The sequence below is a fragment of the Sphingomonas sp. genome (assembly GCF_019746015.1).
Lineage (GTDB): Bacteria > Pseudomonadota > Alphaproteobacteria > Sphingomonadales > Sphingomonadaceae > Sphingomonas.
Genome location: NZ_JAIESM010000032.1, coordinates 55,601 through 108,881, shown reverse-complemented (window position 1 = coordinate 108,881; position 53,281 = coordinate 55,601). Strand labels below are relative to the sequence as shown.

The window sequence follows — 53,281 nt, the reverse complement described above, 5'->3', positions numbered from 1 at the left end:
CGCGCTGGCCCAGCAGGCGCAGCTGACGGCACAATCGCGCGCGCCCATCGCCAATGCGGAGAAAGCGGCGCAGGATCTGGCCCGGTACGAGAACCTGCAGAAGATCGACGCGGCGGCGGTGGCGCCGCAACAGCTTGACGCCGCCCGCGCGCTCGCCCGCCAGACCGCGGCGGAGGCGGCCGCCGCCCGCGCCCAGATCGCCAATGCGGCGGCCAATGTCGCGGTCGCGCGGCGTCAGGTCAGTGCGGCCGAAGCGGCGACGGGTGCTCGCCGTGCGCAGGTGGAACAGGCCAATGTGACGCTGGGCAATCTGGAGCTGCGCGCGCCTGTTTCGGGCCAGGTCGTGAACCGCAGCGTCAATCTGGGCAGCTATGTCGCGCCGGGCACGCAACTGATGTCGATCGTGCCCGACCACATCTGGATCACCGCCAATTTCAAGGAAACCCAGCTGGCGCAGATCCGCCCGGGCCAGCCGGTGTCGATCCGCATCGATGCTTTTCCCAAGCTGAAGTTCAGGGGGCGCGTCGACTCGATCCAGCGCGGCGCGGGCCAGGCCTTTGCCCTGCTGCCGCCGCAGAACGCGACCGGCAATTTCGTGAAAGTGGTACAGCGCGTGCCGGTGCGCATCGAGTTCGACGTGAAGAACGGGCCCGATCCGCGCCGCTATCCCATCGGCCCCGGCATGTCGGCAGTGCCGACGGTCGAGGTGCGCTGAGGTGGCAGGCGCCGCCATTCCTGCGTGGAACCCGGCGCGATCGGCGGCGGGCCGGGTAAATCCCTGGGCAGTGGTGGCGATCATTTCGCTGCCCACCTTCATGGAAGTGCTCGACACCTCGATCGCCAATGTCTCGCTCGACCATATTGCCGGTGGCCTGTCGGTCACGCTCGATCAGGCGACCTGGGTGCTGACCAGCTATCTGGTCGCCAATGCGGTGATCATTCCCTTGAGCGGCTGGCTGTCTGACGTGATCGGCCGGAAACGCTATTTCATGATCTCGATAGTCCTGTTCACGCTGTCCTCGCTGATGTGCGGGCTGGCGGGCGATCTGACGACGCTGATCATCGCGCGCGTGTTGCAGGGGATTGGCGGCGGCGGGCTGGCGCCGGTGGAACAGTCGATCCTGGCGGATACCTTTCCGCCCAATCGGCGCGCCATGGCCTTTGCCGCCTTTGCCATCGTGGTGGTGGTCGGCCCGGTGATGGGGCCGACGCTGGGCGGCTTCATCACCGATACGTTCAGCTGGCACTGGATTTTCCTGATCAACGTGCCCGTCGGCATCGCCGCGCTGGCGCTGACCCATTTGTTCGTGGATGAGCCGCAGGCGGTGCGTGACGACCGGGCCGCCCTGCTCGCGCGCGGCATCCGCGTCGATTATGTCGGCATCCTGCTGGTCGCGCTGGGGCTGGGCCTGCTCGAATACACGCTCGACCGCGGCGACCGCGACGAATGGTTCGCCAGCGGCACGCTGGTGGTGACGGCGATCGTCTCCGCCACGTCGCTGATCGCTCTCGTCATCTGGGAGGTGAACCACCCGTCGCCGGTGGTCGATTTCCGGCTGATGAAGAGCCGCAACTTCTCGCTCACGCTGCTGGTGATGATGACGACCGGGATGATCCTGTTCGGCACCACCCAGCTGGTGCCGCAGATGCTGCAGCAGGTGCTTGGCTACACCGCCTTCCAGTCCGGCATGGCGATGACGATTGCGGGGTTCGCAACGCTGGCCATGGTACCCTTTGCCGGGCGGCTGAGCACGATTGTCGATGTGCGCTGGCTGCTGTTCGGGGCGCTGCTCGTCCAGTCCTATGCGCTGTGGAACATGAGCCACCTGACCGCGACGATCGGCTTTTACGACGCGGCGATCGCGCGCATGTATCAGGCAGCGGCATTGCCCTTCCTGTTCGTGCCGATCAACGCGGTGGCCTATATCGGCCTGCCTCAGACCAAGACCGCGCAAGCTTCCAGCCTGCTCAACGTCGCGCGCAATCTGGGCGGCTCGATTGGCATTTCGATGTCGCAGACCCTGCTCTCGGGCTATCGCCAGGTGGAGCAGTCGGTCACGGTTGAGCGGCTGAACCCCGCCAACCCCAATTACACCGACTGGCTGGACCGCGCCGCCGCCGCGCTGGGCCTGGCACCGGGCAGCGAGACGCTGAACGGCATCCTGTATCAGCAGGTGCAAAACCAGGCAGCAATGCTGGCCTTTATCGACGTGTTCCGCACGCTGATGATCGTCATCCTGATCATCGCCCCCACCGTTTTCCTGATGCGCGCCGCCCGGGCCGATGGCGCGCCAAGCATGGGACATTGACCGATGCCACGCACCCTGATGATCGCCGCAACTGCGCTTGCGCTGGCCGGCTGCACCGTGGGGCCGAACTATGCCCGGCCGGAAATGGCCGTGCCCGCGCGCTATGCCGGCATTGCGCCGGCACCGGCGCCGGGGCAGGGGATTGACCCCGCACGCTGGTGGACGGGTTTTGGCGACCAGCGGCTGAACGCGCTGATCGACAAAGCGCTGACCGACAATCCCGACATGGCCATGGCCGCCTCGCGCGTGCGGCAGGCGCGGCTGCAGGAAATCGTCGCGCGCGCACAAGGCAAGCCGCAGGTCAACGCCGACGCCAATGTCAGCCATGTCGAGTTTTCGCGCAACGCCGGGCTCGCCTCGCTCGGGCGGCTGTTCGCAGGCGGCACCGGCACCGGGCAGACCGGCGCCGGCATCGCGCCGCCCGGCGGCGGGGTGACGACCTATGCGCTGGGGTTTGACGCCAGCTGGGAGCTTGACCTGTTCGGCGGCGCCCGGCGCGGGGTGGAGGCGGCGCGCGCGCGGATCGAGGCGGCCGAATGGACGCGCCGCGATGCCGCCGTCACCATCGCCGCCGAAGTCGCCGACGCCTATTTCGCGCTGCGGCTGGACCAGGCGCAGATCGCCCTGATCGAGAGCGAGATCGCCAAGGCGCAGCGATCGATCGAGATTGCGCATCACCAGGCAAGCGCCGGCCTGACCCCTTCGATCGACGCCATCCGCGCGCGCGGTGCGCTGACCCAGGCGCAGGCGCGGATCGAGCCGCTGCGTGCCGACGCCGATATCCGCATCCATGCGTTGGGCATCCTGACCGGCCAGCCGCCCGAGGCGCTGCTCGACGATCTGCGCACGCCCGGCGCCGAGCTGGGCGAGGCACCGGCGGTGCCGGTGGGCCTGCCGGCTGACCTGCTGCGCCGGCGCCCCGATGTGCGCGCGGCCGAGCGCCGGCTGGCGGCGGCGACGGCAGATATTGGCGTGCAGGTCGCCAATCTCTATCCGCGCGTCAATCTCACGGCGCTGGGCCAGTTGCTGTCGGCGGGGCTCACCAACTTCGTGTCGCAGGACAGCGGGCAGCTGGTCGGCAGCAGCGCGATCAGCTTTCCCTTGCTCGACTGGGGCCGCCGCCGCGCCGGCGTGAAGATTGCGCGGGAGGCGCGCGAGCAGGCCTATATCGACTATCAGGCGACCGTCTTGCGCGCGTTGCGCGATGTCGAGGACCCATTGACGAGCCTTGCCACCGAACGCCGCCGCAACGCGGTGCTGCGCCAGTCACTGGCAGACGCGACCCGCAGCGCGCAGGCGGTGGCGGCTCGGCACCAGGCCGGGATGGTGGCGCAGGACGCAGTGCTGCTGGCCGACATTCAGCAGCTTGCCGCGCGCGAACAGGTGGCGGCGAGTGATGCCCTGCTCCGTCAACAGACGGCGGCGCTGTTCAAGGCAATCGGTGGCGGCTGGGGCGAAGAGATTCAATCGGCGGCGCGATGATCATTATCTGCACCGGCCGTTAATAAAGGTTAATTGTGCGGGACTGCGACTCGGATAGTTAATAATTATTAAGACGTGCCGCCGATTCGGGGTGGATCATGGCGCCATCCGGTCTGGAATCGACGCTGGAGAACGGGGTGACGGTTGACCCGAGGGGCGCGATTATCACCTTGATTATAAAGCAATTTTCACTCCCCCCGGGCCTTGTATCCGTTTACCAGGGACGAATCTCGTCGCCGTAAACGAGCGAGAGCAGAAGCTCCAGCATTTGCCTTCTCCCAGTTACGCGCAGCAATTGCGCACCCTTGGGCTATGTAAATCATGCTTGTTAGTCAATGACGTTAATCGTTTCGGCCGAATGTGGCAGGCGTGCCCGCGGCGCTTAACGCTTCCTTCAGGGCTTGGTGGCATGGCCCGATTTGATGCTGCGTCTGGAGTCAATCGCGCAAAACCTGCCGCACGGCGGCGACCGGCGACACGTGCTGTTCGCCAGTGCGTCGCCGCTTGCCATTCCGCGAATGGGCGGGGCTGGCGCGGTCTCCAGTCTTTGGGCCGAGGTGCCGTTCGCGCCGCGCGGCTATTGGTCTGATTGGCTCGGCGACGACGGCGCAGGCCCTGATGACAGCGCGGCGCCCAAGCCGGTCGTCGCAAAGACGACGCGGTTCGTTATCTTGGCCGAAATTGCCAACTTTGTTCCGCTGCGCCGGCATCTGGGCGCGCCCCGTGCCGATTGCCTGGTGCTCGACGTGGCAGACCGCGTCGGCGCGATGCTGGCCGATGCACGCATGGCAGTGGTCGGCCGCAACATGGTCGAAGTGGCCTTTGAAGGCGATGCGCGACATGAACTCGATGCGGTTCTTGCCGGCATCGCCGCGTTGTTTGAACAACCGGTCAGCCTCGATGGGGAGCCGCACCGGATCGACCTGCTGCTGGGTGCGGCGCACGCACCGGTCGGCGTTGGTGATGACGTGCGCCTCGCCGAAGAAGCGGAGGAAGCATTGCGGCTCGCCCGGGCGGAGGGACGGCCGGTCGTTCGTGACATTGTGGCCGATGCCCCCGCCTTCGACCGGGTCACGCTGGTCAGCGACCTCAGCAAGGCCATCGAGCGCGGTGAACTTTTCCTGCAATATCAGCCCAAGCTGCACCTGCGGCAGCAGAAGATCTGCTCCGTCGAGGCACTGGTGCGCTGGCAGCATCCCAAGCGCGGCCTGATCCTACCCGGCGACTTCATCGAGACGGCCGAACAGGCGCAGCTGATCGGTCCCATCTCACTGTGGACGCTGGAGCAGGCGATCGCCGACCAGAAATTGCTCGCGGCGCAGGGGCATGACGTGCTGGTGTTCGTCAACATCTCCGGCCAGCTGCTGGGGGACGCGCCCTTTGTCGCGCGTGCGTGCCAGTTGTTGAGCGACGCCGGGTGCCGGATTGGTATCGAAATCACCGAGACTTCGGTGATCCGCGATCCCAAAACCGCGATCAAGCACCTTAAGCTGTTTGCTGATCTGGGGATTTCGATCGCGATCGATGATTATGGCGCCGGGCTGTCTTCGCTTGCCTATCTGAAGCGGTTGCCGGCGCGTGAGCTGAAGATCGACAAGATGTTCGTTCTGCAGCTGACCAGTAGCAATCGCGACCCGCTGATCGTGCGCTCAACGATCGACCTTGCCCATGCGCTGGACATGGAAGTGACGGCGGAGGGCGTGGAAACGCCGGCGGCACTTGCCCTGCTCAGCGTGATGGGTTGCGACATGGCCCAGGGTTTTCTGATCAGCCGCCCGATCGCGCTGGGCGCCCTGTGCAGTTTCCTGGATGAGGAACGGCATGAAGCGGTTGCCGCCGCCTCGCGTAGCGGCGCACTAAATCGGCCGGCAAGCTTCTGGAAAAGCGTCTGATTCTTTCGGTCGCGTTCATCATTAGGCGCAATTTAATGCTTGTCGGGCAAGGATGGCGCGACCCGGAGCCGCGTTGCGCATGAACTATCGGTCTGCATTGCTGGTGATGATGGCGACGGCGCTGGGGTGCGGCGCGCCGGCCGTTCTGGCGCAGGTTGCACCGGCCGCTGTTCAGTCCGCCGACCCTGTGCGCCGCCAGCTTGCCGACGCGAAGGACGCGATGCGCGCAGACCCGGCGCGCGCGCGGGCACTGGCGGCGGCCGCAGAGGCGCGGGCGCGTCGGGCGCCGCTGACCCGGGCAAATGGCCTGCTTATCGCCGAATCGGAATGGTTGCAGGGAGAGGCGCTGCTGCGACTCAACGCGCCGGGCGACGCGGCCCCGAAGATCGACGATGCGATCCGGCTGCTGGATAGAACTGGGTTTCGTGGCAAGCTCTATGGCGACCTGTTGCTGTCGCGTGGCGGCGTTGCCACGTCGAACGCCAATGTCGCGCAGGCCCTGTCCGACTATCAGACGGCGCACAATCTGTTCCGCGCGCTGCGCGAAACGCGCAGTCAGGCGATTGCGCTGCAGCAGATTGCGTCGCTGTACCGCGAAGCCGGCGATTGGGCGAGCGCCCTGAAATACGACACCGAATCGTCGGAAATCTATGCCGATGATCCGGGGCTTGGCATCTCGAGCTTCAACAACCGTGGCAACAGCCTGCGCCAGATGGGCAAACCGCTGGAGGCCGAAGCGCAGTATCGCCGGGCGCTTGCCATCGCGCGGCGGATGAACAGCACGCTGCTGGTGGTCCGGGTGCTGGGCAACATGGCACGCGGGCAGCTGGAGGCACAACAGCTTGCCCGCGCTGATCGCACCATTGCCGAAGGGCTGAGGCTGGCCGAACGCGGCGAAGCGCGTCCGTGGCGGCCGCAATTTCTGGCGATTGCGGCCCAGTCGGCGCTGCAGAAGGGCGATCTGCGGCATGCAGCCGACCTGATCAGCCGCAGCTTTGCCGGCGTTGATCTGGACACCACAACACTTGCCTATGTGGAAGCACATGGCACGGCTTATCATGTGTTTGCGCAGCTGGGCCGCACTGCCGAGGCGCTGGCGCACCTCGAGGCGCTGAAGCGGCTGGACGACAAGAAGGCCAGCCTTGCCGCCTCTACCAACACCGCGCTGATGGCGGCACGGTTCGACTATGCCAACCAGAACCTGAAGATCGCCAATCTGAAGGCGGAGGAAGCGCGGCGGCAGTTCCAGTTCGAGCGCTCGCGCGCCGAGATGCAGCGCTGGGTGATCGTCGGCATCCTGATCGCGGCTGCAGCGGCGGGCGCGGCGATGCTCATCGCGCTGCTCACCATCCGGCGCAGCCGCAACGAGGTTCGCGCGGCCAACGTCGTGCTGGGCGATACCAACGCTGCGCTGAAAAAGGCGCTGGCGGCGAAGACCGAATTCCTGGCGACCACCAGCCACGAAATCCGCACCCCGTTGAACGGTATTCTCGGTATGACGCAGGTTATGCTGGCCGACCACAGCCTTGCGCCGGGCGTTGCCGACCGGTTGCGCGTCGTCCACAGCGCCGGCGTGACGATGAAGGCGCTGGTCGACGACATTCTGGACGTGGCCAAGATGGAAAGCGGCAAGCTGACCCTTGAGGCAGTGCCGATGGACCTGGTCGCCATGCTGCGCGAGGTGGCGGCGCTTTGGCAGGGGCAGGCAGATGGCAAGGGCCTGCGCGTGCAGGTTGACCTGTCGCAGGCACCCGATCTGGTGATGGGCGATCCGGCGCGCCTTCGCCAGATCGTGTTCAACCTGTTGTCCAACGCGCTGAAGTTTACCGCCGCCGGTGGCATCTCGCTGGTTGCGCGGCGCGATGAGGATCGCATCGAGATCACCGTGGCCGATACCGGCATCGGCATCCCGGCTGACAAGCTGGAGCAGATCTTCGAAACCTTCAGCCAGGTCGAAGCGGGCACCACGCGCAAATTCGGCGGTACGGGCCTCGGCCTTGCTATCTGCCGCCGCTTGGCGCGCGCGATGGGCGGCGATATTCGGGTGGAGAGCACCCCCGGCTCCGGATCGCGCTTCATCGTCACGGTGCCCTATGTCGCTGCTCAGGCGCATGGCAGCGGGGCAGTGCCGCCCATGGCACTGCAGTCGCTGCTGATCGCGGCGCCCAATCCGATCAACCGCGCAAAACTGAAGGCAATGCTGTCGGACCGGCTGGATGCTGTCGATGCGGTCGCGGGCCTCGTCGATGTGTTTGGCGCACTGGATCAGGCGCCGCCCGCCTGCCTGCTGGTCGAGGAGGCTGCCGTCCGCGCCGCCGGCGATGCTGACGCCATGATCGCGGAACTTGCCGTGAAGGCGCGCCTGGCCGGCACGGCGGTGGTTCTGCTCTGGTCGTCGCCAGACCCGGCCAAGGCGGAAGCCTGGCACGCCGTGGGTATCGACCGCGTGGTGGAAACACCCATTTCTGGTGCCGCGCTGGTGCAAATACTGTATCCTCTTTGCCGACCGGATGCGCTGAAGGCGGAAGTTCCGCTTGCATCTCAGGCCGCGTGACGCGATAGGGCATAGTGATGCATATCAATAATACACATATCGCGTCAGCTGGGGACAAAGGCTCGTGAAGATCCTGTTCGTCGAAGATGACGCGATGAACCGGCGCGTCGTGAAGGACATGCTCGACGTGGCCGGCGCCGAGATGGTGGAGGCCGGCGGCGGCGAGGAAGGGCTGCGCCTGATCGACGACCATGAATTCGACATCATCCTGATGGACCTGCGCATGCCCGGCATGGACGGGATCACGGCGATCCGCCACATCCGCGCGCGCGCCGACCGCAAGGCGCGCCTGCCGGTCATCGTCATCACCGCCGACACCGGGGCCAATCTGCGCGAGGAATGCCTGGGTGAGGGCGCCGACGAAGTGCTGTTCAAGCCCGTTGCCATGGATTCGCTGTTCGACGCGATCGGCCGCCTGATGGCGCGCGACATGGGCGAGTCCGGCCTGATCGGCTAATCCGCGCAAAGCGGATCGTCCACGGCCTCATAGCGCCGGGATCGGGCATTCCACACAGGCGCGATTGTCGCACAGCCGGCAGATCCGGAAACGGTCGAACTGGTCGCGCGGCATCGCCGCCAGCAGTTTGCGCAGCAGCACGGCCAGCTGCGACTGCTCCGACGGTGAGAGCAGCTCCGCGGCGCCTTCGAGCAGCGATAGCCGCTCAGCCAGCAACGTTGCGCGCAGCGCTTCGCCCTGCTCGGTCAGGTGCAGCGCCACCGCGCGCCGGTCGCGCCCGGCGCGGCGCTCGACAAGGCCATCGGCCACCAGCCGGTCAACCAGCCGCACCGTGCCCGGATGCGACAGGCGCAGGATGCGGCGCAGCCGGTCATTGGTCATCCCGGGACCATAGCCAATCACGACGATAGCGGCCGGCGTCTGCCCGGCATGGCCGACAAGCTGCTGGGCCAGATCCTCGATCCGGTCGACCACCGCCAGCGACAGCGCACCCAGAATGTTGGCGGTCTCCGATGCCATGCGCGGCAAATTATGTGCGCCCCATACCAATGGCAAGGAGGCGCCGTTGACATTATGTGCGGAACGCACATAAATGAGCCGCGTTGGTGCTGCACCCGGCATCGTCCGGGGTAGCCGAGCAGGAGAGAGAAGATGTCGACCGCCCTCGGACTGCCACTGCCCGTGTCGTCAGCCGACAGCGCGCCGGACTTGGAATTCCTGTTCGAAGCGCGGGTGAAGCTTCATCTGCCGCCAATCGACATCGGCGCGGCGCCGGAGGGGCACCGCGCCATCTACATCGTCAAGGGCGGCCATTTTGACGGGCCAAGGCTCAAAGGGCGTGTCGTGCCGGACAGTGGTGCCGATTGGGTGCGGGTGCGAGCCGACGGTTCATCGCATCTCGACGTCCGCTTTACGCTCGAGACGCACGATGGCGCGATGCTCTATCTGCACTGGCACGGCCGGTTCTGGGCAGCGCCGGAACATGCCGATTATGCGCTGGATTTGGAAAAACCAGACGATGTGGCCGGCGCCAACCGCTATTATTTCCGTACCGCGCCCGAGTTCGAAACCGGCGATCCGCGCTATGCCTGGCTCAACAACGTCGTGGCCGTCACGCGCTCCCGCACGGGCGATGGCGGGGTGATCCACCGCGTCTATGCGGTGCGCTAGGCGTCGAAAGTTCCAAGTCTGGCGCGCCCGGCAGGAGTCGAACCTGCGGCCTCAAGATTAGAAGTCTCGTGCTCTATCCAACTGAGCTACGGGCGCGTTGCGCCATGCGATAGCGGCATTTGCCTGCCCGCGAAACGGGGTTAAGGCTGGGCGGGGCGCGAAGAGGGCGCGAAGGGGGAGACAGATGACGGTAAAGGCGGTTTCGGCGCAGACGCTGGGGCATGAACCCTTTCGCTATTTCGATTTCGTGATGGCGGCGTTCGTGGTGGTGCTGGTGCTGTCCAACACCATCGGTGCGGCAAAGCTGTCAGCGGTCACCCTGTTTGGCCAGTCGTTCGTGTTTGGCGCGGGGATTTTGTTCTTTCCGATCAGCTATGTGATCGGCGACTTTCTGACCGAGGTTTATGGCTATGCCCGCGCGCGCCGGTGCATCTGGGCGGGCTTTTTCGGGCTGATGTTCCTCGCGCTGATGACGACTGTGGTCGTCGCGCTGCCGCCGGCGCCGGGCTGGAACGGGCAGGTGGCCTATGAGGGCGTGTTCGGCACGCTGGGCACGCAGACGCTGCGCATTGTCGGTGCGTCGATTGCGGCCTTCTGGGCGGGCGAGTTCGTCAACTCCTTCGTGCTGGCGCGGATGAAGCTGCTCACCCGGGGCCGCTTCCTGTGGACGCGCACGATCGGCTCCACCGTGTTCGGGCAGGGGGTGGACAGCCTGATCTTCTATCCGCTCGCCTTTTGGGGCGTGTGGACCAACGATCAGGTGCTGGCTGTGCTCGTCACCAACTGGGCGCTGAAAGTGGGCTGGGAAATCCTGCTGACCCCTGTCACCTATGCCGTGGTCGGCTTCCTGAAGCGGCGCGAAGGGCTGGACGTGTTCGACGACAAGACCGACTTCACCCCGTTCCGCGCGGATGTTTAGGCCGGCTAGGTAATTCGCCAGATTAGGGATGTGACGGTCCCCGTTTTTGACCAGGATCAAGGCGTGGCGACGCGCTTGATGGCATTTCCCCAACATCATTTTTGGGGAGTGCCACCATGAACAAGCCCATTACCCATCGCGACCTGGAAGGTGCCGCGCCATTTGTGTCGCCCGTGCCAGCGGGTGCGGCGACCAACGCGCCGGCCGAGCCGGTTTTCGGCCTTCCGCCGCTGCTCCATGCAGGGGTTTTCGGCGGGTTCCTGCTCTATCTCGCCATCATGTGGGCGGCCTTTGGTGAAGCGCAGCTGGCCATTCCCTTTGTCGTCTTCGTGGTGTTTATCGCCGCCAGCTTCGTGGTGCCGGCGCTGTGGGCGCGGATTGCCCCGGGGCCGCAGCCCAAGCAGGACTGGGCGTGGTTTTCCGCCCATGGCATTGACTGCGCGACCGGCCATCTGAGCGCGGGCGGCGCCATCGCCCATGTCATGCTGCTGCCCGCGATGGTGGTGCTGTGGGGTGTGGCGGTGGCGATCATTACCGCGCTTGGCCGGTAGTGCTCAGGCCGCGACGGCGGCGATCATCCCTTCGAACAGGCGGCGCCCGTCGGTGCCGCCATGGGCCGCCTCGATCCGGCGCTCCGGATGCGGCATCAGCCCCAGTACATTGCCGGCGTCGTTCAGCACCCCGGCAATGCGGCGCGCGGCGCCATTGACGTCTTCGGCGTAGCGCAGCGCGACACGGCCCTCGCCCTCCAGCCGGTCAAGCGTTTCGTCGTCGGCAGCATAATTGCCGTCGTGGTGCGCAACCGGGATGATCAGCTGCTCGCCGGGGGCGTAGAGCCGGGTGAAGCAGCTGTCGGTCGTCTCCACCGTCACCGCCACGTCGCGGCCGATGAAATCCAGCCCGGCATTGCGCATCAGCGCGCCGGGCAGCAGGCCGATCTCGGTCAGGATCTGGAAGCCGTTGCACACCCCCAGCACCGGCACGCCGCGCTCGGCCGCCGCAATCACCGCCGGGATGATCGCCGCACGCGCCGCAATCGCACCGCAGCGCAGATAATCGCCATAGGAAAAGCCGCCGGGCAGCGCGATCAGGTCGACGCCGGCGGGCAGGCTGGTTTCTCCATGCCACACCATCGCCGGCGCGCGGCCGGTGACGGCGGCAATCGCCACCGCCATGTCGCGATCGCAGTTGGAGCCGGGAAAGACGATGACGGCGGCGGTCATGCCCGCTCCACCCGGTAGTTTTCGATGACGGTGTTGGCGAGCAGCTTGCGGCACATCTCGTCGATCGCGGCGTCGCTGGTGTCGTCGGCCACGTCGAGCTCGATCAGCTTGCCCGCGCGCACATCGTTCACGCCGGCAAAACCCAGCCCGCCCAGCGCCTTGTGAATGGCGCGGCCCTGCGGATCGAGCACGCCGGGCTTGAGGGTGACGATGATGCGCAGTTTCATCTGGCTAATCCCCTGGTAACTTTTTGCCGCTATGCCGATACGTTCGGCTCATCGCAACCTTCACGCTTTGTTTACCCGCCGGCGCGATTCTGGTCGTCAGCCGCCAATCATTTGGCGGCAGGGCGCTGGCAAAAGGATCGCCGCGATGGCCGCCTTAGCAATGATGTTGTTCGTTTCGCTGTTCGCCTTCGGGGCCGAATATCTGGGCTGGAGCGACCCTGCCGGCCGGGTGCAGCTGGCGCTGGTCAGCAGCTTCATCTTCGGCATCGTGTGCGGCTTCAAGGTGAAGGGCTGACCTATTTGCCCCGCCGCTTGCGGTGGCTTTCCAGGTCGAGCACGGCATTGTCCGCGCCCTCCGGCAGCAGGCCGAGGCGGCGCGCCACTTCCTGATAGGCCTCCACCTCGCCGCCCAGGTCGCGGCGGAACCGGTCCTTGTCCAGCTTTTCGCCTGAGCTCATGTCCCACAGGCGGCAACCATCGGGGCTGATTTCGTCAGCCAGGATGATGCGCGCATAGTCATTGTCCCAGATGCGGCCGAATTCCAGCTTGAAGTCTATGAGGCGGATGCCGATGCCGGCGAACAGCCCGCACAGAAAATCATTCACGCGGATCGCCATGTCGGCAATGTCGTGCATCTCTTCCTGGCTGGCCCAGCCGAAGCAGGCGATATGTTCGTCGGTGATCATCGGATCGCCGAGCGCATCATCCTTGAAATAATATTCGATGATGGTGCGGGGCAGCGGCGTGCCTTCCTCGATCCCCAGCCGCTTTGAGAGCGACCCGGCGGCGACGTTGCGCACCACCACTTCGATCGGCACGATTTCCACCTGGCGGATCAACTGTTCGCGCATGTTCAGCCGGCGGATGAAATGGGTCGGCACGCCGATGGTGCCGAGCAGCGTGAAGATATGCTCCGAAATCCGGTTGTTCAGCACGCCCTTGCCGCTGATCGTGCCCTTTTTCTGGGCATTGAAGGCGGTGGCATCGTCCTTGAAATACTGGATCAGGGTGCCGGGCTCGGGGCCTTCATAGAGAATCTTGGCCTTGCCCTCATAGATTTGGCGGCGACGTGCCATGTGCGAGGTTCCTAGAAAAGACGTGCCCCGGCCGCACGAGACGCGCGGGGCCGGGGCGGATGATCGCTATAGCCAATGCGGGGGCACGGCGCAACGCGTGGTGGCGGTTTAGGTAACGGCCTGGCGCACGGCAAAACGGCGCGCGCGCCAGGCGCCGCTGGCCAGCACGTCGGCGATGATGTGGCCGGCGCGCACCACATCCTCGAACCCCAGATAGAGCGGGGTGATGCCCAGCCGCAAAATGTCCGGCGTGCGGAAATCGCCGATCACCTGCCGCTCGATCAGTGCCTGGCACAGCGCATAGGCGTCCTCATGGCGAAAGCCGATATGGCTGCCGCGCAAGGCGGCGTCGCGGGGGGAGGCACAGTCCAGCCCCAGCGCATCGCCAATGTCGGCCAGCACATCGAACAGCGCGGCGCTTTTTGCCGCAATCGCCGCCATGTCCGCCTGCAGCAGCAGGTCGACGCCCGCCTCCAGCGCGGCCAGCCCCAGGATGGGCGGCGTGCCCGACAGCCAGCGCCTGATGCCGGGGGCGGGGGCATAGCCATCCTCGAACGCGAAGGGAGCGGCATGCCCCATCCACCCCGACACGGGGTTTGTCAGCGCCGCCTGATGGCGCGCCGCCACGAACAGCCAGGCCGGCGCACCGGGGCCGCCATTCAGATATTTATAGCCGCAGCCCACCGCCAGATCCGCCCCGCAGCCGTTCAGGTCGATCGGCACCGCGCCCGCGCTATGGCTCAGATCCCACAGGATCAGCGCGCCGGCGGCATGGGCGCGCGCGGTCCATGCCGCCATGTCGAAGCGTTCGGCCGTCTGGTAATGGACATGGGTCAGCAGCACGAGCGCGGTTTCATCGGTGATCGCTTCGGCCAGCTGCCGGCGGGGGACGACGCGCAGCTCGGCACCGGGCACCGCCTGCACTGCCCCTTCGGCAATGTGCAGATCGGTGGGGAAATTGCCCGCCTCGCTAACCACCACGCGGCGGCCGGGCGCCAGGCGGAGCGCCGCCACCACCAGCTTGTAGAGATTGGCCGAGGTCGAGTCGCACGCCAGCACTTCGCCCGGCGCGGCGCCGACCAGCCGGGCGATCTTGTCGCCGATGCGGGTCGGGGCGTCGAACCAGCCTTCATTCCAGCCACGGATCAGCCGCGTGCCCCATTGCTGGCCGGCCATCTCCGCCAGCACCGCCGGCGTCGACACGGGCAGCGGCCCCAGCGAATTGCCGTCGAGATAGATCACCCCTTCCGGCAGCGTGAACCGCGCGCGAAACGCGCGCAGCGGGTCGGCCGCGTCGCGGGCGCGCGCTTCGTCCAGCGTCATCATTTGCGATAGCTCAGCGTGATCAACGCGGCGGCCTGCTGCCAGGCGGCGCTTTCGGGGGTGACCAGCTCGACATGGCCGGTCTGCGGCACCCGCGCCAGCCGCACCGGCTCCATCGCGTCGCGCGCCTGGGCGAAATAGCCCTCGGTCAGGTGGGTCGGGATGATCCGGTCCTCCTCGCCCGCGACCAGCCACTGGACGACACCGATGGGGAACAGGCGCGGGACGGAGGTGTCGACAAACACGTCCGGCCGGGCCGCGCTGGGCGCGCCGGTCAGCCGTGCGACCACGTCGGTGCCGCAGCCATTGTCCGGGCTTTCGGCAACCGCCTTAAGGTCGGGCAGGCCGCCCAGGCTGACCACGCTGTCGATGGGCAGCGCATTGCCCGCCGCCACCGGGCTGCCGGCGGGCAGGGCGGCGCGCGCGCTGCGCACGGTCGCGCGCCCGGCCACCGGGCGGGGCAGCCAGTTCGCCGCGCTCGCCGCCGCGCGCCGCTGCGCCGCTGCTGTCTTGAAATTGGCAAGCGTCACCGCCTTGCCGGGCGTGATGTGCGTGCTGATGCCGTCGATATCGGCCAGCTTGCGCAATTCGCGCTCGACCGGGCCGGCCATGCCGCGTTCAGCATCCTCAGGCGGCAGGTCGCCGGTCTCGATCTCCACCACCAGCATCCGGTCCGCCTGCCACGCCGCGCGGGCGGCCAGCCACAGCGCCAGATGCCCGCCCGCCGAATGGCCGACGGCAACGATGTGGCGCAGATCGAGCCGGTATCGCGCGGCATAGTCGCGCAGCAGGTCGGTCGCGGTCGCCACGTCGGTAAAGGTGCCCGGATAGCCACCGCCCGGGCGATCCACCCCGCGATAATCGATGTTCCACACCGCATAGCCGCGCTTGCGCAGATTGTCAGCCACCCAGTTCATCAGGCTGCGGTCGGCAATCTCGGTCTGCCAGCAGCCGCCATGCACCATCACCACTATGGGATGGGGCGCCGCGCGCTTGCCGGCGGGCAGCCACAGATCGACCCGCTGATAAGGGTCGCTGCCATAGCTGATCGTCGCGTCGGGCGCGGGGCGGGGCCGGCGCGTCAGATCGGGCCAGGTCAGCGGTTTCCAGTCGGCCATGCCGCACAGGAACAGCATCGCGGCGAACAGGGCAAGCGGGCGGTGGCGCATGCCCTGTGTCTTAGCGCCCGTGCGCCGCGATGCTAAGCCCCTAGATGGTCGTCCGCACCGTGAGGTGCCGCTGCACCGTGCGCCACGCCAGATAGCCCAGCGCAAAAATCGCCAGCCAGGGCAGGCCGCCGGCGAGCACCGCCAACAGCACCGTCGCTGCCGCGCCGAACGACCATTGCGCCAGCCGCACCGCAATCCCGAGCGGGGCATTGGCGGAAAACCAGCCCTGATTGTCCGGCTGATAGGCGAAGCGAACCGGCGTGGTGGCAAGGCTGGCCGACTGGTCCTGACGCGCGCGCCGGCCCGCGTCGATCCGTTGCCGCAGGTCGTCTGCCTGGTGGCGCAGCGTGTCCCGTTCGGTGGCGCGGGGCGGCAGCCGGGCGAGGTCGCTTTCGATCTGCGCCAGCTGGCTGCGCAGCGGCGCCATGTCGTCGTCGATGCGGTCGATCGCGCCGGCCGCGTCCTCCCCGCTGATGCTGACGCCGCCCAGTGTGCCGCCGGCCTTGACCAGCGCGTCAATGCCCTGGGAGGCGAATTTGCGGGCAAGGCCGGGATCGAGGTTGAAGTCGATCGAGCCCTCGGCATCGGCCGCCGTCGACCCCTGATCATAACGCATAGCGACGATGCGGCACCGCGCGACGCCCAGTGCTTCGCACGCCTGGGCATGGCTTTCCTGCAGCCGCTGCACGCGCTCGCCCGCGATGCGGAAGAAATAATTGTAGCTGAACGCCACGCCCGGGGCGGCCGCCATCGCGATCCGGGGCCCGCCATCGCCTTCGCTACTCTCGGTGGCAAGGGTGCCGCCGCCGCGACGGCCCGCCTCATGTTCGGCAGGCTTTGAATTGCAGGCGCTGACCAGCAGCGCGATCAGGATTATGGCCTTGGTACGCATCAATGCTCTCCCATCCTTGTCAGCGGCACAATATCCTATCTATTTGATGGGATAAATAGGAAATATAATGTCGAAGGCTGGCAAGGGGCACAACATCGTTCGGGAATGCCGCTTGGCGGCTGGCCGGCTGCGCTGCTACGGCGCTTTGCATGACCGACCTTATCGACCCGCCGGCGCCATCCGAAGCAAATGACACGCCGTTCGACACTGCCCTGTCCGAACGCTATCTCGTCTATGCGCTGTCGACGATCACGGCACGCTCGCTGCCTGATGTGCGCGACGGGATGAAGCCGGTGCATCGCCGGCTGCTCTGGGCGATGCGCGCGCTGCGGCTCGATCCGGCACAGGGCTACAAGAAATGCGCGCGCGTCGTCGGCGACGTGATCGGCAAATATCACCCGCATGGCGACGCCAGCGTCTATGACGCGATGGTCCGCCTCGCGCAGGATTTCGCGCTGCGTTATCCGCTGGTCGACGGGCAGGGCAATTTCGGCAATATCGACGGCGATAATGCCGCTGCCTATCGCTACACCGAATGCCGGCTGACCCAGGTCGCGATCGACCTGATGGAGGGGCTGGACGACGACGCCGCCGACTTCAAACCCACCTATAATGGCGAGGAGCAGGAGCCGGAGATTTTCCCCGGCCTGTTCCCCAATCTGCTGGCCAATGGCGCCAGCGGCATTGCCGTCGGCATGGCTACCAGCATTCCGCCGCACAATGCCGCCGAACTGCTCGACGCCGCCATCGCGCTGATCGACAACCCGGACGCGCCGGTGCTGGACTACGTGAAAGGGCCCGATTTCCCCACCGGCGGGCTGGTCGTCGATTCAGCCGCCGCGATTGCCGAAACCTATGCCACCGGGCGCGGCAGCTTTCGCGTGCGGGCGCGCTGGCAGGTGGAGGATCAGGGGCGCGGCACCTGGGTCGCGGTAGTCACCCAGATCCCCTATGGCGTTCAGAAGGGCAAGCTGATCGAGCAGATCGCGGCAATCGTGAACGACAAGAAGCTGCCGATCCTGGCCGATGTGCGCGACGAATCCGATGCGGAGGTGCGCATCGTGCTCGAACCGCGCAGCCGCACCGTGGATGTCGACACATTGATGGAAGGGCTGTTCCGCCTGTCCGACCTTGAGGTGAAGGTGCCGCTCAACCTCAACGTGCTCGACGCGCAGCGCACGCCGCGCGTGATGGGGCTGGCGCAGGCGCTGAAAAGCTGGATCGCGCACCAGTTCATCGTGCTCGAACGCCGCGCCCGCCACCGGCTGGGCCGCATTGCCGACCGGATCGAGCTGCTCGACGGCTATATCATCGCCTTTCTGAACCTTGACCGGGTGATCGAGATCATCCGCACCGAGGATGAGCCCAAGCCGGTGATGATCGCCGAATTCGGCCTGAACGACCGCCAGGCCGAGGCGATCCTGAACATGCGGCTGCGCAATCTGCGCCGGCTGGAGGAAATGGAACTGCGTGGCGAGCGCGACACGCTGGCCAAAGAACGCGCAGGCCTGGAGGCGCTGCTGGCGAGCGATGCCGCGCAGCGCAAGAAGCTGAAGAAGGACATGGCGGCGATCCGCGATCGCTATGGCCCGGCGACCAAATTGGGCGCCCGCCGCACCGACATTGCCGAAGCGGCGCCCGCGCGCGAAATTCCGCTGGAGGCAATGATCGAGCGCGAGCCGATCACCGTCATCCTGTCGCAGCGCGGCTGGGTGCGCGCGATGAAGGGGCATATCGATCTGGCCTCCGCCGAAGCGCTGAAGTTCAAGGAAGGCGACGGCCCCAGCTTTGCCTTTCACGCGCAGACCACCGACAAGCTGTTGCTGGCGGCCGAGACCGGGCGTTTCTTCACGCTGGCGGCCGACAAGCTGCCGGGCGGGCGCGGCTTTGGCGAGCCGGTGCGGCTGATGATCGATCTGGACAGCGACACCGGCATTGTCGACCTGTTCCCGGCCGGCCGGCACGAGAAGCTGCTGCTGGCGGCAAGCGACGGGCGCGGCTTCGTCGCCAAGGCAGCCGACCTGATCGCGGAGACGCGCAAGGGCAAGGTGGTGATGACGCCGCGACCGGGCGCCGCGCTGCGCCGCATCGCCCCGCTGAAGCCCGGGGACGATTATGTCGCGGTGATCGGGGACAATCGCAAGCTGCTGGTCTTCCCGCTGAGCGAGCTGCCGGAAATGGCGCGCGGGCAGGGGGTGCAGCTGCAGCGTTACCGCGATGGCGGCCTGTCCGACGTGGCGGGCCTAGTCTATGCCGCCGGGCTCAGCTGGGCGATGGGGGGTGAGAGCGGCCGCACCCGTACCGAAAGCGATCTGGGGCCGTGGCGCGCGGCACGCGGCGCGGCGGGCCGGCTGGCGCCCAACGGCTTCCCGCGCGACAACCGGTTCTGATCGTGCAGAAAGTGGCGGCGGCCATGCCGCCACTTGGCAGAATTGCGGTAGGGTATTTTCAGCACAACTTAACGAGTTAGTCTTAACTCGGCGAGGATGGTGCAACATATGCCCCGGCCGGCCCCCGTAACCAGCGCGCCCGATATCCGCGCGCGCCGCCGTGCCGCGCCTGTGCCACCCGTTGCCGTCGGCGACACGGATCGCGTGCTCCAGGCATTGGAATTGCTGCCTATTCCCGCACTTGTGTTGCGCTTTCAGCCGCAGGGCCTGGGCTTTGAAGCCTATAACAGCGCGTTTGTGTCGACCGGCCTGGGCACCGCACCCGAACGATCGCGGCTGTTGCCAGCGCTCGCCGGAAGGTTCGATGCCTTCATCCGGTCGGGCAAGACGCGCGAGGAATTCGCATGGCGCGACGGCGAGATCGTCGAGTGCCGCTATTACCGCGTCCATCTGGCCCGTGCCGAACCACGTGGTGGCGAGCGGTGCCTGGTCACTTTCATCGATCAGACGGCGGAGCTGCGCACCGAGCAGAATCTGCGCCGCGAAATGTTGACTGACAGCCTGTCTGGCCTGCCCAACCGCGCGGGCTTTGGCGATCTGCTCGAACAGGCAATGGCAGGCCCGGCCGCCGATGGTACCGGGCATGCGGTGATGATCGTCAACCTCAACCGCTTCAGCCGGGTGAATGCCTGTCTGGGGTCGCTGGCCGGTGACGAACTGCTGATCACGGTGGCGCGGCGCATCCGCAGTGCCCTGCGCGCGAACGACGTGCTGGCGCGCACCGGTGGCGACGAGTTCGGCATATTGCTCACCATCGAGCAGGGCGAAAGCGACGCGCGCCATGTCGCCAAGCGCATCCAGGCGGCGCTCGCCTCGCCCTTCCGGCTGGCCGATTATGAAATCCGCGTGTCCTGCTCGATCGGTATCGCCTTTGTCGAAGAAAGCCTGGAAGAGGCCGAAGACCTGATCCGCCGCGCTCAATTCGCGGTGAAGCGGTCAAAGGCGACGGGTCTCGTCGAAACCTATCAGCTGCAGGCGTTCGACCAGGCGCGTGAAGAGTTCGGCATGGAAACCGCGCTGCGCCGCGCGATCGACGGCAACCGGCTACGCCTTGCCTTCCAGCCGATCTGGGATCTGGCGACCGGGCGGATCGTCGCGTTCGAGGCGCTGGCCCGCTGGCCGGGCGATCCGGGCGCGCCAATGCCGCCCAATGACTTCATTCCGGTGGCCGAGGAATCGGGGCTGATCGTGCCGCTCGGCCGCTGGGCATTGCGCGAGGCGGCACAGACGCTCGCCAGGTGGGACGCGCGCGCCGGCGGCGATTGCGGCGTGAAGGTGGCGGTCAACATCTCCGCCATCCAGCTGCAGCGCGACAATGTGCCGATGCTGGTGGAGGAGGCGCTGGCCGAAACAGGCCTGGCCGGCGAGCGGCTGACGCTGGAGCTGACCGAAAGCGCGCTGGTCGGCGACGCCGAGCGGGTGCAGCAGACGATGCAGGCGCTGAAGCGGCTGGGCACGCACCTGGCGATGGACGATTTCGGCACTGGCTATTCAAATCTGGCGCTGCTGCAAAAGCTGCCGATCGACGTGCTGAAAATGGACCGCAGCTTCGTGACCGGCATGCTGGCCGACCGCGACAAGGTGGCGATCGTGCGCGCGATCATGGGCCTGGCGCTGGCGCTGGGGATGAAGACGACGGCCGAAGGCATCGAAACGCCCGAACTGGCGCAGACGCTGGCGGCGCTGGGGTGCAGCTATGGCCAGGGCTTTCATTATGCTCAGCCGCTGGACGCCGACAGCGCCTTTGCCCTGCTTCAGGCGCGCAACGCCTGATCGACTTCCTCGTCGCGGATTGCGGCAAGCCGTTCGTCGCCGGGGAAATCCTCCGCCACCCAGCGCCGCTCGATCGCGCGCAGCGTTCGGGCGACCACTGGCCCCTTGCGGATGCCGCGCGCGACGAGGTCGCCACCGCTGACGCCAAGCCGTGGCACCGGCCAGCCGGCAATCACCGCCAGCGCCGCCAGCGCCTCCGCCTCGCCCAGCTGCAGCGCGATCCGGTCTGCCGCGCCCGCGCTGCCCAGCTGATAGGCAAGCGCCCGGGGCGGCGCCAGCTGCCGGTCGAGCGCGCTTGCCAGCTGCTTGCGCTGCGCATTGGACAGTTTCAGCCGCGCGCCGATCTGGTCGCCCAGCGCCGGATCGTCGGGCAGCAGCGCGGCCAGCCGGCGGATGGCGTCGGGCACCAGCCCGCCTGCCGCCTCCACCGCCGCGACACGGGCCAGTCGGGTCGCGCTCCCGATTTCGGGCAGCACCGGCTTCAGCACGCCGTGGGCGAGCATCAGCGCCACCGTTTCCGGCGCGCGCGGGGCGAGCAGCAGCTTCAGCAGTTCGTCCGCAATGCGTTCGCGGCTGAGCGCCATCAGGTCGTTGGCGCGGGTTGTCGCTGCGGCCAGCCCCGCTGCATCCACTGTCTCGGCAAAGCGGGCCGAGAAGCGGAAGAAGCGCAGGATGCGCAGATGATCCTCGGCAATGCGCTGCAGCGGGTCGCCGATGAAGCGCACGCACCGCGCGGCGAGATCGGCCAGGCCGCCGAAATAGTCGAACAGCGCGCCGCTCGCCGGATCGGCATAGAGCGCGTTGATGGTGAAGTCGCGCCGCGCCGCATCCTCGCGCCAGTCATCGGTGAAGGCGATGGTCGCGCGGCGGCCGTCGGTGCTCACGTCGCGGCGCAGCGTCGTCACTTCGACCGGGCCGTCGGGCAGCAGTGCGGTGATCGTGCCATGGGCAAGCCCGGTCGGGACCGCGCGCAGCCCCGCGCCCTTGATCCGTTGCACCACCTGGTCGGGCGGCAGGCTGGTGGCGATGTCGATATCGGCGGCGGCAAGGCCCAGCAGCGTGTCGCGCACCACCCCGCCGACAAAGCGCGCGCTGCCCTGCGCACAGCCCAGCGCCACGCAAAGCTCGGCCAGCCCCGGCCGCTCGCGCCAAGGGGCAGCGGGCAAGTAGAGCGTCTCGTTTACACCCATGACAGGCGTTTTTGTAAGTTGACGAGCATCGCGGCGGTCGCGCCCCAGATGCGGCGGTCCTGCCACCAGATCTCGTAATAATGGCGGGTGCGGCCCTGCCACTGGGCCTGGGCAAGCCGCTGATTGGCCGGATCAAGCACGAAATCAAATGGAACTTCAAACACTTCGGCGACTTCGCTTTCCTGCGCGGTCAGCGTCAGGTCGGGCGTTACCAGCGCCAGCACGGGTGTCACCTCGAAACCCGTCACCGTGCGATAGGGGTCCACCGCGCCGATCACATGGACGCCATCGCTGGCCAGCCCAATCTCCTCCTCCGCCTCGCGCAGGGCAGCGGCAACGGCATCGGCATCGCCGGGATCGACCCGCCCGCCCGGAAAGGCGATTTGCCCGGCATGGCGCTTCAGCGAGGCGGTGCGCTGCGTCAGGATCAGCCCGGGCCGCTCGCGTGTGGTGATCGGTACCAGCACCGCGGCGGGCGTCGCCGCATCGCCCACGCCGGCATCGGGATGGTCGCCGCGCAGCAGCCCGGCATCGGCGGGGGGCACTGCCGCCACTGCCCGGCGCAACCGCTCGGCCAGCGTCATGCGGCGGCCCCGATGGGGAAGAAGGCGCCGTTGCTCCACAGGCCCGGCGGATCGTCATCCGCCGCCAGTGCCCGCTCGGCCAGCTCATAATAGACCGGCCGCACGATCAGCGCCTCCAGCCCGCGCCGCACCAGCAGATAGGGGCGGGGGCCATCCGCCCCGTGCGCAAAGCGCAGCGGATGATCGGGGCCGGCGACCACCACGTCGCCGGTGTTGAGGCGGAAGCCCAGCCGGCTGTCCGCGCCCGCGCCTTCGGCCTTCAGCTCGACCGCGACAAAGGGCGCGTCCTCCACCGCGATGTCGAGCTTTTCCACGGGCGTGACCAGCACATAGCTGCCATCACCCTCCCGCCGCAGCAGGCGCGAGAACAGCCGCACCATCGCCATCCGCCCGATCGGCGACCCCTGGTGGAACCAGGTGCCGTCGCGCGCGATGCGCATGTCGCTGGGGCCGCAATGCGCGGGGTGCCAGCTGTCCACCGGCGGCAGGCGCGCTTCCTCCACCAGCCGGGCAATCTCGGCGAGCGACAGCGCGGCAAGATCGGGGGGCGGCGGCATCGGCATGGCGGTGGCGTAAGCGCGCAGCGGCGCGAGGTAAAGGGGTGGGGGCCAACCCGCGCGGCATCCGCGATGTCGACGCGCCGGTTCGGCGCCACCATAAAATAGGGGACTGTCCCCTATTTTATGGTGCGACGGCGACTGTCGTCACCCGGATGTCGCGCGCGCGCGCCAGCAGCGGGCCCCGACCGGACCAGACGCGCCCGCGTTGCTCAGTCCGCCGGGGGTTCGCGCCAGCCCGTTGCCTCGGCCCAGACATTGGCGCCTTCCACGATGATGTCGAACACGGGGTCCTTGATGCCGTAATAAAAGTCGGCATCATCGGGAAAGCGATCGGCCAGCCGCTGCTTGATCAGCGCATAGGCCGCAGCGGCCACCGGGCGGGCGCGCAGGAAATCGCGGCACAGCAGGGCAAAGCGCTGGTTGAAGAAGCCCCGCTGCCGCACATGGATATGGGCGGTGCGCGCCGTGCCCTTGAACAGGCGCTTGCTCAGTTCGACGGCGGGCAGATCAAGCCCCGGCGGGCAATGATCGCGATAGACGCTGGTCGCCCGAAAACCCGCGCTTTCGAACCTGTCGTCGTTCACCAGGGTTAGATCGGGCACCGTCACCTGAACATCGATCACGTCCTTGGCCGGCAGTCCGGGGACGGCCGTCGATCCGATATGATGGACACAGGAGCCGGGCGGCGCGGCGCCGAGCAGCTTGTCTCTCAGCGCCGCAAAGTCCGCCGCCCAGCTTTCCCGATGAGGCACGATGACGATCTTCATGGCGGCGCGACGATGCACCGTGCGGCCTGGCCCTGCAAATCGCGCAGACGGCGCGTTGATCGGACCGCCCGTTCAAGCCGGCCCCAGCATGCCCGCCACATCCGGCGCGCCGTCGCCCAGCGCGAGCAGGCGGTGGCGCTCCACCGGGCCGGGGGCGCGCCACAAGGCGGTGCGCGCGGCGGTGAAGCCGAACTGGCCGTAATAGTCGGGGTCGCCGATCAGCATCAGCGCGTCGACGCCGGCCGCCCGCGCCGCGCCCAGGCTCGCCGCCATCAGCGCGCGGCCATGGCCCTGGCCCTGGCAATCGGCGCGGATCGCGACCGGCCCCACCATCACCAGCGGCGTCGCGCCGCCCTCATCGTGGCGCAGCTGCACCGGAAAACACTGGATCGAGCCCAGCAGCGCGCCATCGACGATGCTGGCGAAACTGAACGCCGCAATCGCCCGCGCAGGCCCGCGAATGGCATAGGCGGTGCGGCCGCGCCGGTCGCTGCCAAAGGCGGCGTCGAGCAGGGCTTCCACCTCGGCATCGCGGGCGGCGGAGAGCGGCTGAAGCTCGATCGACTCTCTCCGGCAAAAAGGGGCATGGACAGGCAAAGCGCGGCGCGCATAGCCTGCCCGCTGGGCATTGCAAGCGCCAAGCGGGTCAATCCGGGGAGGTGGCGGTGAAACTCTATGATTCGAGCTGGGCGCCCAGCCCGCGCCGGGTGCGCATCTATCTGGCCGAAAAGGGGCTGGAGGTGGAGCGCGTCGATGTCGACCTGCGCGCCAATCAGCAGCTGGAGGATGCGTATCTCGCCATCAACCCGCGCGGCGTGGTGCCCGCGCTGGAGCTGGACCATGGCGAGGTGATCTGCGAATCATCGGCGATCTGCCGCTATTTCGAGGCGCTGCACCCCGTGCCGCCGATGTTCGGCACCACCGCGCTGGAGATTGCGCGGGTCGAATCATGGACGCGACGCATCGAGCATGAAGGCTATAACGCCGCCGTCTATGTCTTCCGCAACAGCCGCCCGGCGATGGAGGGGCGGGGGGCACCGGGCAAATGGCCGCCGATTCCGCTGATCCCGGAACTGGCGACGCGCGGCGCGATCATGTGGGGCGCCTTTACCGAGGCGCTGGAGGCGCGGCTGGGCGGCAGCGAATGGGTGGCGGGCGACCATTACAGCTTTGCCGACATCACCGCGCTGGTGACGATCGACTTTGCCCGCGCCGCCCGGCTGCCGGCCCCTGCGCCGGAATCGGCCATCGCGCGCTGGCACGCCGCCGCGAGCGCCCGGCCCAGTGCTCAGGCATAGGCGTGCTCAGGCATAGGTGTGCTCAGGCATAGGCGTGCTCAGGTATAGGCTGGGCGGGCTTTCGCACGCGCGATAACCTGCTATGGGCGCCGGCCGACACTGCGAAAGGCGCCCTGGTGGACGATCGGCTCGAACTGGAAGTGCATGATATCGAGGTGCCGGTGCTGACCGGCATCTATTCCGAAGAAACCCACCTGCCGCAGCCGCTGCGCATTTCGATCACGCTGGAGCTGGAAGCGCCCGCGCATTTCGCGCCCGATACGCCGCTCGCCACGTCGAAAAACTATATGGACCTGAAGCGCGCGGCGACCGAGGCGCTGCCGCCCGGCGTCCACTTCACGCTCATCGAGGCGGTGGCCGACCATATCGCCGAAACGCTGATGCTGCAGGATGCGCGCGTGCGCTGGGTGAAGGTGAAGATCGTCAAGCTCGCCATTTCGGAACAGGGCGAGGCGATCGGCATCACGCTGCTGCGCCACCGGCGGTGAGCGTGCGCATCGAGCTGGACGACGGGGCGACGGCGGCGGACGCCATTGCGCGGATGCGCGCGGCGAGGGGGGCTGCGGTGGTGCTGGTGCTCGCGCCCGGCATCGACCCGGTCGAGCGCGCGCAGATCGCGGCGGCGCTGGGGCCGCTGGCGCTGGAGCTGGCACCCGCCACCCGGCTGTGCGCGGTGGCGCGCGGCGCGGGCGGAGGATGTCGATGCGGCCGTTGCTTTCCTCATCGGCGCCAGCGCGACCACCGGGCAGCTGCTGACCGTCGGCTAGCGCCTGTGCCGCGCTAGCTGCACGGCCCCAGCGCGTCGAGGACGAAGGCGTAGTCGGCGCGGGCGGCGCGGGCATCGTCTGCCTCCATCGTCGCGGTGGCGCCGGCGGGCAGCGCGCGCGGCAGATGGCAGGCCAGCCGATACCAGAGCAACGTGTCGCGCGCCGGCGGGGCGGCGGCCTCGTCCACAATCTCGCTCAGCGCCACGCCCCAGCGCACCGCTTCGCCCGGGCGGCGGATGATGTTGATCGACACCGGGCGCCCATCGGGTGTGTTGAGGAAGATCTGCGTTTCGCCCTCGCCGGGCAGGGTGCCGGGCACGTGAAAGGCATTGCCGATGCCGCTGATCGCCGGCGGCGCGGCTGGGTCCACCACTTCGGCGGCGATGCGGCGGGTGAGCGCGTCGAGCGGCGCGCTCCATGGCTGCTGGGCGGCAAGCGCGGTCAGCTGGATCTGGTCCGCCCTGCCGGGCACCGCGCGGCCGAACAGTAGCACGCGCTGCTTGGCCAGTTTCGGCGGCCGCCCCCGCGCATCGAGCGGCACATCGGCCAGATAGCTGATTCGCGCCGGGGCCGAATCACTGCCCCGGATCAGGGCGCGAACATCGGCGGTAATGTCGAAGCGGACATGGTTTGGCGGCAGGCCGGGCGATTCCGCCGGCTTCAGTTTCTGGGCACTGCGGACCACCGAATCGATGATGACGGGCGCCCCCAGCACCAGTTCGGCCACGCGCGCATAGCTGGGTACCGGCGGGGGCGGCGGTGCCGCACGCTGGGCGGCAGCGGGGCTGAAAAATGGCGGAAAAAGGGCGAAAATTATGGCGATTAGCGCGATTTTCCGGGTGTTCTGCATAATGATGATGCTAGCCCAGCCGGGGTTTGTGATACAGAAATAATTCTGCCACGCCGCGCTGGCAGGTTTGTTGCGGGAGACAAAGCGTTTGCGTCGGTCCGGCGTGGGCGATAGAGACTTGAGCCCTGTAGGGCAGAAATAAGCGCACGGCATCCGCCGAGCGACCCCGACGGTCGGGGCCGGGCGGTAAAGTGATGTCGGCGTGAACAGGAGTTACAGATCTGAATGGCATATGCAGACCGGAATGACGGCGGAACGCGGGTTGTGGCGATCGTTATCGTCAGCTTCCTCATGGCGGTGCTGGGCTATGCCTTCGTCACGGGCCTCGCGTTCCAGGCGTACAAGAAGGTGGCTGAAAAGCTGAACACCTTCGACGTGGCGCCGCCCCCGCCGCCCCCACCGCCGCCCCCGCCGCCGGAAGAGCCGCAAGAGGTTCAGCAGCAGACCGCACCGCCGGTCGTCGCGCCGCCCGCGATCGTGCAGACGCCGTCGCCGCCGGTGAACATCACCACCACCGCCACGCCGCCGCCGGCCGCGCCGCCGGTGATGGTGGCCGCGCCGCCGGGACCGGTGACGCCGCCGGCGCCGCCCAAGCCCAATCTCAGCGTTCGTGCAAAGCCGCGCGGCAACCCGGGTGACTGGTTCCCCAGCGATTACTACCCGTCCTCGGCCAAGCGCGAAGGCATTCAGGGCCGCGTGGTCGTGGCGCTGACGATTAACGTGCAGGGCCGCGTTTCGGATTGCCGCGTGCAGACGTCGAGCGGCAACAGCGAGCTGGACGACACCACCTGCCGCCGTGCGCGCAGCGCCGGTCGCTATGATCCCGCCAAGGATGCCGACGGCAAGCCGGTGGAATCGACCGTAACCCTGCCGGTGCGCTGGCAGCTTGTAGACGAATAACGGATTGCCGGCGCTGCTTGGCCTTCAGGGGGCTTGAGGCGCCGGCGTTATTTCAGGCCAAGACCGACCAATAAGGAAAGAGACTATGCTGATCACCATTCTCACTGCCGCCGCCGGGGGCGCCGAAAAGAAGAATCCCTATGGTTTCTGGGAAGCCTTGCAGCAGGGCGGCGTGATCGCCTGGTCCGTTGCCGGCATCCTCACCTTCATGCTGTTCGTCTCGCTCTACATCTTCTTCGTGAAGATGTTCGAACAGTCGAAGATCAACGCGCAGACCAAGCGCGTGCGCTCCACGTTCTGGAATGCCACGTCGCTGCGCGAAGGTGCTGCCAAGCTGGAGCCGAACTCGGCCTATCGCCAGATCGTCGACGACGGCCTGACCGCGCAGGAACAGCATGGCAAGCTGACCGATCCGGTCGAAGCGCATGACTGGGTGCATGGTTCGCTGGCGCGTTCGGAAGCGTCGATCAATTCGCAGCTGGGCGGTGGCCTGGCCTTCCTCGCCACCGTCGGCGCGACCGCGCCGTTCATCGGCCTGTTCGGCACCGTGGTCGGCATCTACCGCGCGCTGATCAAGATCGGTCTGGCTGGTTCGGCCTCGATCGACACCGTCGCCGGCCCGGTGGGTGAAGCGCTCATCATGACCGCGTTCGGCCTGGTCGTCGCGGTGCCGGCGGTGCTCGGCTACAACCTGCTGCAGCGCCGCAACAAGCGCATCGCCGAAGATCTGGGCGCGTTCTCGAACGACGTGCTCGGCTTCATCGCGTCGAACGGTGCGGTCCGCCCGGCGGCTCCCGCCAAGGCGGCGCCGAAGCCGGCGACCACCGCCACCGCGACCAAGCCGACGGCGGCCTGAACCCTCCCCGCCGGGCGGCCAGTGGGCATGCCCGGCGGCGCTGGCCGGCCATCCCGCCCAGCGTTTGTGTTGAACGAGAGAGGATAGTTCGCAAATGGCGATCAGCACAGGTGGCGACGGCGCCACCGAAAAACCAATGTCGGACATCAACACCACGCCGCTCGTCGACGTGATGTTGGTTCTGCTCATCATCTTCCTGATCGCGGTGCCGGTGGTGGTTCAGGCGATCAAGGTCAAGCTGCCCGATGTGCGCTATGACCCGACCGTGACCAAGCCGGAAAATGTGTCGCTGACGGTGCGCGCCGGCCCGGGCGGCGAGTGCGAGGTGTATTGGAACCTGACGCGCGTCACCAGCCAGGAACTGCTCGACAAGGCAGTGAAGAAGCTGGAAGCCGAGGTGAAGCGGCTCGGGAGCGATCTGACGGCGGACAATCTGCCCGAGGCGCATATCCGCGGCGACGTGGACACCCCCTATCGCTGCGTCGGCGGCACCATCTACACGATGCAGCGCGCAGGCTTTGCCAAGGTCGGCTTCATTTCCGAACCGCCCCCCGGCGAGACGATCGGCCGCCTGTAATCACCGCATCTAGAGAATATTGGAGTATCCGACATGGCAATGAGCGGCGGCAGCGATGATGGCGAGCCGATGATGGAAATGAACACCACGCCGTTGATCGACGTGCTGCTGGTGCTTCTCATCATGTTCATCATCACCATCCCGATTCAGACGCACGCGGTGAAGGTGGATCTGCCGCAGAATCAAAATCCGGGCGACCCGAATCCGGTGAAGAACAAGATCGTGATCGACGCGACCGGCAAGACGTTCTGGAACGGCAGCCCGGTCGATGATGCGACGCTGGCTGACTATCTGGAGCAGACCAAACTGATGAACCCGGAGCCGGAACTGCAGTTCCAGCCGACGCCTGACGCGCGTTATGAAACGGTCGATCGCGTGCTGGCGGTGGTGCGTCGTTCCGGCGTCGGCAAGCTGGGCTTTGTCGGCAACGAACAGTACCGCAACGATTTCTGACGATCGTCGTCAGGCCTGAATGAAGGGGCGGTGCCATGGGTGCCGCCCCTTTTTTCGTTGGCGGTGGGGGCTGGCATGGCTGCGGGCCGTCCGTGCCGCGCTGCTCAAGCCCCTCCCCTTCAGGGGAGGGGTTGGGGTGGGGCGTATGACCGATCGCGCGCCTTGTGCAGCGCGGCCCCACCCCCGTCCCCTCCCCTTCAGAGGAGGGGTAAGTCAGCCTAAAGCCGGGGCAGGGTGACGCCGCGCTGGCCCATATATTTGCCGGCGCGGTCGGCATAGCTCACCTCGCACGGCTCGTTGCCCTGCAGGAAGAGGAACTGGCACGCGCCTTCATTGGCATAGATGCGCGCGGGGAGCGGCGTGGTGTTCGAAAATTCAAGCGTCACATGCCCCTCCCACCCGGGCTCGAGCGGGGTGACATTCACGATGATGCCACAGCGCGCATAGGTCGATTTGCCGAGGCAAATGACGAGCACGTCACGCGGCACGCGGAAATATTCCACCGTCCGCGCCAGCGCAAAGCTGTTGGGCGGAATGACGCAGACATCGGTCTTGCGGTCGACAAAGCTGTTCGCGGCGAAATCCTTGGGGTCCACCACCGCGGAATCGACATTGGTGAAGATCTTGAACTCGTCTGCCACCCGCGCGTCATAGCCATAGGAGGACAGGCCATAGCTGATGCAGCCGTCGCGCCGCTGGCTCTCGACGAACGGCTCGATCATGCCGTGCGTCAGCGCCTGCTCGCGGATCCAGCGGTCTGACATGATCGACATGAGGGCTCCTTGAAATGGGGGCGGTCAGGCAAGGCTCGCCGGGCCAAAGGCATGCGGCAGCAGGTGCGACAGCGTCAGCCGCGCAACCGCGCCGCCGGCCGCCCCGGTGCACAGCACCGGCAGGTCGCGCCCGCCCAGCGACGCGGCTTCGTTGAGGATCTGGCGGCAGCGACCACAGGGCATGACCGGCGCATCGCCGCCCGGTGCATCCCCCGCCATCGGCCCGCCGGCCACCGCCACCGCCACGATATCGGCCAGCCGCCCCTGTACGCTGGCGCTCGCCACCGCGACCGTCTCGGCGCACAGCGACAGGCCGTAGCTGGCATTTTCGACATTGGCGCCGATCACGATGCTGCCGTCCGACAGGCGCAGCGCCGCCCCCACCGCAAAGCGCGAATAGGGGGCATAGGCCCGACCGGCGGCGGCGCGCGCGGCGGCGACCAGTTCGGCATCCGCCTGGCTCAGCGCGTCGTTCATGGCGCCACCACGTTCCAGCGCACCGGCTGCGCGGCGCCCTCGATCCGGCGCATGTCGCTGGCCTGCCACATCCGCCACGGGCGCGCGGCATAGCTGGGCGGGAAGAAATTGCCGATCGACCAGATCGGCCGGCCAATCGCCTCGCTCACCCCGTAATATCGGTCGAACGCCGCGCTGGTCTTCAGCAGCACCGGCTTGCCGCTATGCCCCTCGATCATCGCGATCAGCACTTCCAGCTCGCCCAGCACCACCTCGCGCGCGGGGCGGGCGGCGCAATCGGGCTGGAAATCGAGCAGGATCGCCGGCGGCAGCGCGTCGGCCGTGCGCGGCACGGTGGTGTTGAAATTGTTGCCCTGGTCGCTCGCCAGGTGGCACAGCGAATAGACGTGGATCGCCCCGCGCCGCAGCGCCGCGCCGTAAACGCCGCGCCAGCCGGCCTCGAACGCCGGGTCGCGCTGCGTCGCGGCCCGTGTGGCGATCAGATAGACGAAATCGACATGCTGGTCGCGCAGGGTGAACCATTCGATCGGCCCCTGTTCGGCGCCCACATCGATGCCCTGAAAGCGGTAGTTCGTGTCGCTGGGGCGCCAGCTGGTCGCGCCCTGCCACCCTGCCGCCGCCGTCAGGCTGAGCGCGATGACGGGCAGGCCGAACGCCAGCATGCGTCTGTAATAACGCCGCATTACGCCCCCTTGATGTGCAGAACGCAGATAAGGGTAAACAGCCTGCGGGCGGTATCAAAGTCAATCTCGATCTTGCCGTCCAGCCGTTCCATCAGCAGCTCGGCCGCCTCGTTGTGGATGGCGCGCCGGGCCATGTCGACCGTCTCGATCTGCTGCGCGGTCGCCTGGCGGATCGCCTGGTAATAGCTGTCGCAGATCGCGAAATAATCCTTGATCGGCCGGCGGAAGCGGCCAAGGCCGAGGATGAAGGTTTCCAGCAGGCTGCCATCGTCGCGGTTGATCGCAATCACCAGCCGTCCTTCCTCCACGCTCAGCGCGACGCGAAATGGCCCGGCATAGCCATCGGGATAGTCGCGCGCCGGCTTGAAATAATTGCCCTCGATCAGGTCGAAAATGGCAATGCGCCGTTCCTGTTCGATGTCGGCGCTGCGCCACAGGATCGTATGCTCGTCGAGCGTGATGTCGATGATGCGCGGGTCGGCCATGAATGCGCCGTATCGGGCGTGCGCGCGGCGGAATCAACAGGGCAGGTGAGCGCACGCCCGCCACCATCCCCCTTATCCACAGCCGTGTGGGGCAGCGCGGCCTTGAGCGGGGCCGCAGGCAGTGACAAGAGCGGGGGATGGCCACAGCTCCCGTTCAACCTGCGTCGATCGCGCCGCGCGCGCTGCCCCACAATCTGGATGCCGAAGCCGCGCTGCTCGGCGCGATGCTGATCGATTCGCGCATTGCCGACGACATGCTCGACGGGCTGAGCGCGGAGCATTTCTTCGAGCCGCTGCACGGCCGCATCCTTGAGGCGGTCCGCACCGTGCGCAAGGCCGGGCTGCTCGCCTCGCCGGTCACGCTGAAGCCGATGTTCGACGGGGATGAGGGGATGGCGGCGCTGGGCGGCACCGGCTATCTGACGCAGCTGACCAGCAGCGGCGCCGCCGGCCTGCTCGGCGCGCGCGACTTTGCCCAGCAGCTGCGCGACCTGGCGATGCTGCGCACGCTGATCGGGGTGGGGCGCGATCTGGTCGACCGCGCGTTCGACACCGCGACCGAGATCGACCCGCGCAAGCAGATCGAAGTGGCGGAAGAAGCGCTGTTCAAGATTGCCGGCGACGGCGTGACCGACAAGACGGTGAAAAGCTTCGACGCCGCCGCCAAGATGGCGCTGCAGATGGTGGAGCGCGCGCAGAATGCCGGCGGTGGCCTGTCGGGCATCACCACCGGGCTCGACGCGGTGAACTCGAAGACCAGCGGCCTGCACAAGTCCGACCTCATCATTCTGGCCGGGCGGCCGGGCATGGGCAAAACCTCGCTGGCCACCAACATTGCCTTCAACGCGGCGCAACGCTTCCTGAACGACCAGCGCGACGGCATCACGCTGGACAAGAACAAGGGCACCAAGGTTGCCTTTTTCAGCCTGGAAATGTCGGCCGACCAGCTGGCGACCCGCATTCTGGCCGAACAGTCGCAGGTGCCGTCGGAAACGCTGCGCAAGGGCGGGCTGACTCGCGCGGAGATGGACCGGCTGATCCAGGCGTCGATCGCGCTGCAGGAACTGCCGCTCTATATCGACGATACCGCCGGCCTCTCGATCGCGGGGCTGCACACGCGCATGCGCCGGCTGCAGCGCAAGCATGACGGGCAGATCGGGCTGGTGGTGGTCGACTATCTGCAGCTGCTGTCGGGTAGCGCGCGGGCGAGCGACAACCGCGTGAACGAGATTTCGGAGATCAGCCGCGGCCTGAAGACGATGGCCAAGGATCTGGGCGTCGCGGTGCTGGCGCTGTCGCAGCTGAGCCGCGCGGTGGAAAGCCGCGAGGACAAACGGCCCCAGCTGTCGGACCTGCGCGAATCAGGCTCGATCGAGCAGGACGCCGACATGGTGTGGTTCGTCTATCGCGACGATTATTATCACAACAACCGCGAGCCGACCGATGTGAACAGCGAGGCGCACCGCGCCTGGGCGGAGGAAGGCAACAAGATTTTCGGCCTGACCGAGCTGCTGATTTCCAAGCACCGCCATGGCGCGACCGGCAAGGCGACCCTGTTCTTCGACCGCGAAGTGACGCGCTTCAGCGACTATGCCGGCCCGGCGATCGACCCGGGCGGCTGAACCCGATCAGCCGTGGCGCAGCCGCCAGACCGGCACCGCGCCATCGGCCGCCGCCTGATAGACGGCTGGATAGCGCGCGAGCGCTGCGTCCAGCACCGCCGGATCGACCGGCTTTTCGGGGGCGAAACTGTCAAAGCCGCAGCGGCGCATAAAGGCGATCTGGTCGACCAGCACATCGCCCGCCGCGCGCAGTTCGCCAGCATAGCCCGCCTCGCGCAGAATGCGCGCGGTGGAATAGCCGCGCCCGTCGCGAAAGCTGGGAAAGCTCACCTCCACCAGCGCCAGCTGCTCCAGCCGGGGCAGCAGCGCGCGGGCATCGTCGCCCGCTTCGATCCTGACCGCGGTGGCATTGGTCTGCCCGGCCAGGAACGCGTCGAGCGTGACGGCGGGCTCGTCATGCGGCTCGTCGTCGCGAAAGCGCAGCAGATTATCCATAAAGCGCCTCCTTGAACGGCTCGAACCCCAGCCGGCGATAGGTGTCGATGAAGCGTTCGCCGTCTTCGCGCGTGCCCAGATACAGGTCGGTCACCCGCTCCACCGCATCGACAATGCCGTCCTCGTCAAAACCGGGGCCGGTGATGCGGCCGAGGCTCACATCTTCCGCGCCCGATCCGCCCAGCAGCAGCTGGTAATTCTCGGTGCCTTTGCGGTCGACGCCCAGAATGCCGATATGCCCGGCATGGTGGTGGCCGCAGGCGTTGATGCAGCCGCTGATCTTCAGCTTCAGCTCGCCCAGCACCCGCTGGCGCGCCGGATCGGCAAAGCGCTGCGCGATCTTCTGCGCCACCGGGATCGAGCGGGCATTGGCCAGGCTGCAATAATCCAGGCCCGGGCAGGCGATGATGTCGCTGATCAGATCAAGATTGGCGGTCGCCAGCCCCGCGCCGGCCAGCGCATCGTAAACCGCGCGCAGATCGGCCTTGCGGACATGCGGCAGGACCAGGTTCTGCGCATGGGTGACGCGGACTTCGTCGAACGAATAGCGTTCGGCCAGGTCGGCGATCAGGTCCATCTGCTCCGCGCTTGCATCGCCCGGAATGCCGCCCACCGGCTTCAGGCTGATATTGGCGATGGCATAGCCGGGCACGCGGTGGGGGGCGACGTTGCGCTCCACCCAGGCGGCAAAGCCGGGGTCGGTGCGGTCGATCTCGTCCGCCAGCCCGGCCTCGAACGGCGGCGGCGCGAAGCCGGCAGCGATCCGCTCCAGCTCGGCCGCCGGCGGGTCCAGCCCCAGTGCCTTCACCTGCGCGAATTCGGCTTCCACCTGCCGCGCATAATCTTCGGCGCCCAGCTCGTGGATCAGGATCTTGATGCGCGCCTTGTAGATATTGTCGCGCCGGCCATAGCGGTTGTAGACGCGCAGGCACGCCTCGGCATAGCTGAGGAAATCCTCGATCGGCACGAAATCCTTGATCAGCGGCGCAATCATCGGCGTGCGCCCCATGCCCCCGCCGACATAGAAGGCCGCCCCCAGCCGCCCGTCGCGCTTCACCAGCTGGATGCCGATATCGTGCAGCCGCATCGCCGCGCGATCCTCGTCCGCAGCGATCACCGCGATCTTGAACTTGCGCGGCAGATAGCTGAATTCGGGGTGGAAGCTGCTCCACTGGCGCAGCAGCTCGGCCCAGGGGCGGGGGTCTGCCACCTCATCGGCGGCGGCGCCGGCATATTGGTCCGAACTGATGTTGCGGATGCAGTTGCCGCTGGTCTGAATGGCGTGCATCTCCACCGTTGCCAGCTCGGCCAGAATGTCCGGCGCCTCGGCCAGCTTGATCCAGTTATACTGGATGTTCTGGCGCGTGGTGAAATGGCCATAGCCCCGGTCATAGCGCCGCGCGACATGCGCCAGCATCCGCATCTGCCGCCCCGACAGCGTGCCATAGGGAATGGCGACGCGCAGCATATAGGCGTGCAGCTGCAGATAGAGCCCGTTCATCAGCCGCAGCGGCTTGAACTGATCCTCCGACAGGGCGCCCGACAGGCGGCGGTCGACCTGATCGCGGAACTCAGCCACGCGCGCATCGACGATCGCCTGGTCATATTGGTCGTAACGATACATGGTTCAGCTTCCTTCGCGGGGACGCAGGCGTTCACTGCCGATGATGCGGCCAAGATCGGCCAGCACCTGTCCGTCGATCGGCACGGTGCGGTGGGCGGCGCGGATCGCAGCAAAGCGCGCCTGCACCGCCGAGTCGTCATAGCCGGCGGGGTTGGGATAGCCGACCTCGACCGCCAGATCCCAGGCGGCATCGGCGCCGGCCGCATTCTCATACAGGCGATAGCCGGTGAACAGCCGCTGCGACACCGCGATCCGGTCCATCGCGAACCAGTTGGCGACAATGAACCGCGCCAGCGCCTCGCGCTTGCCGGGCGCCGCCTTCAGCAGCGTGCGTTCGATGACGAGCGTCGGCGCGGCGGGCACGGGCGCAGCCGGGGCGGCGGCGAGCAGCAGGGGGAGTGGCAGAAGCGCCGGCAGCGGCATCAGATCACCCATTCGCTGGCCAGCGGATCGGCGGGCTTCAGCGTCAGGTCGGGGCGGACGGTGGGGCCGAGCGCGCGCACCCGGTCCTTGATATGCGCCGGGCGTGGCCCCTCGGGCGTGGGCACCGCGTCGATGACATAGGGGGCGTTGATGCGGCGCGCGCCTTCCTCGGCCTGGGCGATGGCGCTGCCGCATTCGCCGACATCGATCGCCTGCGCCACATAGCGCGACCAGCCGTCGCCGGCCCACCACAGCACGTCGCCGGAGCGCAGATCGTTGCCCGTCAATATCTTCATGCGCCTGCCTCCATTTCGGCCTGCCGGGCGAAGGCGGCGAGCCGCGACTGCGCGTCGGACAGCTCGACCACCGCGCCGACCACGATCACCGCCGGGCTCTGCACCTGCTCGCGCGCGACCATCGCGCCCAGATCGGCGAGCAGCGTCTTCATCGCCCGGGCGCCCGCCAGCGTGACCCGTTCCAGTACCGCCACCGGCATGTCGGGCGCCACGCCATCGGCAATCAGCTTGTCGGCAATTTGGGTGGCAGTGGCGACGCCCATGTAGATGACAAGGGTGCGGCCATGCCCGGCCAGCCCCGCCCAATTCTGTTCGGCAAGGCCCTGGCACTGGCCGGCAACGAAGCTGACCGCGCTCGCATGGTCGCGGTGGGTGAGGGGGAGCATCGCCTGCGCCGCGCCGCCGAGCGCCGCCGAGATGCCGGGGATCACCTCCACCGCGATGCCGGCGGCGCGGACGGCTGCGGCTTCCTCGCCCCCGCGCCCGAACACGAACGGATCGCCGCCCTTCAGCCGCACGACGGTGGCGCCCGTCTGTGCCTCTGCCACCAGCAGCGCGTTGATCGCCGCCTGCGGCAAAGTGTGGCGTGCGCGCCGCTTGGCGACCGAGATGCGCCGGGCGCCGGCGGGTGCCAGATCGAGGACGGCGGGGTCGATCAGGCCGTCATGCACAACGACATCCGCCATAGAGAGAGCCCGGGCGGCGCGCAGCGTGAGCAGATCGGGGTCGCCCGGGCCGGCACCGACCAGAATGACGCGGCCCGCTGGCGCGCCGGGGGGAAGAGTCGTCATGCCCCCGCCCATGCGCCCGAAGTGCCCCTCGCGCAATCGAAGGAAGGCTTGGCGCGGGCGAAGCGAAACTTTGCCGCTGCCTAGCCGTCGCGCAGGCCGATGCCGATCAGCGCGCGTGCCTGTTCCGCTTCCGACGACACTACCGGATAGGCGCAATAATCGGCGGCGTAATAGGCGCTGGGGCGATGATTGCCCGACCAGCCGATGCCGCCGAACGGCGCCGAGGAGGAGGCGCCATTGGTCGGCTTGTTCCAGTTGACGATGCCAGCGCGGGCATTGGCCCAGAACTGATCGTAAAGTTTGGGGTCCTGGCTGATCAGCGAGGCGGACAGGCCGTAGCGCGTATTGTTCGCCTCGATAATCGCATCCTCGAACCGCGTCTTGCGGATCAGCTGCAGGATGGGGCCGAACAGCTCGATATCGGGCCGGTCGTTCATCTCGGTCACGTCGATAATGCCGGGGGTGAGCAGCGGGCGCGCATCCTGTGCCCGCTGCATGTGGCGCAGGGGCCGCCCGCCGCGCGACATCAGCGCCAGGAAGCTTTCCTGCAGCATGTCGGCCGATTCATTGTCGATCACCGGCCCCATGAAGGGCTGCGGATCATCGAGCGGCCCGCCCACGATCAGCCGGTCGAGCAGCTTGGTCAGCTCGATCATCAGCGGCTCGTACAGCCTTTCATCGACAATAAGCCGCCGCGCCGCGGTGCAGCGCTGGCCGGCGGTGGTGAAGGCGGACTGCACGATCAGCGTGGCAGCGGCCGACAGGTCGGGCGTGTCCCACACCAGAATGGGATTGTTGCCGCCCATCTCCAGCGCCAGGATCTTTTCCGGCTTGTCGGCAAAGGCGCGGTTGAGCGCGATGCCGGTGCGGGCCGAGCCGGTGAACAGCAACCCGTCGATATCGGCATGGCCGGCCAGCGCCTTGCCCTCTGCCGGGCCGCCGATCAGCAGCCGCACACAGCCCTGCGGCACGCCGGCTTCATGGAAGCACTGAACGAGAAAGGCGCCGGTCGCCGGCGTCTTTTCAGACGGTTTGAACACCACCGCATTGCCGGCCAGCAGCGCCGGCACGATATGGCCGTTGGGCAGGTGCGCGGGGAAGTTGTACGGCCCCAGCACCGCCAGCACCCCGTGCGGCTTGTGGCGCAGCGCGACCCGGCCGGTCATCTGGCTGTCCATCCGGCGCTGCGGCGTGCGCTCGGCATAGGCGCTGGCGCTGATGTTCACCTTGGCCATCACCGAATCGACTTCGGTCTTGGCCTCCCACAGCGGCTTGCCGGTTTCGCGCGCGATCAGCGTGGCGAACTCATCATATTTGCCCTGCACCACATTGGCGAAGCGGCGCAGCGTTTCAATGCGGAAGGCAACCGGCTGCGCGGCCCAGGCAGCCCAGCTGCCGCGCGCGATTCCGACTTCCTCATCCACGCTGCCAGGCATGCCGCGCCACAGCACGGCGCCGGTCATGGGTTCGGTGGAAACGATTTCCTGTCCGAGCATCTTGGTCCTCTAGGCGACGCTCTTGCCCCAGACAATGCCGTTTTGCCAAGGGTGGAGCGCTCAATCGGCAAGCGCTGTGCCCATCGCGCGGATCTGGTCGATCTTGGCGTGGAGCGGTTGCCAGTCGTCGCGCTGGTCGATGGCTGCCCAGATGGCCTCCACCTCGTCGATCAGCATCGCGCACGGCGCGCCCTGCCAATACAGGCCGCGCGCCTTGCGGGGGGCATAGGATTGCAGCCGCTGGCGCGCCTCGGCAAAGGCGGGGCCGAAGCTGTCGGCAATGGTGCCGCCAAAGCTCGCATGGAAGAAGTCGGCGACGGGCGCCTGGCTTTCCGTCAGCCCGTGCTCGATGGCGGCGGCAAGCGCCTGGTCGTCGCCACCGGGCTTCACCCCCAGCCGCCACAGCAGGGCGGCGGCCACAGCGGCGCGATAGCGCGGCGCGAACTGGTCGAGAATGGCGATCATCGGCTCGTCCGCCGCAACCGCGCGCAGCGACACCGCCAGCTGCATCGCATCCCAGTGGATCGCCTCCGGCTGGCGGCCAAAGGCGTAGAGGCCCTGATGGTCGAAATAGGCCGCGGTAAAGCCCGGGTCCCAGCCGGGGGCGAACCGCCACGGGCCATAGTCGAAGCTTTCGCCGGTCACGTTGATATTGTCCGAATTGAGCACGCCGTGCACGAAGCCTGCCGCCATCAGCTGGCCCGCCAGCCGGGCGGTGCGCGCAACGACATGGTCGAGCAGGCGCAGCGGGTCGCCGCTCGCATCGTCGAAATAATGGCGCAGCACATAGTCGGTCAGCGTCCGCAGCCCCGCCTCGTCCTTGAAATAGGCCAGCCGCTGGAAGCTGCCGATGCGGATATGGCCGTGGCTGAGGCGCACCAGCACCGCCGAGCGGGTGGGGGAGGGCTCATCGCCGCGATCGAGCGCCTCGCCGGTTTCGATCAGCGAGAAGGTCTTGGAGGTGTCGACGCCCAGCGCCTCCAGCATTTCGGTGGCCAGGATTTCGCGCACGCCGCCCTTCAGCGTCAGCCGGCCGTCGCCGAACCGGCTATAGGGCGTCTGGCCGGACCCCTTGGTGCCAAGGTCGAGCAGCCGGCCGCCATCGTCACGCAGCTGCGCGAACAAAAAACCGCGCCCGTCGCCGATATCGGGGTTGTACACGCGGAACTGATGGCCGTGATAGCGCAGCGCCAGCGGCTGCGGCAGCGACCCCGGCAGCGCCTCGAACCGGGCGAAGTGGCGCACCCAGTCCTCATCGCTCAACGCGCCCAGGCCCACGCGCGCGGCCCAGCGCTGGTTGCGGAAGCGCAGGGTTGCCTGGGGGAAGTCGGCCGGACGCACGGCATCGTAAAATTCCCCGCCCAGCGCGAGGATCGAAGTTTCGGGGCGGAAGGCCGGTTGCAGGTCGCTGGTCATCGCGCGATATGGACGCGAAAATGGCGAAAGGCGCAACCATGGCGGCGTACAAAGATCTGTTCTGGTGGTCGCGCGACAATCTGCGGCTGCACGCGCGCGATTATGCGCCGGCCGATGCGGACGCCGCCGCCGGGCGCCCGCCGATCCTGTGCCTGCCCGGCCTGACCCGCAATGCGCGCGATTTCGAGCGGTTGGCCGAGCGGCTGTGCACGGACTGGCGGGTGATCGCGGTTGATTTTCGCGGGCGCGGTGAAAGCGCCTATGCGCGCGACCCGATGAGCTATGCCCCGCTCACCTATGTGCAGGATGTCGAGGCGCTGCTGGAGGCGATCGAGGCGCCGCGCTACGTCGCCTTCGGCACCTCGCTGGGCGGCATTGTGGCGATGCTGCTGGCCGGTGCGGCGCGCGAGACGCTCGCCGGCCTGTTGCTCAACGATGTCGGGCCGGAGATCGACCCGGCGGGCCTCGCGCGCATCCGCGGCTATGTCGGCCGCGCGAGCAGCTGGCCGACCTGGGTCCACGCCGCGCGCGCGCTGGCGGAGAGCAATGCCGATGTCTATCCCGACTACCAGATCACCGACTGGATCGCGATGGCAAAGCGGCTCTACCGGCTGACCAGCGCCGGGCGGATCGTGCTCGATTACGATCTGAAGATCGCCGAGCCGTTCCGCGTGCCGGGGAATGAGGCGGGGCCGGACATGTGGCGCGCTCTGGATCAGGTGAAGGGCGCGCCGGTGCTGATCGTGCGCGGCGAACGCTCCGACATTCTGCCCGCGCCGGTGGCAGAGCGGATGGTGGCGGAAATTCCGGGTGCAGAACTCGTCACCGTGCCGCGCACCGGCCATGCGCCGACGCTGGATGAGCCGGAGGCCGCACCCGCAATCGAACGGTTGCTGGCGCGGGTGGCGGCGGCGGTGCCGGCCTGATCGTTCAGGCGGCCGGGGGAAAGCCGGCTGGCGGCGGCCCGTCGCGCCCGCCGCCTGCCTTCAGCCCCGGCAGCAGATTGGGCGGTCGATAGTCTCGGTCGCGCAGGAACCGCAGCCGGCTCTGCGCGGCGATCTGGTCGTGATTGGCGGGGCCGGCGCGGCGCCTTCTGCCACGCGGCGCGCGGATGCTGCCACTGCCGCCCAGCGGCCCCAGCGGGTTGGCGATCCTTGCTGCTTCGCCCAGTGGCAGGTCGGGGTCGGGGTTGAACGACAGGCCAGCCGAGCGCGCGCCTTCCGCCATCCAAAGCAGCGCGGCAGCAGAAAGAGCGCTATCCTCCGTGCCGCCGCCCACGGCGCCATGATCGCCCGGGAACCAGCGTTCCTGATAGGGGCGGTGATTATAGGGCACGAAATTTGCCGCCGCGCGATCGTTCACGTCCCAGCAGGTCGCCCGCGCCCAGGCGTTGTTCAATGTGTCGAGGTTGGAGAAGGGCGTTACGTCGAAATCGATGCGCTGTTCGTTGCCGGCCACCGCATGGCGGATGCTGGCGATCAGCGACGACGCCTGCGTGTCGTGAAAGCGATAATCCCGGTCGAGGTTCAGCAGGTCGAACCGGCGCGGCACGCCAAGCGCCCCCACCGTGTCCCAGATGCCGGCGAACATCAGCCGATAACAGCCATCGGGGCGGTACTGGTATAGGTGCTGGCGGTGGGCGGTGCGCATCGGCTGGTCCGGCAGGGCGCAATCGGCCATGCCGAGCCGATCATAATCCTCTTTCCCCGTTGCCAGTTCGTGCGTGTAATGGCGCCGGAACGCCACCATGCGCGGGTCTGCGGGGTGAAGGTTGTTGCGATAGAGCTTCAGTGCTTCGGGAATGCGGGCAAAGGCATCGCGGCGCACGATGCCGCATTTGCGGATCAGCCCGCACAGGCTGCGCGCGGTGTAGGCGCCACGGCTGAAGCCGAAGACATAGATGTCGTCACCAGGTTCGTAGTTGACGACCAGAAACTGATAGGCCTGTTCGATCTTGCGGGTCAGCCCCCGGCCAAAGGCGCCGCCCAGATAACGCGTCAGCAGATCAACCAGCGGCGATACGTCGGAGGTGACGCCGACACCCTCGTCATAAAAGACGATCTGCTGGCGCCCATCCTCGCTATGCGCGGCAACGGTGCGGGCGAGCTTCACGACATTGGTGAACGCCCGGTTGCGCAGCCCCTGCCACGTGCCATCGCAGAAAATCGCCAGCTTTTTCGGCATCTTCACCCGCCGTCGCGTGAGCGATGAGAATAGCGCATCGGTGCCGGCAACACGAGGGGGCATTGCACCGGGCGGATTGCGGATCGGCGCCGGCGCGGGCATTAGGCGGGCTTTCCTCTGATGCTGACTGCCGATGCCACAACCGCTGAACATTCTGCACCTTCATTCCAGCTTCAACCTGGGCGGCAAGGAAGCGCGCGCCGTGCGGCTGATGAACCTGTTCGGGGATCGGGCGCGGCACACCATCGTCTCCGGCGTGCCCGGCGAAACGGGCGCGCGCGAAGCGATTGCCAAGGGCATTTCCTATGAAATCGCGCAGAACCCGCCGCCGCTGACCGGGCGGCCATCGGTGGACCGCTATCAGGCGATTGCGCGCTACATGCAGCGTTTCGATCTGGTGCTGACCTATAATTGGGGCGCGATCGACGGGGTGATGGCGCGCCGGGTGTTCACCAAGGGGCAGCCGGGCCTTGTCCACCATGAGGACGGCTTCAATGCGGACGAGGCGCGCGGGCTGAAGCGCGAGCGCAACTATTACCGCCGCGTCGCGCTGGGCGCTGCCGATGCGCTGGTGGTGCCGTCGCAGACGCTGGAGGCAATCGCGCTCAACGTGTGGAAGCAGCCGCGCGGGCGCGTCCACCGCATCGCCAACGGCATCGATACAGCGCGCTATCTGGTGGCGCCGTCTGCGCGCGCGATTCCCGGCTTTCGTGCGGCGAAGGACAAGGGCGAGGTGGTGATCGGCACGCTGGCCGGGCTGCGCGCGGTGAAGGACCTGCCGATGCTGGTGCGCGCCGCCGCCGGTGTTTCCGCGCGGGTGCGGCTGGTGATTGTGGGGGAGGGGCCGGAGCGTGCCGCCATCCAGGCGGCGGCAATGGCGATGGGCATGGCCGACCGGCTGGTGCTGCCCGGCTTTCTGGCGGACCCGGCGCGCTATGTCGGGCTGTTCGACATTTTTGCGCTGTCCTCGCTCAGCGAGCAGTTCCCGATCTCGGTAGTGGAGGCGATGGCGGCGGGCCTGCCGGTGGCGGCGCCCCCGGTGGGGGACGTGCCGCTGATGCTGTCGGACGAGAATCGCCGCTTCCTGCCCGGCGAACGGCACGAAGTTTTGCTGCGCGATCTCTTGCAGCAACTGGCCGCCGATCCCGCCCTGCGCGCGACGCTGGGCGCTGCCAACCGGCTGAAAGCACAGGCCGAATATGACGAGGCTCAGATGGTGGCCGCCTATGCCACGCTTTACGAGAGCGTTGCCCGCCGTCCCGGCGCCCTGAAATAGGTTGCTCCATTATCGAATTTGGCCGAATAGCGGTTAAATTAAGGCATCTGGCTGGAGAGACGTTTCGGTGTTCAAAGGGATCAGGCCGATCCAATATGGCGGCCATGAGGTGTGGCCGCTGATCGAGGGTGGCAAGGGCGTCGCCGCGACCAACCATGCCAGCGCCGGCGCCTGGGCCGCGGCCGGCGGCATCGGCACCGTTTCCGCCGTCAATGCCGACAGCTATGACGCGGAAGGGCGCATCATCCCGCAAATCTATCGCGCCCTCACCCGGCGCGAGCGGCATGAGGAACTGATCCAATATGCGATCGAGGGCGCCGTGCAGCAGGTGCGCCGCGCGTTCGACATTGCCGGCGGCAAGGGCGCGATCAACATCAACGTGCTGTGGGAAATGGGCGGGGCCCAGCGCGTGCTGCACGGCGTGCTGGAACGCACGCGCGGCATGGTGGCGGGCGTCACCTGCGGCGCGGGCATGCCCTACAAGCTTTCCGAAATCGCGGCGAGCTACAACGTCTCGTACCTGCCGATCGTCAGTTCGGCGCGCGCCTTTCGCGCCCTGTGGAAGCGCGCTTATTCAAAGGCGCAGGAGTGGCTGGCAGCGGTGGTCTATGAAGACCCCTGGCTGGCCGGCGGGCACAACGGCCTGTCCAACGCCGAAGACCCGCGACGGCCCGAAGACCCCTATCCCCGGGTGAAGGCCCTGCGCGAGACGATGCGCGAAGGCGGCATTCCGGACAGCGTGCCGATCGTGATGGCAGGCGGCGTCTGGTATCTGCGCGACTGGGAAAACTGGATCGACAATCCCGAGCTTGGCCAGATCGCCTTCCAGTTCGGCACGCGGCCGCTGCTGACGCAGGAAAGCCCCATCCCGCAGCGGTGGAAGGACAAGCTGACGCAGATCATGCCGGGCGAAGTGCTGCTCCACCGCTTTTCGCCGACCGGCTTTTATTCCAGCGCGGTGCGCAATCCGTTCCTGCGCAATCTGGAGGCGCGTTCCGAACGACAGATTCCTTATTCCACCGAACAGGCCGGCGACCATCAGTATTCGCTGGACGTGGGCGTGAAGGGCAAGAATTTCTGGGTGACGCTGGGCGACCTTCAGCGCGCCCGCGAATGGCACGGCCATGGCTTTACCGAAGCGTTGAAGACGCCGGACAATACGCTGGTGTTCGTGACGCCCGAGGAAAAGGCGATCATCCGCAAGGATCAGGCAGATTGCATGGGCTGCCTCAGCCAGTGCCAGTTCAGTTCCTGGGCGGACAGCGAGACCAACTCGACCGGGCGGCTGGCCGATCCGCGGAGCTTCTGCATCCAGAAGACGCTGCAGGACATCGCCCATGGCGGCGATACCGACGAGAATCTGATGTTCGCCGGGCACGGTGCCTATCGCTTCCGGCAGGACCCCTTCTACTCGAACGGCTTCGTGCCGACGGTGAAGCAGCTGATCGACCGGATTCTGACCGGCGATTGAGCGGGGGCGGGTGCCTCGCGCCGAAGCACCCGCCGCCGGTTCAGCGATAATGGACCGATCGCATCGCGCGGCTGGCTTCCTCGGTCACCGCGCCGTCGAACACGCGCGTGGTAAAGGCCGCGCCCAGCCGCCGGGCTTCCTCAGGGAAATAATCCTGCGCGAAGCGCTCGGCATCTTCCAGCGTGTCGAACTCGTAAAAGCCGCCGACCGAATTGTTGCGGTGGCCGCTCAGCCAGGTCTTGTTGTTGAGGCCGGGCTGTTCGAGCAGCGTCGGGTTCAGCTCGCGCCACGGGGCCGCATCGAACGGCACGGACAGCTGCACTTCGGTATAGACAAAGGCCTTGGCCATTTTTCGTCTCCGTCATTCGCGTCGACGGAATTGCCGGCGCGCCACAACCGCTGTATAACGATCGCTATGTGGTAATAAGATAACGAACGTTATGTTGTCAACCCGTGGTGTCGAAAGGATTTGAATGCCGCATCCTGTCGGGAAGAAAGAGGAGGGCCGTGCCCGGCTGCTGGCCGGGGCGGGGCGCAGTTTCCGGGCGTTCGGCTATGGCGGTGTCGGTGTCGATGGCATCGCGCGCGAGGCGGGCGTCACCTCCGGCGCCTTCTATGCCCATTTCCCCTCCAAGGCCGCCGTCTTTGGCGAAGTGGTCGCCGTCGGCCTTGCCGACCTTGCCGCCGGCATTCGCGGATTCCGCGAAGGGGGCGCGGGATGGGCGGAGCAGCTGATCGATTTCTATCTCGACGAGCGGCTGAACTGCGACGTTCGCGAGAGTTGCGCGCTGCAGTCGCTGACGGCGGAGGCGGCGCGCGGCGCCGATGATGTGCGGCGCGGTTTCGCCGATGGCTTTGCGCAGGCCGTGGCCGCGATGACGTCTACAGATGGCCCGGCCCCGCTCGATCACGACCGCGCCGTCGCGCTGCTGGCGCTGCTGTCGGGCGGCGTCACCATCGCGCGGACCCTGCCCGACGGCCCGGCCAGAGCGGCCGTCGCCCGGGCCACCGGCGATGCCGCCCGGCGGTTGCTGCGCGCGGCACGGGATGCGTGACCGGCGGGCCGCTATCCCGCCGCCTGCTGGCGCGGCCGCAGGATGATCATCACCGCCACCGCCAACAGCAGAATGGCGCCTGCCTCGAACAGGATGTTTTCGGGCTTCATGTCCTTGCCCTGCAGCACGATCAGCCGGGCAAGCGCGGTGATGGCAATGAAGATGGGATAGGCAAAGGGCGAGGCGAAGCCGTGGCCGGTGTAGAACACGCCGACCATGCCGATCACTTCGGTGTAGAGGAACATCTGCAAAATGTCGGCCAGAGTTACCGTCTGCGTGGCGAAGACGAGGTAGATTTCGCGCGCCACCGCGCCGATCGTCAGCAGCGCGATGATGATCAGCAGGCTCTGTTCGAGCGCGTTGAAGCCTGAAACGGCCAGGCTCCTGATCCTGGCGCCGCCCAAATCCGCGTCGGGTTGTTCGGGTGGCATGCGTCGTGCTCCCACGATACTTTGCCGATCATAGCGCAGATGAGGCGGCGGGCCTATCGATTATCTCAGACCCACCCCTCCAGCACCTGGTCGGGCGGGCGGTGGCCATCGGCCCAGACGCGGATGTTGGTGATGACCTTTTCGCCCGAGGCAAAGCGCCCCTCGAACGTGGCGGAGCCCATGTGCGGCGTCATCACCACATTGGGCAGCGCCAGCAGGCGCGGGTCGATGGCGGGTTCGTGCTTCCACACATCGAGCCCGGCGCCGGCCAGCCGCCCGGCCTCCAGCGCGTCGATCAGCGCATCCTCGTCGACAATTCCGCCGCGCGAGGTGTTGATGAGGTAGACGTGTCGCCGCATCAGCGCGATCCGGTCTGCGTTGATCAGATTCTCGCTGTCGGCATTGCGCGGGGTGTGAATCGTCAGAATGTCGATCGCGCCCAGCATCTCGTCCAGATTGGGGTGCCACATTGCGCCCAGCTCGGCCTCCACCACTTTGGGCAGGCGGTGGCGGTTGTGGTAATGGATCGACAGGCCAAAGGCGCGCGCCCGCCGCGCCACCGCCTGGCCGATGCGGCCCATGCCGATGATGCCCAGCGCCTTGCCGCCGATGCGGTGGCCCAGCATGCCGCCCGGGCTCCAGCCCTTCCACTGGCCGGAACGGACCAGCTTTTCCCCTTCCGCCAGCCGGCGCGGCACCGAGATGATGAGCGCCATCGCCATGTCGGCGGTATCCTCGGTCAGCACGCCGGGGGTGTTGGTGACGATGATGTCGCGCGCGCGGCACGCCTTCAGGTCGATATGGTTCACGCCCGCGCCGAAATTGGCGATCAGGCGCAGCCGGTCGCCGGCCTGTTCGATGAGCGCGGCATCGATCTCGTCGGTCACGGTCGGCACCAGCACGTCGCAGCTGCGCATCGCCTCTGCCAGCTGATCGCGGCTATAGGGGGTGTCGGCGCGATTGAGCGTCACGTCGAACAGCTCGGCCATCCGGTCCATCACCGCATCCGCCAGTTCGCGGGTGACGATCACCTTGGGATTGGGCGTTTTCGCCCATTTTCGTCTCAAATCGGGCATGGATGCGGCTTGGCGGCTGTTTGGCGCCCCGTCAACGGTGTTGAACTATGGGCAGGGCGGCCGGTAGACTGGGCCCGCAACGGCAAGGGGTGTGGACGATGCGGAGACTGGCCTGGAGCCTGGCGGGATTGGCCCTTGTCGCGGCCGGCAGCGGCGGCGTTGCCTGGGCGCAGAAGCGCGCCGTGCCCTATTTCGCGTCGATCCGCGCGCCGGAGGCCCGCATGCGCACCGGGCCGGGGCGCAACTATCCGATCAGCTGGAAATATGTGCGGCAGGACCTGCCGGTGAAGGTGGTCGACATCTATCGCGACTGGCGCAAGATCGAGGATCCGGGCGGCACGCAGGGCTGGATGAAGTCCAACCTGCTGGCCGACACGCGCACCGCGCTGGTGCTGGGCAGCGCGGCCGAGTTGCGCGATGCGCCCCGCTTCGATGCCAAGGTCAGCTGGCGCGCGGCGCCGGGCGTGGTCGGGCGGGTGAGCAAATGCGCGCGCGGCTGGTGCTTCCTAGACGTGCGCGGGCGCGGCGGCTTTGTCGAGGCGAACCGGCTCTGGGGCGTGGCGCCCGACGAGGAGCTGGCTTGAGCGACGGCTGGCGGATTGTCGAGGACCCGGCGACGGGGCCTGAAATCACCGCCCTCATCGCCTATCATCTGGCGCAGATGCACGCCCAGTCGCCGCCGGAAAACGTGTTCGCGCTGGGGCTGGAGGCACTGCGCGCGCCGGGCGTCACCCTGTGGACGGCGTGGGAGGGCCAAGCGCTGCTGGGCTGTGCGGCGCTGAAGCTGCTGGGGCCGGGGGAGGGCGAGATAAAGTCCATGCGCACCGCGCCCGACCATCTGCGCCGGGGCGTGGCCGCGCACCTGCTTGCTCATCTGGTCGCGGCGGCGCAGGCGCGGGGGCTGGGCCGGCTCTATCTGGAAACTGGCAGCGGGCCGGGCTTTGCCGCCGCGCATGCGCTCTATCTGCGCCACGGCTTTGCGTTCTGCGGGCCGTTTGCCGATTATGCCGAAAACGCGTTCAGCCGCTTCATGGCGCGCACGATCACCTGATCCACCGCTTTTTCGGGTGCGCTGCACCAACCGGTGCTTGCCCCCGCCAACCCATCCGCTTAGAAGCGCGGCAATTCCTTCCCCTGGACAAGGCGAGAACCGCTTTGCTTGATCTGTCGCAATATCTGCCCATCCTGCTGTTTCTGGCGGTCGCGCTGGTGCTGTCCTGCGCCTTCGTGTTCCTGCCGATGGCGGTGTCACGGCTGACCGGCACGCACAACCCCACGCCGGAAAAGCTGGCCGAATATGAGTGCGGCTTTCCCGCGTTCGAGGATTCGCGCAGCCAGTTCGACGTGCGCTTCTATCTGGTCGCCATCCTGTTCATCGTGTTCGATCTGGAGGCGGCCTTCATCTACCCCTGGGCCGTTTCGGTGTTCAAGCTGGGCTGGACCGCGTGGTTCGCGATGATGATCTTCATCGCCGAGCTGGCGCTGGGGCTGGCCTATGCGTGGAAGAAGGGGGCACTGGATTGGGAATGAACGTGACGCCCGCACCCGCCACCATGCCCGCCGCCGGCACCCTGCCGGACGTCGGCTTTCTGAACGACATCAACAGCGAGCTGACCGACAAGGGCTTTCTGGTCACCTCGACCGAGGAACTGTTCCAGTGGGCGCGCACCGGGTCGCTGTGGTGGATGACCTTTGGTCTCGCCTGCTGCGCGGTGGAGATGATCCACGTCAACATGCCGCGCTATGACCTCGAACGCTTCGGCGCCGCGCCGCGCGCGTCCCCGCGCCAGTCCGACGTGATGATCGTGGCCGGCACGCTCTGCAACAAGATGGCGCCCGCGCTGCGCCGGGTCTATGATCAGATGTCGGACCCCAAATACGTCATCTCGATGGGCAGCTGCGCCAATGGCGGCGGCTATTATCATTACAGCTACAGCGTGGTGCGCGGCTGCGACCGGATCGTGCCGGTGGACATTTACGTGCCCGGCTGCCCGCCGACGGCAGAGGCTTTGCTCTATGGCATCATGCAGCTGCAGCGGAAGATCCGCCGCGTGGGGGCGCTCGATCGATGAAGGCGCCCGCACCCGCTTACGCCCCCAATGACGGCGTGATCGACACCGCCCGCGCCGCGCTGGGCGATCTGCTGGTCGATACGCTCGACGCGCATGGCGAAGTGACGCTGACCATCGCGCGCGACGGGCTGGTCGAGGCGATGACCCTGCTGCGCGACACGCCCGGCCTTGCCTATCAGCAGCTGATGGAAATCGCCGGCGTCGATTACCCTGAGCGGCCTGAGCGGTTCGACGTTTGCTATCACCTGCTGTCGGTCACGCGGAACCACCGCCTGCGCGTGCGCGTGCTGACCGACGAGGTGCAGCCGGTGCCAAGCGTGACCGGCATCTGGCCCGTCGCCGGCTGGCTGGAGCGTGAAGTGTACGACATGTACGGCGTGCTGTTCAGCGGCAATGGCGATCTGCGCCGCATCCTGACCGATTACGGCTTTCGCGGCCATCCGCAGCGCAAGGATTTCCCGCTCACCGGCTATGTCGAGCTGCGCTATTCCGAAGAGGCCAAGCGCGTGGTTTATGAGCCCGTGAAGCTGGCCCAGGATTTCCGCGTGTTCGACTTCACCAGCCCGTGGGAAGGCGCGGACTATATTCTGCCCGGCGACGAAAAGGCCCAGTGATGACCGACACCAGAGCCAGCGAGCGCGTGGTGGACCCGGAAACCGGCGAAATCGCGATCGAAAACTATACCGTCAATTTCGGCCCCCAGCATCCGGCCGCGCACGGCGTGCTGCGGCTGGTGATGGAGCTGGACGGCGAAATCGTCGAGCGGCTCGATCCGCATGTGGGGCTCCTCCACCGCGGCACCGAAAAGCTGATCGAGTACAAGACCTATCTTCAGGCGCTGCCCTATTTCGACCGGCTGGATTACTGCTCGCCGCTGGGCATGGAATATAGCTATGTGCTGGCGATCGAGAAGCTGCTCGATCTGGAAGTGCCGCTGCGTGCCCAGTATCTGCGCGTGCTGTTTGCCGAACTTACCCGCATTTCCAACCACATGCTGAACCTGGGCAGCCATGTGATGGATGTGGGCGCGATGACGCCGAACCTGTGGATGTTCGAGCTGCGCGAGGATTGCCTGAACTTTTTCGAGCGCGTTTCGGGCGCGCGGATGCACAGTGCCTATTTCCGCCCCGGCGGCGTGCACCAGGATGCGCCGCTGAAGCTGCTGTCCGACATTGGTGACTGGCTCGACACCCGCCTGCCGCGACTGTTCGAGGACGCGATTTCGCTGGTCGCCGACAACCGCATCTTCAAGCAGCGCAACGTCGACATCGCCGTGGTCAGCAAGGAAGACGCGCTGAAATGGGGCTTTTCCGGCCCGATGATCCGCGCCGCCGGCATCCCGTGGGACCTGCGCAAGAGCCAGCCCTATGACGTTTATGCCCGCATGAACTTCGACGTGCCGGTCGGCACGCGCAGCGATTGCTATGACCGGTTCATGGTGCGGGTGGAGGAAGTCCGCCAGTCGGCCCGCATCATCAAACAGTGCCTGGCCGAAATGCCCGAGGGGCCGATCGCCAGCCTGGACCGCAAAGTGGTGCCGCCCAAGCGCGGCGAAATGAAGCGCTCGATGGAAGCGCTGATCCATCATTTCAAGCTCTATACAGAGGGCTTCCACGTGCCCGCGGGCGAGGTTTACGTGGCCACCGAAAGCCCCAAGGGCGAGTTCGGCGTCTATCTGGTGAGCGACGGCACCAACAAGCCCTATCGCTGCAAGATCCGCCCGACGGCGTTCTCACACCTGCAGGCGATGGACTTCATGAGCCGCGGCCACATGCTGGCGGACACGACCGCGATCCTGGGCGCGCTCGACATTGTGTTCGGGGAGTGTGACCGGTGATCCCATCTTCCTCCCGTCATGCCGGACTTGATCCGGCATCCCGCTTCTTCTTCACCGCTGCGTCGAAAGGCAGCTGGACCCCGGATCAGGTCCGGGGTGACGGAGTCTGTGTTAATGGCTGATACCCCCCATATTCCCGACGAAGCCGAAACCCGCGCGCGCTGGGGCAGTTTTGCCTGGACGGCGGAAAATGCCGAAAAGGCGCGCACCATCCTGGCGCGCTATCCAGCCGGGCGGCAGCAGTCCGCCTCGCTGCCCTTCCTCGACCTTGCCCAGCGCCAGGTCGGCGCCGAGACGCAGACGCAAGGCTGGCTGCCGGTGCCGGTGATCGAGTTCGTCGCGCGCGAGCTAGGCATGCCCTATATGCGCGTGTTCGAGGTGGCGACCTTCTACACCATGTTCAACCTGGCGCCGGTCGGCCGCTATCATGTGCAGGTGTGCGGCACGACGCCGTGCATGCTCGCCGGGTCCGACGAGGTGATGAAGGCGTGCCGCAACCACGGGCTGAACAAGGGCAAGACCACGCCCGACGGCCTGTTCACGCTGACCGAGGTCGAGTGCCTGGGGGCGTGCGCCAATGCGCCGATGGTGCAGATCAACGACGACAATTACGAAGATCTGGACTATGACCGGATGACCGCGATCCTGGAGGCGCTGGCGCGCGGGGAAACGCCCCCGGCCGGCTCGCAGACCGGCCGCCGCGCCAGCTGCCCCGAAGGCGGGCCGACCAGCCTTGCCGCGATGGTGAACGACAACCACGATTACCGGGGAGAATGGGCATGAACAAGAAGACCATTGTCTCCATTCTCGCGGTCATCGGTGGGCTGGTCGTGCTGGGTTGGGTGCTGCGGCTGACCTTCGCGCTGCTCGGGCCGATCGTTGTTATCGGGCTGGGCGTGGTCGCCTATTTCGCGCTGACGGGGAACAAGCGGATCGGGGGCGGAAAATGAAATCTGATCGCACCAAGATGGTCAAAACTGCGCTGATCGGTTTCATGGTCGCCGGCGTTGTGCTCATCCTCGGTTCCTGGGCGATAACCGGCCAGGCGCCGTCTGCCGGCTGGATTGCGCCGTTTGTTCTTATTCTCGTCGCGATGGGCGGCTTGCAGGCGAAGAGCCCGGCAAAGTCGGACGGAAAAGGCGATATCGCCGGCAGCGACCACGATCGTCCGGGGGAGCCGTGATGCCGAAGTCGGCCAGAATCGGGGTGCCCGTCGTCGGCGCGAAGCGAGCCAGCTCCGGAGGTGGTGCATGAACATCCTCATCGCCCTGGCCGCCGCGCTGCTGGCGATTTTCGTTCTTGTGAAGCTGGTGCAGCTGGCCTTTGGCCTGATCGTGCTGGGCATGGCGGTGGGCGTGGGCATTGCCGCCTATCATTTCGTAACGCGCATGATGGAGCAGCGCCGGTGAGCCTGGCGGACAAGGATCGCATCTTCACCAACGTCTATGGTTTTCAGCCATGGACGATCGACGCCGCAATGAAGCGCGGCGACTGGGACAATACGAAAGCGCTGCTGGAGATCGGGCAGGACGCGATCATCGACCGGATCAAGGCATCCGGCCTGCGCGGGCGCGGCGGGGCCGGGTTCCCCACCGGCACCAAATGGAGCTTCATGCCCAAGGAGCCGCGCGCGGACCGGC

General features: G+C 67.0%; 63 protein-coding genes and 1 tRNA gene (2 of these 64 cut by a window edge). 35 read left to right on the top strand and 29 right to left on the bottom strand.

Translation table 11 applies throughout. The features are described from left to right. The 6 genes from K2Y03_RS04995 to K2Y03_RS04970 all read left to right on the top strand — a co-directional run. A protein-coding gene (locus K2Y03_RS04995) for an HlyD family secretion protein (RefSeq protein WP_294088746.1) crosses the window boundary here: on the top strand, window positions 1-715 show its 3' portion. Its footprint begins 365 nt before the window's first position; the window shows 715 of its 1,080 coding nt (coding positions 366-1,080); its start codon lies beyond the left edge, outside the window; its stop codon occupies window positions 713-715. Between the two features lies 1 nt (window position 716). After that, window positions 717-2,309, top strand: a complete 1,593-nt coding sequence (locus K2Y03_RS04990; protein WP_294088745.1) for a DHA2 family efflux MFS transporter permease subunit — start codon at window positions 717-719, stop codon at window positions 2,307-2,309. Between the two features lie 18 nt (window positions 2,310-2,327). Continuing rightward, window positions 2,328-3,791, top strand: a complete 1,464-nt coding sequence (locus tag K2Y03_RS04985; RefSeq protein ID WP_294088742.1) for an efflux transporter outer membrane subunit — start codon at window positions 2,328-2,330, stop codon at window positions 3,789-3,791. Between the two features lie 422 nt (window positions 3,792-4,213). Continuing rightward, window positions 4,214-5,683 (top strand): EAL domain-containing protein, encoded by a 1,470-nt coding sequence (locus K2Y03_RS04980; RefSeq protein WP_294088740.1) that lies wholly within the window; start codon window positions 4,214-4,216, stop codon window positions 5,681-5,683. Window positions 5,684-5,762: 79 nt separating this feature from the next. Continuing rightward, entirely contained in the window at window positions 5,763-8,237 is a 2,475-nt protein-coding gene (locus K2Y03_RS04975) for an ATP-binding protein (protein WP_294088738.1), read from the top strand. Between the two features lie 64 nt (window positions 8,238-8,301). Next, window positions 8,302-8,694: a response regulator gene (locus K2Y03_RS04970; protein WP_294088736.1), complete on the top strand. Its 393-nt coding sequence runs from the start codon at window positions 8,302-8,304 to the stop codon at window positions 8,692-8,694. Window positions 8,695-8,721: 27 nt separating this feature from the next. On the opposite strand, the gene K2Y03_RS04965 is transcribed toward K2Y03_RS04970, so the two are convergent. After that, entirely contained in the window at window positions 8,722-9,213 is a 492-nt protein-coding gene (locus K2Y03_RS04965; RefSeq protein WP_294088734.1) for a MarR family transcriptional regulator, read from the bottom strand. Between the two features lie 132 nt (window positions 9,214-9,345). Between K2Y03_RS04965 and K2Y03_RS04960 the strand changes: the two genes are divergently transcribed. Continuing rightward, window positions 9,346-9,864: a DUF3237 domain-containing protein gene (locus K2Y03_RS04960; RefSeq protein ID WP_294088732.1), complete on the top strand. Its 519-nt coding sequence runs from the start codon at window positions 9,346-9,348 to the stop codon at window positions 9,862-9,864. A 19-nt stretch (window positions 9,865-9,883) separates the two neighbouring features. Here K2Y03_RS04960 and K2Y03_RS04955 read toward each other — a convergent pair. After that, window positions 9,884-9,960: transfer RNA gene (locus K2Y03_RS04955), tRNA-Arg, on the bottom strand. A gap of 88 nt (window positions 9,961-10,048) precedes the next feature. On the opposite strand from K2Y03_RS04955, the gene K2Y03_RS04950 reads away from it, so the two are divergent. Continuing rightward, window positions 10,049-10,783, top strand: a complete 735-nt coding sequence (locus K2Y03_RS04950) for a queuosine precursor transporter (RefSeq protein WP_294088731.1) — start codon at window positions 10,049-10,051, stop codon at window positions 10,781-10,783. Window positions 10,784-10,899: 116 nt separating this feature from the next. Then, entirely contained in the window at window positions 10,900-11,334 is a 435-nt protein-coding gene (locus tag K2Y03_RS04945) for a hypothetical protein (RefSeq protein ID WP_294088729.1), read from the top strand. Window positions 11,335-11,337: 3 nt separating this feature from the next. On the opposite strand, the gene purQ is transcribed toward K2Y03_RS04945, so the two are convergent. Together purQ and purS are read right to left on the bottom strand one after the other, a co-directional pair. Continuing rightward, the gene (purQ, locus tag K2Y03_RS04940) at window positions 11,338-12,006 is read right to left on the bottom strand and encodes a phosphoribosylformylglycinamidine synthase subunit PurQ (protein WP_294088728.1); all 669 of its coding nucleotides are present in this window, start codon (window positions 12,004-12,006) and stop codon (window positions 11,338-11,340) included. After that, window positions 12,003-12,233: a phosphoribosylformylglycinamidine synthase subunit PurS gene (purS, locus tag K2Y03_RS04935; protein ID WP_294088726.1), complete on the bottom strand. Its 231-nt coding sequence runs from the start codon at window positions 12,231-12,233 to the stop codon at window positions 12,003-12,005. Before purS ends, purQ begins: the two co-directional genes overlap by 4 nt. A 145-nt stretch (window positions 12,234-12,378) precedes the next feature. Between purS and K2Y03_RS04930 the strand changes: the two genes are divergently transcribed. Next, window positions 12,379-12,528 (top strand): hypothetical protein, encoded by a 150-nt coding sequence (locus tag K2Y03_RS04930; protein WP_294088725.1) that lies wholly within the window; start codon window positions 12,379-12,381, stop codon window positions 12,526-12,528. Between the two features lies 1 nt (window position 12,529). On the opposite strand, the gene purC is transcribed toward K2Y03_RS04930, so the two are convergent. The 4 genes from purC to K2Y03_RS04910 form a co-directional block, all read right to left on the bottom strand. Continuing rightward, on the bottom strand, window positions 12,530-13,309 hold the full coding sequence (gene purC, locus K2Y03_RS04925; RefSeq protein ID WP_294088724.1) for a phosphoribosylaminoimidazolesuccinocarboxamide synthase: 780 nt from the start codon (window positions 13,307-13,309) through the stop codon (window positions 12,530-12,532). A gap of 108 nt (window positions 13,310-13,417) precedes the next feature. Continuing rightward, on the bottom strand, window positions 13,418-14,632 hold the full coding sequence (kynU, locus tag K2Y03_RS04920) for a kynureninase (RefSeq protein WP_294088781.1): 1,215 nt from the start codon (window positions 14,630-14,632) through the stop codon (window positions 13,418-13,420). After that, complete coding sequence (locus K2Y03_RS04915; RefSeq protein WP_294088722.1) at window positions 14,632-15,801, bottom strand: alpha/beta hydrolase; 1,170 nt, start codon at window positions 15,799-15,801, stop codon at window positions 14,632-14,634. The genes kynU and K2Y03_RS04915 overlap by 1 nt, the downstream gene beginning before the upstream one ends. Window positions 15,802-15,841: 40 nt before the next feature. Continuing rightward, window positions 15,842-16,693, bottom strand: a complete 852-nt coding sequence (locus tag K2Y03_RS04910; RefSeq protein WP_294088721.1) for a hypothetical protein — start codon at window positions 16,691-16,693, stop codon at window positions 15,842-15,844. A 149-nt stretch (window positions 16,694-16,842) separates the two neighbouring features. Here K2Y03_RS04910 and parC point away from each other — a divergent pair, with 149 nt between their 5' ends. Then, window positions 16,843-19,083, top strand: a complete 2,241-nt coding sequence (parC, locus tag K2Y03_RS04905) for a DNA topoisomerase IV subunit A (RefSeq protein WP_294088719.1) — start codon at window positions 16,843-16,845, stop codon at window positions 19,081-19,083. A 108-nt stretch (window positions 19,084-19,191) separates the two neighbouring features. After that, window positions 19,192-20,916, top strand: coding sequence for a bifunctional diguanylate cyclase/phosphodiesterase (locus K2Y03_RS04900; RefSeq protein WP_294088717.1), 1,725 nt, complete (start codon window positions 19,192-19,194; stop codon window positions 20,914-20,916). On the opposite strand, the gene K2Y03_RS04895 is transcribed toward K2Y03_RS04900, so the two are convergent. From K2Y03_RS04895 to K2Y03_RS04875, 5 genes are all read right to left on the bottom strand, one after another. Beyond that, entirely contained in the window at window positions 20,898-22,106 is a 1,209-nt protein-coding gene (locus tag K2Y03_RS04895; protein WP_294088715.1) for a CCA tRNA nucleotidyltransferase, read from the bottom strand. The genes K2Y03_RS04900 and K2Y03_RS04895 overlap by 19 nt on opposite strands. Next, on the bottom strand, window positions 22,097-22,690 hold the full coding sequence (locus K2Y03_RS04890) for a CoA pyrophosphatase (RefSeq protein ID WP_294088714.1): 594 nt from the start codon (window positions 22,688-22,690) through the stop codon (window positions 22,097-22,099). Before K2Y03_RS04890 ends, K2Y03_RS04895 begins: the two co-directional genes overlap by 10 nt. Continuing rightward, entirely contained in the window at window positions 22,687-23,253 is a 567-nt protein-coding gene (locus K2Y03_RS04885) for a DUF1285 domain-containing protein (protein WP_294088712.1), read from the bottom strand. The genes K2Y03_RS04890 and K2Y03_RS04885 overlap by 4 nt, the downstream gene beginning before the upstream one ends. A 206-nt stretch (window positions 23,254-23,459) precedes the next feature. Then, window positions 23,460-24,017 (bottom strand): GrpB family protein, encoded by a 558-nt coding sequence (locus K2Y03_RS04880; protein WP_294088710.1) that lies wholly within the window; start codon window positions 24,015-24,017, stop codon window positions 23,460-23,462. A gap of 72 nt (window positions 24,018-24,089) precedes the next feature. Beyond that, on the bottom strand, window positions 24,090-24,614 hold the full coding sequence (locus tag K2Y03_RS04875) for a GNAT family N-acetyltransferase (RefSeq protein WP_294088709.1): 525 nt from the start codon (window positions 24,612-24,614) through the stop codon (window positions 24,090-24,092). Between the two features lie 68 nt (window positions 24,615-24,682). On the opposite strand from K2Y03_RS04875, the gene K2Y03_RS04870 reads away from it, so the two are divergent. From K2Y03_RS04870 to K2Y03_RS04860, 3 genes are all read left to right on the top strand, one after another. Beyond that, complete coding sequence (locus K2Y03_RS04870; RefSeq protein WP_294088707.1) at window positions 24,683-25,315, top strand: glutathione S-transferase N-terminal domain-containing protein; 633 nt, start codon at window positions 24,683-24,685, stop codon at window positions 25,313-25,315. 116 nt (window positions 25,316-25,431) lie between these two features. Further along, window positions 25,432-25,803 (top strand): dihydroneopterin aldolase, encoded by a 372-nt coding sequence (locus K2Y03_RS04865; protein WP_294088705.1) that lies wholly within the window; start codon window positions 25,432-25,434, stop codon window positions 25,801-25,803. Continuing rightward, window positions 25,800-26,099: a hypothetical protein gene (locus K2Y03_RS04860; RefSeq protein ID WP_294088703.1), complete on the top strand. Its 300-nt coding sequence runs from the start codon at window positions 25,800-25,802 to the stop codon at window positions 26,097-26,099. Before K2Y03_RS04865 ends, K2Y03_RS04860 begins: the two co-directional genes overlap by 4 nt. On the opposite strand, the gene K2Y03_RS04855 is transcribed toward K2Y03_RS04860, so the two are convergent. Further along, entirely contained in the window at window positions 26,096-26,932 is an 837-nt protein-coding gene (locus K2Y03_RS04855) for a hypothetical protein (RefSeq protein WP_294088701.1), read from the bottom strand. The two genes, K2Y03_RS04860 and K2Y03_RS04855, sit on opposite strands and share 4 nt — an antisense overlap. A gap of 264 nt (window positions 26,933-27,196) precedes the next feature. Between K2Y03_RS04855 and K2Y03_RS04850 the strand changes: the two genes are divergently transcribed. From K2Y03_RS04850 to K2Y03_RS04835, 4 genes are all read left to right on the top strand, one after another. Beyond that, entirely contained in the window at window positions 27,197-27,832 is a 636-nt protein-coding gene (locus K2Y03_RS04850; protein ID WP_367114750.1) for an energy transducer TonB, read from the top strand. Window positions 27,833-27,917: 85 nt separating this feature from the next. After that, window positions 27,918-28,688 (top strand): MotA/TolQ/ExbB proton channel family protein, encoded by a 771-nt coding sequence (locus tag K2Y03_RS04845; RefSeq protein WP_294088697.1) that lies wholly within the window; start codon window positions 27,918-27,920, stop codon window positions 28,686-28,688. A 94-nt stretch (window positions 28,689-28,782) separates the two neighbouring features. After that, window positions 28,783-29,265, top strand: a complete 483-nt coding sequence (locus K2Y03_RS04840; protein ID WP_294088694.1) for a biopolymer transporter ExbD — start codon at window positions 28,783-28,785, stop codon at window positions 29,263-29,265. A gap of 33 nt (window positions 29,266-29,298) precedes the next feature. Then, the gene (locus K2Y03_RS04835; protein ID WP_294088693.1) at window positions 29,299-29,718 is read left to right on the top strand and encodes a biopolymer transporter ExbD; all 420 of its coding nucleotides are present in this window, start codon (window positions 29,299-29,301) and stop codon (window positions 29,716-29,718) included. A gap of 218 nt (window positions 29,719-29,936) precedes the next feature. Here the strand turns inward: K2Y03_RS04835 and dcd are convergent, their stop codons facing one another. The 4 genes from dcd to K2Y03_RS04815 are packed head-to-tail and all read right to left on the bottom strand — an operon-like array spanning window position 29,937 to window position 32,136. After that, window positions 29,937-30,491 carry a dCTP deaminase gene (dcd, locus tag K2Y03_RS04830; protein ID WP_294088689.1) on the bottom strand — a complete coding sequence of 185 codons (555 nt, stop codon included), beginning with the start codon at window positions 30,489-30,491 and terminating at the stop codon, window positions 29,937-29,939. Window positions 30,492-30,515: 24 nt separating this feature from the next. Further along, window positions 30,516-30,968, bottom strand: coding sequence for a cytidine deaminase (gene cdd / locus K2Y03_RS04825; RefSeq protein ID WP_294088687.1), 453 nt, complete (start codon window positions 30,966-30,968; stop codon window positions 30,516-30,518). Beyond that, entirely contained in the window at window positions 30,965-31,651 is a 687-nt protein-coding gene (locus K2Y03_RS04820; protein WP_294088686.1) for a GH25 family lysozyme, read from the bottom strand. Before K2Y03_RS04820 ends, cdd begins: the two co-directional genes overlap by 4 nt. Next, window positions 31,651-32,136 carry a UPF0262 family protein gene (locus tag K2Y03_RS04815; protein ID WP_294088684.1) on the bottom strand — a complete coding sequence of 162 codons (486 nt, stop codon included), beginning with the start codon at window positions 32,134-32,136 and terminating at the stop codon, window positions 31,651-31,653. The genes K2Y03_RS04820 and K2Y03_RS04815 overlap by 1 nt, the downstream gene beginning before the upstream one ends. Before the next feature lie 137 nt (window positions 32,137-32,273). Between K2Y03_RS04815 and K2Y03_RS04810 the strand changes: the two genes are divergently transcribed. Then, the gene (locus tag K2Y03_RS04810) at window positions 32,274-33,758 is read left to right on the top strand and encodes a replicative DNA helicase (protein WP_294088683.1); all 1,485 of its coding nucleotides are present in this window, start codon (window positions 32,274-32,276) and stop codon (window positions 33,756-33,758) included. 6 nt (window positions 33,759-33,764) lie between these two features. Here the strand turns inward: K2Y03_RS04810 and K2Y03_RS04805 are convergent, their stop codons facing one another. From K2Y03_RS04805 to K2Y03_RS04775, 7 genes are all read right to left on the bottom strand, one after another. Next, a complete protein-coding gene (locus K2Y03_RS04805) occupies window positions 33,765-34,193 on the bottom strand; it encodes a DUF934 domain-containing protein (protein ID WP_294088681.1) in 429 nt (142 codons plus the stop codon). Further along, on the bottom strand, window positions 34,186-35,817 hold the full coding sequence (locus K2Y03_RS04800; protein ID WP_294088679.1) for a nitrite/sulfite reductase: 1,632 nt from the start codon (window positions 35,815-35,817) through the stop codon (window positions 34,186-34,188). The genes K2Y03_RS04805 and K2Y03_RS04800 overlap by 8 nt, the downstream gene beginning before the upstream one ends. Before the next feature lie 3 nt (window positions 35,818-35,820). After that, window positions 35,821-36,252, bottom strand: a complete 432-nt coding sequence (locus K2Y03_RS04795; protein ID WP_294088677.1) for a hypothetical protein — start codon at window positions 36,250-36,252, stop codon at window positions 35,821-35,823. Further along, window positions 36,240-36,536, bottom strand: a complete 297-nt coding sequence (locus K2Y03_RS04790) for a DUF2849 domain-containing protein (protein WP_294088675.1) — start codon at window positions 36,534-36,536, stop codon at window positions 36,240-36,242. The genes K2Y03_RS04795 and K2Y03_RS04790 overlap by 13 nt, the downstream gene beginning before the upstream one ends. Next, window positions 36,533-37,327, bottom strand: a complete 795-nt coding sequence (gene cobA, locus K2Y03_RS04785) for a uroporphyrinogen-III C-methyltransferase (RefSeq protein WP_294088673.1) — start codon at window positions 37,325-37,327, stop codon at window positions 36,533-36,535. The genes K2Y03_RS04790 and cobA overlap by 4 nt, the downstream gene beginning before the upstream one ends. Window positions 37,328-37,407: 80 nt before the next feature. Continuing rightward, window positions 37,408-38,823: a succinylglutamate-semialdehyde dehydrogenase gene (gene astD, locus K2Y03_RS04780; RefSeq protein ID WP_294088672.1), complete on the bottom strand. Its 1,416-nt coding sequence runs from the start codon at window positions 38,821-38,823 to the stop codon at window positions 37,408-37,410. Between the two features lie 60 nt (window positions 38,824-38,883). Then, complete coding sequence (locus K2Y03_RS04775; RefSeq protein ID WP_294088670.1) at window positions 38,884-40,239, bottom strand: protein adenylyltransferase SelO family protein; 1,356 nt, start codon at window positions 40,237-40,239, stop codon at window positions 38,884-38,886. A 38-nt stretch (window positions 40,240-40,277) separates the two neighbouring features. Between K2Y03_RS04775 and K2Y03_RS04770 the strand changes: the two genes are divergently transcribed. Further along, window positions 40,278-41,165: an alpha/beta hydrolase gene (locus tag K2Y03_RS04770; protein WP_294088668.1), complete on the top strand. Its 888-nt coding sequence runs from the start codon at window positions 40,278-40,280 to the stop codon at window positions 41,163-41,165. 4 nt (window positions 41,166-41,169) lie between these two features. Here K2Y03_RS04770 and K2Y03_RS04765 read toward each other — a convergent pair whose 3' ends face one another. Next, on the bottom strand, window positions 41,170-42,423 hold the full coding sequence (locus K2Y03_RS04765) for a DUF2235 domain-containing protein (RefSeq protein ID WP_294088666.1): 1,254 nt from the start codon (window positions 42,421-42,423) through the stop codon (window positions 41,170-41,172). A 133-nt stretch (window positions 42,424-42,556) separates the two neighbouring features. Here K2Y03_RS04765 and K2Y03_RS04760 point away from each other — a divergent pair, with 133 nt between their 5' ends. Continuing rightward, a complete protein-coding gene (locus K2Y03_RS04760) occupies window positions 42,557-43,699 on the top strand; it encodes a glycosyltransferase family 4 protein (RefSeq protein ID WP_294088665.1) in 1,143 nt (380 codons plus the stop codon). Between the two features lie 67 nt (window positions 43,700-43,766). Next, window positions 43,767-45,170 carry a nitronate monooxygenase gene (locus K2Y03_RS04755; RefSeq protein ID WP_294088664.1) on the top strand — a complete coding sequence of 468 codons (1,404 nt, stop codon included), beginning with the start codon at window positions 43,767-43,769 and terminating at the stop codon, window positions 45,168-45,170. A 40-nt stretch (window positions 45,171-45,210) separates the two neighbouring features. Here K2Y03_RS04755 and K2Y03_RS04750 read toward each other — a convergent pair whose 3' ends face one another. Next, window positions 45,211-45,519 (bottom strand): hypothetical protein, encoded by a 309-nt coding sequence (locus tag K2Y03_RS04750; protein ID WP_294088663.1) that lies wholly within the window; start codon window positions 45,517-45,519, stop codon window positions 45,211-45,213. Window positions 45,520-45,643: 124 nt separating this feature from the next. Between K2Y03_RS04750 and K2Y03_RS04745 the strand changes: the two genes are divergently transcribed. Beyond that, window positions 45,644-46,225: a TetR/AcrR family transcriptional regulator gene (locus tag K2Y03_RS04745; protein WP_294088662.1), complete on the top strand. Its 582-nt coding sequence runs from the start codon at window positions 45,644-45,646 to the stop codon at window positions 46,223-46,225. Window positions 46,226-46,236: 11 nt separating this feature from the next. Here K2Y03_RS04745 and K2Y03_RS04740 read toward each other — a convergent pair whose 3' ends face one another. Next, complete coding sequence (locus K2Y03_RS04740; RefSeq protein WP_294088661.1) at window positions 46,237-46,656, bottom strand: phosphate-starvation-inducible PsiE family protein; 420 nt, start codon at window positions 46,654-46,656, stop codon at window positions 46,237-46,239. Between the two features lie 65 nt (window positions 46,657-46,721). After that, entirely contained in the window at window positions 46,722-47,732 is a 1,011-nt protein-coding gene (locus K2Y03_RS04735) for a D-glycerate dehydrogenase (RefSeq protein WP_294088660.1), read from the bottom strand. Window positions 47,733-47,830: 98 nt separating this feature from the next. Here K2Y03_RS04735 and K2Y03_RS04730 point away from each other — a divergent pair, with 98 nt between their 5' ends. The 11 genes from K2Y03_RS04730 to nuoF form a co-directional block, all read left to right on the top strand. After that, window positions 47,831-48,316 (top strand): SH3 domain-containing protein, encoded by a 486-nt coding sequence (locus K2Y03_RS04730; RefSeq protein WP_294088659.1) that lies wholly within the window; start codon window positions 47,831-47,833, stop codon window positions 48,314-48,316. Then, complete coding sequence (locus tag K2Y03_RS04725; RefSeq protein ID WP_294088658.1) at window positions 48,313-48,783, top strand: GNAT family N-acetyltransferase; 471 nt, start codon at window positions 48,313-48,315, stop codon at window positions 48,781-48,783. The genes K2Y03_RS04730 and K2Y03_RS04725 overlap by 4 nt, the downstream gene beginning before the upstream one ends. Before the next feature lie 104 nt (window positions 48,784-48,887). Then, complete coding sequence (locus K2Y03_RS04720) at window positions 48,888-49,262, top strand: NADH-quinone oxidoreductase subunit A (protein WP_294088657.1); 375 nt, start codon at window positions 48,888-48,890, stop codon at window positions 49,260-49,262. 23 nt (window positions 49,263-49,285) lie between these two features. Continuing rightward, entirely contained in the window at window positions 49,286-49,804 is a 519-nt protein-coding gene (locus K2Y03_RS04715; protein WP_294088779.1) for an NADH-quinone oxidoreductase subunit B family protein, read from the top strand. After that, window positions 49,801-50,418 carry an NADH-quinone oxidoreductase subunit C gene (locus K2Y03_RS04710; RefSeq protein ID WP_294088656.1) on the top strand — a complete coding sequence of 206 codons (618 nt, stop codon included), beginning with the start codon at window positions 49,801-49,803 and terminating at the stop codon, window positions 50,416-50,418. Before K2Y03_RS04715 ends, K2Y03_RS04710 begins: the two co-directional genes overlap by 4 nt. Beyond that, window positions 50,418-51,641, top strand: a complete 1,224-nt coding sequence (locus tag K2Y03_RS04705) for an NADH-quinone oxidoreductase subunit D (RefSeq protein WP_294088655.1) — start codon at window positions 50,418-50,420, stop codon at window positions 51,639-51,641. Before K2Y03_RS04710 ends, K2Y03_RS04705 begins: the two co-directional genes overlap by 1 nt. A 114-nt stretch (window positions 51,642-51,755) precedes the next feature. Further along, window positions 51,756-52,424 (top strand): NAD(P)H-dependent oxidoreductase subunit E, encoded by a 669-nt coding sequence (locus K2Y03_RS04700; RefSeq protein ID WP_294088654.1) that lies wholly within the window; start codon window positions 51,756-51,758, stop codon window positions 52,422-52,424. Continuing rightward, window positions 52,421-52,591: a hypothetical protein gene (locus K2Y03_RS04695; RefSeq protein ID WP_294088653.1), complete on the top strand. Its 171-nt coding sequence runs from the start codon at window positions 52,421-52,423 to the stop codon at window positions 52,589-52,591. The genes K2Y03_RS04700 and K2Y03_RS04695 overlap by 4 nt, the downstream gene beginning before the upstream one ends. Beyond that, window positions 52,588-52,824 (top strand): hypothetical protein, encoded by a 237-nt coding sequence (locus K2Y03_RS04690; RefSeq protein WP_294088652.1) that lies wholly within the window; start codon window positions 52,588-52,590, stop codon window positions 52,822-52,824. The genes K2Y03_RS04695 and K2Y03_RS04690 overlap by 4 nt, the downstream gene beginning before the upstream one ends. Before the next feature lie 67 nt (window positions 52,825-52,891). After that, window positions 52,892-53,050 (top strand): hypothetical protein, encoded by a 159-nt coding sequence (locus K2Y03_RS04685; protein WP_294088651.1) that lies wholly within the window; start codon window positions 52,892-52,894, stop codon window positions 53,048-53,050. After that, a protein-coding gene (gene nuoF / locus K2Y03_RS04680) for an NADH-quinone oxidoreductase subunit NuoF (RefSeq protein ID WP_294088650.1) crosses the window boundary here: on the top strand, window positions 53,047-53,281 show its start. The gene runs 1,067 nt beyond the window's last position; 235 of the gene's 1,302 nt are visible here — the first part of the coding sequence; the start codon lies at window positions 53,047-53,049; its stop codon lies beyond the right edge, outside the window. The genes K2Y03_RS04685 and nuoF overlap by 4 nt, the downstream gene beginning before the upstream one ends.

What these genes read in the sequence shown, in the direction of transcription:
- K2Y03_RS04985 (WP_294088742.1), top strand. Translation starts at nt 2,328, where the DNA reads ATGATCGCCGCAACTGCGCTTGCGCTGGCCGGCTGCACCGTGGGGCCG.
- K2Y03_RS04980 (WP_294088740.1), top strand. Translation starts at nt 4,214, where the DNA reads ATGCTGCGTCTGGAGTCAATCGCGCAAAACCTGCCGCACGGCGGCGAC.
- K2Y03_RS04975 (WP_294088738.1), top strand. Translation starts at nt 5,763, where the DNA reads ATGAACTATCGGTCTGCATTGCTGGTGATGATGGCGACGGCGCTGGGG.
- K2Y03_RS04965 (WP_294088734.1), bottom strand. Translation starts at nt 9,213, where the DNA reads ATGGCATCGGAGACCGCCAACATTCTGGGTGCGCTGTCGCTGGCGGTG.
- K2Y03_RS04960 (WP_294088732.1), top strand. Translation starts at nt 9,346, where the DNA reads ATGTCGACCGCCCTCGGACTGCCACTGCCCGTGTCGTCAGCCGACAGC.
- K2Y03_RS04950 (WP_294088731.1), top strand. Translation starts at nt 10,049, where the DNA reads ATGACGGTAAAGGCGGTTTCGGCGCAGACGCTGGGGCATGAACCCTTT.
- K2Y03_RS04945 (WP_294088729.1), top strand. Translation starts at nt 10,900, where the DNA reads ATGAACAAGCCCATTACCCATCGCGACCTGGAAGGTGCCGCGCCATTT.
- purQ (WP_294088728.1), bottom strand. Translation starts at nt 12,006, where the DNA reads ATGACCGCCGCCGTCATCGTCTTTCCCGGCTCCAACTGCGATCGCGAC.
- purS (WP_294088726.1), bottom strand. Translation starts at nt 12,233, where the DNA reads ATGAAACTGCGCATCATCGTCACCCTCAAGCCCGGCGTGCTCGATCCG.
- K2Y03_RS04930 (WP_294088725.1), top strand. Translation starts at nt 12,379, where the DNA reads ATGGCCGCCTTAGCAATGATGTTGTTCGTTTCGCTGTTCGCCTTCGGG.
- purC (WP_294088724.1), bottom strand. Translation starts at nt 13,309, where the DNA reads ATGGCACGTCGCCGCCAAATCTATGAGGGCAAGGCCAAGATTCTCTAT.
- kynU (WP_294088781.1), bottom strand. Translation starts at nt 14,632, where the DNA reads ATGACGCTGGACGAAGCGCGCGCCCGCGACGCGGCCGACCCGCTGCGC.
- K2Y03_RS04915 (WP_294088722.1), bottom strand. Translation starts at nt 15,801, where the DNA reads ATGCGCCACCGCCCGCTTGCCCTGTTCGCCGCGATGCTGTTCCTGTGC.
- K2Y03_RS04910 (WP_294088721.1), bottom strand. Translation starts at nt 16,693, where the DNA reads ATGCGTACCAAGGCCATAATCCTGATCGCGCTGCTGGTCAGCGCCTGC.
- parC (WP_294088719.1), top strand. Translation starts at nt 16,843, where the DNA reads ATGACCGACCTTATCGACCCGCCGGCGCCATCCGAAGCAAATGACACG.
- K2Y03_RS04900 (WP_294088717.1), top strand. Translation starts at nt 19,192, where the DNA reads ATGCCCCGGCCGGCCCCCGTAACCAGCGCGCCCGATATCCGCGCGCGC.
- K2Y03_RS04895 (WP_294088715.1), bottom strand. Translation starts at nt 22,106, where the DNA reads ATGGGTGTAAACGAGACGCTCTACTTGCCCGCTGCCCCTTGGCGCGAG.
- K2Y03_RS04890 (WP_294088714.1), bottom strand. Translation starts at nt 22,690, where the DNA reads ATGACGCTGGCCGAGCGGTTGCGCCGGGCAGTGGCGGCAGTGCCCCCC.
- K2Y03_RS04885 (WP_294088712.1), bottom strand. Translation starts at nt 23,253, where the DNA reads ATGCCGATGCCGCCGCCCCCCGATCTTGCCGCGCTGTCGCTCGCCGAG.
- K2Y03_RS04880 (WP_294088710.1), bottom strand. Translation starts at nt 24,017, where the DNA reads ATGAAGATCGTCATCGTGCCTCATCGGGAAAGCTGGGCGGCGGACTTT.
- K2Y03_RS04855 (WP_294088701.1), bottom strand. Translation starts at nt 26,932, where the DNA reads ATGCAGAACACCCGGAAAATCGCGCTAATCGCCATAATTTTCGCCCTT.
- K2Y03_RS04845 (WP_294088697.1), top strand. Translation starts at nt 27,918, where the DNA reads ATGCTGATCACCATTCTCACTGCCGCCGCCGGGGGCGCCGAAAAGAAG.
- K2Y03_RS04840 (WP_294088694.1), top strand. Translation starts at nt 28,783, where the DNA reads ATGGCGATCAGCACAGGTGGCGACGGCGCCACCGAAAAACCAATGTCG.
- K2Y03_RS04835 (WP_294088693.1), top strand. Translation starts at nt 29,299, where the DNA reads ATGGCAATGAGCGGCGGCAGCGATGATGGCGAGCCGATGATGGAAATG.
- dcd (WP_294088689.1), bottom strand. Translation starts at nt 30,491, where the DNA reads ATGTCGATCATGTCAGACCGCTGGATCCGCGAGCAGGCGCTGACGCAC.
- cdd (WP_294088687.1), bottom strand. Translation starts at nt 30,968, where the DNA reads ATGAACGACGCGCTGAGCCAGGCGGATGCCGAACTGGTCGCCGCCGCG.
- K2Y03_RS04820 (WP_294088686.1), bottom strand. Translation starts at nt 31,651, where the DNA reads ATGCGGCGTTATTACAGACGCATGCTGGCGTTCGGCCTGCCCGTCATC.
- K2Y03_RS04815 (WP_294088684.1), bottom strand. Translation starts at nt 32,136, where the DNA reads ATGGCCGACCCGCGCATCATCGACATCACGCTCGACGAGCATACGATC.
- K2Y03_RS04810 (WP_294088683.1), top strand. Translation starts at nt 32,274, where the DNA reads ATGGCCACAGCTCCCGTTCAACCTGCGTCGATCGCGCCGCGCGCGCTG.
- K2Y03_RS04805 (WP_294088681.1), bottom strand. Translation starts at nt 34,193, where the DNA reads ATGGATAATCTGCTGCGCTTTCGCGACGACGAGCCGCATGACGAGCCC.
- K2Y03_RS04800 (WP_294088679.1), bottom strand. Translation starts at nt 35,817, where the DNA reads ATGTATCGTTACGACCAATATGACCAGGCGATCGTCGATGCGCGCGTG.
- K2Y03_RS04795 (WP_294088677.1), bottom strand. Translation starts at nt 36,252, where the DNA reads ATGGGTGATCTGATGCCGCTGCCGGCGCTTCTGCCACTCCCCCTGCTG.
- K2Y03_RS04790 (WP_294088675.1), bottom strand. Translation starts at nt 36,536, where the DNA reads ATGAAGATATTGACGGGCAACGATCTGCGCTCCGGCGACGTGCTGTGG.
- cobA (WP_294088673.1), bottom strand. Translation starts at nt 37,327, where the DNA reads ATGACGACTCTTCCCCCCGGCGCGCCAGCGGGCCGCGTCATTCTGGTC.
- astD (WP_294088672.1), bottom strand. Translation starts at nt 38,823, where the DNA reads ATGCTCGGACAGGAAATCGTTTCCACCGAACCCATGACCGGCGCCGTG.
- K2Y03_RS04775 (WP_294088670.1), bottom strand. Translation starts at nt 40,239, where the DNA reads ATGACCAGCGACCTGCAACCGGCCTTCCGCCCCGAAACTTCGATCCTC.
- K2Y03_RS04770 (WP_294088668.1), top strand. Translation starts at nt 40,278, where the DNA reads ATGGCGGCGTACAAAGATCTGTTCTGGTGGTCGCGCGACAATCTGCGG.
- K2Y03_RS04765 (WP_294088666.1), bottom strand. Translation starts at nt 42,423, where the DNA reads ATGCCGAAAAAGCTGGCGATTTTCTGCGATGGCACGTGGCAGGGGCTG.
- K2Y03_RS04760 (WP_294088665.1), top strand. Translation starts at nt 42,557, where the DNA reads ATGCCACAACCGCTGAACATTCTGCACCTTCATTCCAGCTTCAACCTG.
- K2Y03_RS04750 (WP_294088663.1), bottom strand. Translation starts at nt 45,519, where the DNA reads ATGGCCAAGGCCTTTGTCTATACCGAAGTGCAGCTGTCCGTGCCGTTC.
- K2Y03_RS04745 (WP_294088662.1), top strand. Translation starts at nt 45,644, where the DNA reads ATGCCGCATCCTGTCGGGAAGAAAGAGGAGGGCCGTGCCCGGCTGCTG.
- K2Y03_RS04740 (WP_294088661.1), bottom strand. Translation starts at nt 46,656, where the DNA reads ATGCCACCCGAACAACCCGACGCGGATTTGGGCGGCGCCAGGATCAGG.
- K2Y03_RS04735 (WP_294088660.1), bottom strand. Translation starts at nt 47,732, where the DNA reads ATGCCCGATTTGAGACGAAAATGGGCGAAAACGCCCAATCCCAAGGTG.
- K2Y03_RS04730 (WP_294088659.1), top strand. Translation starts at nt 47,831, where the DNA reads ATGCGGAGACTGGCCTGGAGCCTGGCGGGATTGGCCCTTGTCGCGGCC.
- K2Y03_RS04715 (WP_294088779.1), top strand. Translation starts at nt 49,286, where the DNA reads ATGCCCGCCGCCGGCACCCTGCCGGACGTCGGCTTTCTGAACGACATC.
- K2Y03_RS04710 (WP_294088656.1), top strand. Translation starts at nt 49,801, where the DNA reads ATGAAGGCGCCCGCACCCGCTTACGCCCCCAATGACGGCGTGATCGAC.
- K2Y03_RS04705 (WP_294088655.1), top strand. Translation starts at nt 50,418, where the DNA reads ATGACCGACACCAGAGCCAGCGAGCGCGTGGTGGACCCGGAAACCGGC.
- K2Y03_RS04700 (WP_294088654.1), top strand. Translation starts at nt 51,756, where the DNA reads ATGGCTGATACCCCCCATATTCCCGACGAAGCCGAAACCCGCGCGCGC.
- K2Y03_RS04695 (WP_294088653.1), top strand. Translation starts at nt 52,421, where the DNA reads ATGAACAAGAAGACCATTGTCTCCATTCTCGCGGTCATCGGTGGGCTG.
- K2Y03_RS04690 (WP_294088652.1), top strand. Translation starts at nt 52,588, where the DNA reads ATGAAATCTGATCGCACCAAGATGGTCAAAACTGCGCTGATCGGTTTC.
- K2Y03_RS04685 (WP_294088651.1), top strand. Translation starts at nt 52,892, where the DNA reads ATGAACATCCTCATCGCCCTGGCCGCCGCGCTGCTGGCGATTTTCGTT.